This is a genomic window from Pontibacter sp. 13R65 (assembly GCF_047525655.1).
In the GTDB taxonomy this organism is placed as follows: Bacteria; Bacteroidota; Bacteroidia; order Cytophagales; family Hymenobacteraceae; genus Pontibacter.
This window is the reverse complement of sequence record NZ_JBLIQL010000011.1, coordinates 57672-115342: the sequence shown is the minus strand read 5'-3', so window position 1 is coordinate 115342 and position 57671 is coordinate 57672. Positions and strand designations below refer to the sequence as shown.

The 57671-nt window shown below is 47.4% G+C and carries 37 protein-coding genes (1 of these 37 only partly in view); 10 read left to right on the top strand and 27 right to left on the bottom strand.

Annotation, left to right across the window (positions count from 1 at the left end; genetic code table 11):
- Positions 1 to 210: 210 nt before the first annotated feature.
- Positions 211 to 2661 (top strand): bifunctional aspartate kinase/homoserine dehydrogenase I, encoded by a 2451-nt coding sequence (gene thrA, locus ACMA1I_RS14340; protein WP_337069071.1) that lies wholly within the window; start codon positions 211 to 213, stop codon positions 2659 to 2661.
- Positions 2662 to 3096: 435 nt separating this feature from the next.
- On the opposite strand, the gene ACMA1I_RS14335 is transcribed toward thrA, so the two are convergent.
- The 5 genes from ACMA1I_RS14335 to ACMA1I_RS14315 all read right to left on the bottom strand — a co-directional run bounded on the left by ACMA1I_RS14335 (position 3097) and on the right by ACMA1I_RS14315 (position 7835).
- Positions 3097 to 3648: a DUF7010 family protein gene (locus tag ACMA1I_RS14335; RefSeq protein WP_337069070.1), complete on the bottom strand. Its 552-nt coding sequence runs from the start codon at positions 3646 to 3648 to the stop codon at positions 3097 to 3099.
- Between the two features lie 1175 nt (positions 3649 to 4823).
- Positions 4824 to 5333: a hypothetical protein gene (locus ACMA1I_RS14330; RefSeq protein ID WP_337069069.1), complete on the bottom strand. Its 510-nt coding sequence runs from the start codon at positions 5331 to 5333 to the stop codon at positions 4824 to 4826.
- Positions 5334 to 5634: 301 nt separating this feature from the next.
- On the bottom strand, positions 5635 to 5808 hold the full coding sequence (locus tag ACMA1I_RS14325) for a hypothetical protein (RefSeq protein ID WP_337069068.1): 174 nt from the start codon (positions 5806 to 5808) through the stop codon (positions 5635 to 5637).
- Positions 5809 to 6003: 195 nt separating this feature from the next.
- On the bottom strand, positions 6004 to 6882 hold the full coding sequence (locus ACMA1I_RS14320) for a prephenate dehydrogenase (protein ID WP_337069067.1): 879 nt from the start codon (positions 6880 to 6882) through the stop codon (positions 6004 to 6006).
- A gap of 335 nt (positions 6883 to 7217) precedes the next feature.
- Complete coding sequence (locus ACMA1I_RS14315; protein ID WP_337069066.1) at positions 7218 to 7835, bottom strand: DUF3347 domain-containing protein; 618 nt, start codon at positions 7833 to 7835, stop codon at positions 7218 to 7220.
- A gap of 726 nt (positions 7836 to 8561) precedes the next feature.
- Here ACMA1I_RS14315 and ACMA1I_RS14310 point away from each other — a divergent pair.
- Complete coding sequence (locus ACMA1I_RS14310) at positions 8562 to 11531, top strand: PAS domain S-box protein (RefSeq protein ID WP_337069065.1); 2970 nt, start codon at positions 8562 to 8564, stop codon at positions 11529 to 11531.
- A 263-nt stretch (positions 11532 to 11794) separates the two neighbouring features.
- On the opposite strand, the gene ACMA1I_RS14305 is transcribed toward ACMA1I_RS14310, so the two are convergent.
- Both ACMA1I_RS14305 and ACMA1I_RS14300 read right to left on the bottom strand, forming a co-directional pair.
- The gene (locus ACMA1I_RS14305; protein WP_337069064.1) at positions 11795 to 14371 is read right to left on the bottom strand and encodes a phosphoenolpyruvate carboxylase; all 2577 of its coding nucleotides are present in this window, start codon (positions 14369 to 14371) and stop codon (positions 11795 to 11797) included.
- Positions 14372 to 14455: 84 nt separating this feature from the next.
- Positions 14456 to 14590, bottom strand: coding sequence for a hypothetical protein (locus tag ACMA1I_RS14300; RefSeq protein ID WP_337069063.1), 135 nt, complete (start codon positions 14588 to 14590; stop codon positions 14456 to 14458).
- A gap of 167 nt (positions 14591 to 14757) precedes the next feature.
- Here ACMA1I_RS14300 and yiaK point away from each other — a divergent pair, with 167 nt between their 5' ends.
- The gene (yiaK, locus tag ACMA1I_RS14295) at positions 14758 to 15741 is read left to right on the top strand and encodes a 3-dehydro-L-gulonate 2-dehydrogenase (RefSeq protein WP_337069062.1); all 984 of its coding nucleotides are present in this window, start codon (positions 14758 to 14760) and stop codon (positions 15739 to 15741) included.
- A 465-nt stretch (positions 15742 to 16206) separates the two neighbouring features.
- Here yiaK and ACMA1I_RS14290 read toward each other — a convergent pair whose 3' ends face one another.
- Positions 16207 to 17643, bottom strand: a complete 1437-nt coding sequence (locus ACMA1I_RS14290; RefSeq protein ID WP_337069061.1) for a M48 family metalloprotease — start codon at positions 17641 to 17643, stop codon at positions 16207 to 16209.
- A gap of 675 nt (positions 17644 to 18318) precedes the next feature.
- Between ACMA1I_RS14290 and ACMA1I_RS14285 the strand changes: the two genes are divergently transcribed.
- The gene (locus ACMA1I_RS14285) at positions 18319 to 21810 is read left to right on the top strand and encodes a PA14 domain-containing protein (protein ID WP_337069060.1); all 3492 of its coding nucleotides are present in this window, start codon (positions 18319 to 18321) and stop codon (positions 21808 to 21810) included.
- 615 nt (positions 21811 to 22425) lie between these two features.
- On the opposite strand, the gene ACMA1I_RS14280 is transcribed toward ACMA1I_RS14285, so the two are convergent.
- The 14 genes from ACMA1I_RS14280 to ACMA1I_RS14215 form a co-directional block, all read right to left on the bottom strand.
- The gene (locus ACMA1I_RS14280) at positions 22426 to 23889 is read right to left on the bottom strand and encodes an NADH-quinone oxidoreductase subunit N (RefSeq protein ID WP_337069059.1); all 1464 of its coding nucleotides are present in this window, start codon (positions 23887 to 23889) and stop codon (positions 22426 to 22428) included.
- Positions 23876 to 25456 carry an NADH-quinone oxidoreductase subunit M gene (nuoM, locus tag ACMA1I_RS14275; protein WP_337069058.1) on the bottom strand — a complete coding sequence of 527 codons (1581 nt, stop codon included), beginning with the start codon at positions 25454 to 25456 and terminating at the stop codon, positions 23876 to 23878. The genes ACMA1I_RS14280 and nuoM overlap by 14 nt, the downstream gene beginning before the upstream one ends.
- The gene (gene nuoL, locus ACMA1I_RS14270; protein WP_337069057.1) at positions 25453 to 27339 is read right to left on the bottom strand and encodes an NADH-quinone oxidoreductase subunit L; all 1887 of its coding nucleotides are present in this window, start codon (positions 27337 to 27339) and stop codon (positions 25453 to 25455) included. Before nuoL ends, nuoM begins: the two co-directional genes overlap by 4 nt.
- Positions 27340 to 27344: 5 nt before the next feature.
- Positions 27345 to 27653 (bottom strand): NADH-quinone oxidoreductase subunit NuoK, encoded by a 309-nt coding sequence (nuoK, locus tag ACMA1I_RS14265; protein WP_337069056.1) that lies wholly within the window; start codon positions 27651 to 27653, stop codon positions 27345 to 27347.
- On the bottom strand, positions 27650 to 28180 hold the full coding sequence (nuoJ, locus tag ACMA1I_RS14260; RefSeq protein WP_337069055.1) for an NADH-quinone oxidoreductase subunit J: 531 nt from the start codon (positions 28178 to 28180) through the stop codon (positions 27650 to 27652). The genes nuoK and nuoJ overlap by 4 nt, the downstream gene beginning before the upstream one ends.
- Positions 28181 to 28184: 4 nt before the next feature.
- On the bottom strand, positions 28185 to 28700 hold the full coding sequence (nuoI, locus tag ACMA1I_RS14255; RefSeq protein WP_337069054.1) for an NADH-quinone oxidoreductase subunit NuoI: 516 nt from the start codon (positions 28698 to 28700) through the stop codon (positions 28185 to 28187).
- Between the two features lie 246 nt (positions 28701 to 28946).
- Positions 28947 to 29909: an NADH-quinone oxidoreductase subunit NuoH gene (gene nuoH / locus ACMA1I_RS14250; protein WP_337069053.1), complete on the bottom strand. Its 963-nt coding sequence runs from the start codon at positions 29907 to 29909 to the stop codon at positions 28947 to 28949.
- Positions 29879 to 32614, bottom strand: coding sequence for an NADH-quinone oxidoreductase subunit NuoG (gene nuoG / locus ACMA1I_RS14245; protein WP_337069052.1), 2736 nt, complete (start codon positions 32612 to 32614; stop codon positions 29879 to 29881). Before nuoG ends, nuoH begins: the two co-directional genes overlap by 31 nt.
- A complete protein-coding gene (nuoF, locus tag ACMA1I_RS14240; protein ID WP_337069051.1) occupies positions 32596 to 33891 on the bottom strand; it encodes an NADH-quinone oxidoreductase subunit NuoF in 1296 nt (431 codons plus the stop codon). Before nuoF ends, nuoG begins: the two co-directional genes overlap by 19 nt.
- An 18-nt stretch (positions 33892 to 33909) precedes the next feature.
- Positions 33910 to 34374 (bottom strand): NADH-quinone oxidoreductase subunit NuoE, encoded by a 465-nt coding sequence (nuoE, locus tag ACMA1I_RS14235; RefSeq protein ID WP_337069050.1) that lies wholly within the window; start codon positions 34372 to 34374, stop codon positions 33910 to 33912.
- Between the two features lie 250 nt (positions 34375 to 34624).
- Positions 34625 to 36367, bottom strand: a complete 1743-nt coding sequence (gene nuoC / locus ACMA1I_RS14230) for an NADH-quinone oxidoreductase subunit C/D (protein ID WP_337069049.1) — start codon at positions 36365 to 36367, stop codon at positions 34625 to 34627.
- 259 nt (positions 36368 to 36626) lie between these two features.
- Entirely contained in the window at positions 36627 to 37265 is a 639-nt protein-coding gene (locus ACMA1I_RS14225) for an NADH-quinone oxidoreductase subunit B (protein WP_147923517.1), read from the bottom strand.
- Positions 37266 to 37506: 241 nt separating this feature from the next.
- Positions 37507 to 37941 carry an NADH-quinone oxidoreductase subunit A gene (locus tag ACMA1I_RS14220; protein ID WP_414703920.1) on the bottom strand — a complete coding sequence of 145 codons (435 nt, stop codon included), beginning with the start codon at positions 37939 to 37941 and terminating at the stop codon, positions 37507 to 37509.
- 302 nt (positions 37942 to 38243) lie between these two features.
- Positions 38244 to 38675, bottom strand: a complete 432-nt coding sequence (locus ACMA1I_RS14215; protein ID WP_337069047.1) for a CBS domain-containing protein — start codon at positions 38673 to 38675, stop codon at positions 38244 to 38246.
- 991 nt (positions 38676 to 39666) lie between these two features.
- Here ACMA1I_RS14215 and ACMA1I_RS14210 point away from each other — a divergent pair.
- Together ACMA1I_RS14210 and ACMA1I_RS14205 are read left to right on the top strand one after the other, a co-directional pair.
- Positions 39667 to 41223 (top strand): GAF domain-containing protein, encoded by a 1557-nt coding sequence (locus ACMA1I_RS14210; RefSeq protein WP_337069046.1) that lies wholly within the window; start codon positions 39667 to 39669, stop codon positions 41221 to 41223.
- A 105-nt stretch (positions 41224 to 41328) separates the two neighbouring features.
- The gene (locus tag ACMA1I_RS14205; RefSeq protein ID WP_337069045.1) at positions 41329 to 45441 is read left to right on the top strand and encodes a chemotaxis protein CheB; all 4113 of its coding nucleotides are present in this window, start codon (positions 41329 to 41331) and stop codon (positions 45439 to 45441) included.
- Positions 45442 to 45491: 50 nt separating this feature from the next.
- Here ACMA1I_RS14205 and ACMA1I_RS14200 read toward each other — a convergent pair whose 3' ends face one another.
- From ACMA1I_RS14200 to ACMA1I_RS14185, 4 genes are all read right to left on the bottom strand, one after another.
- The gene (locus ACMA1I_RS14200) at positions 45492 to 48266 is read right to left on the bottom strand and encodes a TonB-dependent receptor (RefSeq protein WP_337069044.1); all 2775 of its coding nucleotides are present in this window, start codon (positions 48264 to 48266) and stop codon (positions 45492 to 45494) included.
- Positions 48267 to 48483: 217 nt separating this feature from the next.
- Positions 48484 to 49251 carry a LytTR family DNA-binding domain-containing protein gene (locus ACMA1I_RS14195; protein ID WP_337069043.1) on the bottom strand — a complete coding sequence of 256 codons (768 nt, stop codon included), beginning with the start codon at positions 49249 to 49251 and terminating at the stop codon, positions 48484 to 48486.
- A gap of 165 nt (positions 49252 to 49416) precedes the next feature.
- Positions 49417 to 50457 (bottom strand): sensor histidine kinase, encoded by a 1041-nt coding sequence (locus ACMA1I_RS14190; RefSeq protein WP_337069042.1) that lies wholly within the window; start codon positions 50455 to 50457, stop codon positions 49417 to 49419.
- A 76-nt stretch (positions 50458 to 50533) separates the two neighbouring features.
- Positions 50534 to 51799: a hypothetical protein gene (locus ACMA1I_RS14185; protein ID WP_337069040.1), complete on the bottom strand. Its 1266-nt coding sequence runs from the start codon at positions 51797 to 51799 to the stop codon at positions 50534 to 50536.
- Between the two features lie 648 nt (positions 51800 to 52447).
- Between ACMA1I_RS14185 and ACMA1I_RS14180 the strand changes: the two genes are divergently transcribed.
- From ACMA1I_RS14180 to ACMA1I_RS14165, 4 genes are all read left to right on the top strand, one after another.
- On the top strand, positions 52448 to 53590 hold the full coding sequence (locus ACMA1I_RS14180) for an acyl-CoA desaturase (RefSeq protein WP_337069039.1): 1143 nt from the start codon (positions 52448 to 52450) through the stop codon (positions 53588 to 53590).
- 273 nt (positions 53591 to 53863) lie between these two features.
- A complete protein-coding gene (locus ACMA1I_RS14175; RefSeq protein ID WP_414703918.1) occupies positions 53864 to 54067 on the top strand; it encodes a cold-shock protein in 204 nt (67 codons plus the stop codon).
- Between the two features lie 215 nt (positions 54068 to 54282).
- Positions 54283 to 54732: a (2Fe-2S)-binding protein gene (locus tag ACMA1I_RS14170; RefSeq protein ID WP_337069037.1), complete on the top strand. Its 450-nt coding sequence runs from the start codon at positions 54283 to 54285 to the stop codon at positions 54730 to 54732.
- An 11-nt stretch (positions 54733 to 54743) separates the two neighbouring features.
- Positions 54744 to 56897 (top strand): xanthine dehydrogenase family protein molybdopterin-binding subunit, encoded by a 2154-nt coding sequence (locus ACMA1I_RS14165; protein WP_337069036.1) that lies wholly within the window; start codon positions 54744 to 54746, stop codon positions 56895 to 56897.
- 285 nt (positions 56898 to 57182) lie between these two features.
- Here ACMA1I_RS14165 and ACMA1I_RS14160 read toward each other — a convergent pair whose 3' ends face one another.
- Positions 57183 to 57671 carry the 3' portion of an acyloxyacyl hydrolase gene (locus tag ACMA1I_RS14160; RefSeq protein ID WP_337069035.1) on the bottom strand. 723 nt of this gene lie beyond the right edge of the window, so 489 of the gene's 1212 nt are visible here — the last part of the coding sequence; its start codon lies off the right edge, out of view; its stop codon occupies positions 57183 to 57185.

Sequence of the window (57671 nt, the reverse complement as noted above, 5' to 3'; positions counted from 1 at the left end):
AAATGATAGATTTTTTGCTAGAATAAAGAATTTAATATATAACTTGGTCATCAATACATGAAAGCAACAGGTACAACTATCATAATCTCTATTATTAGCACCATCATTGGCACAATGCATGGGGAAGGAGATTATTTGGTTTAAATCTAGAAAAATAACCGGTAAGCGCCTTCCCTGAACAGGAAGGCGCTTTTTTTTATCATAAACTATATGAAGGTATTAAAATTCGGAGGCACTTCAGTAGGATCATCTGAAGGTATCTTAAACTTACTCAGCATCATCAGAAAAGAGGTTCAGTCGGGAGAAAAGCCTGTGGTGGTACTCTCGGCCATGAGCGGGATCACGAATTTACTCCTGAAAATGACCCAGGATGCAGCGGCAGGAGCGGAGTTCGAAACCTCTATTGCAAAGCTTAAGGAGCGGCACAGCGCCATTGTAACAGAAATGCTGCCCACCCAATTGCAGGAGCCGGTGCAGGCCCAGCTGCAGGAGTACTTTAACGAGGTAAGCCAGCTGCTCAGCGCCATCCGGAGCCTGAAAGAGTGCACCCCAAGAGCACACGACCTGGTGATCAGCTACGGTGAAAAGTGCTCTACGTTACTGATCAGCAAAATTGCAGCCCAATTTTTCCCGGAGGCGCTGTTTGTGGAATCCTCGGAGCTGATTAAAACCGACAGCAATTTTGGCAATGCCCGCGTAGACACTGAACTCACAGACCGACTGGTAAGCACTTTTTACCATAGCCATAAAGACAAGCTGCTGTTTATAACCGGCTTTGTAGCCAGCGACATGCAGCGCCAGATCACGACCCTGGGCCGTGGTGGCAGCGATTATACAGCAGCCCTTGTAGGTGCCGCGCTCAATTGCCAGGAAATACAGATATGGACAGGCGTAAACGGCATGATGACGGCAGATCCGAAGTGGGTGAAAAAAGCCTTTACTTTAAGCGACCTCTCTTACAACGAGGCCATGGAAATGTCGTTTTTCGGGGCAAAGGTAATTTATCCGCCTACCATGATCCCGGCCTTTCTGAAGAAGATTCCGATCATCATTAAAAATACCCTGAAGCCGGATCTGGCTGGCACGGTGATCAGCCACAGCGGCGGCACTTCTAACCTCCCGATAAAAGGCATTTCGTCTATAAACAAGATTAGCGTAATTAACCTGCAGGGAAGCGGCATGGTTGGCAGAGCCGGATTTAGCGGTAAACTGTTCTCGCTGCTGGCTCACGAGCAAATCAGCGTAATTATGATTACGCAAAGTTCATCGGAGCACAGCATTACTTTTGCCATTAAACCAGAAGATGCCGAAAGAGCCAAAAAGCTGATAGAGCGTGAATTTGAGCTGGAGCTGAAGGCCGAAAAGCTGGAGCAACCTGTAATAGAAGAAGGCTTGTCGGTGCTGGCGATTGTAGGGGAGAACATGAAGCAAACGCCGGGTATATCAGGCAAGCTTTTCTCGGCCTTGGGCAGAAATGGTGTAAACGTGCGAGCTATTGCGCAGGGTTCTTCTGAGCACAACATTTCCGTTATTATATCGCAGCAGGACCTGGCGAAGGCACTCAATGCCGTGCACGATGCCTTCTTTACTGACCTGAAAAAAACACTGAATGTGTTTTGTTTGGGCACGGGCAACATTGGCAAAACGCTGTTCCGCCAACTGCTCGACCACCGGGAGTTTTTACAGAAGCACAACGGCATACAGGTAAAGGTAATTGGTGTGTCGAACAGCCGCAAAATGCTTTTCGACCTCGATGGCATCTCTTTGGAAAACTGGCAGCAGGAGCTCGATGAGCAGGGCAAACCGGCCGACCTCGGCTTGTTTATTTCCGAAATGAAGTCGCTGAACCTGCCGAACTGCGTGTTTGTAGACAATACGGCCAGCCCGAAACCAATTACTTATTACGAAGAAATTTTCAGCTCCAATGTGTCGGTGGTAACTTCTAACAAAATTGGTAACTCATCGTCGTACAGCCAGTACCGTCTGTTTAAAGATACTGCCCACACGCACGGCGTTGACTTTTTCTACGAAACCAACGTGGGAGCCGGATTGCCAATTGTGCGCACGCTCCAGGACCTCATGATGAGCGGCGACCGGGTGCTGAAGATCGAGGCGGTGCTGTCGGGTACGATCTCCTTTATCTTCAACCACTTTAAAGGCGACGTTACGTTCCACGATGTGGTGAAGATGGCGCAGGAGAAAGGCTATACAGAACCAGACCCGCGCGATGACCTGAACGGTACCGACTTTATGCGTAAAATGCTCATACTGGCCCGTGATGCAGGCTATCCATTAGAAGCAGGCGATGTGCAGATCGAGAATATCTTGCCAGAATCGTGCATGCATGCGCAGTCGGTGCCGGAGTTTTACGAGGAACTGCAGAAAGCTGACGATTACTTTAACAAGCTGAAAAGAGAGGCAGAAGAAAGTGGCCGCGCTCTTCGTTTTATCGGGAAGTTAGAAGATGGTAAAGTAGAAATTACGCTGCAGATGGTAGACGAGAGCCATCCGTTCTTCGTGCTTTCCGGCAGCGACAACATTATATCTTTCACGACGGAACGGTATAAAGACAGACCACTGGTGGTAAAAGGCCCAGGCGCTGGAGCAGAAGTAACAGCAGCCGGTGTGTTCGCCGATATTGTGAATGTGGGTACACATTAAGTGCATACAAGTAAAAAAGGTAGTGTATACCCTCGGAGCTTTTCCAGCAATATTTCTTCTGAAGGCCATTTTCATTTGAATAATTGCTTTTCCTTTAGGCACAACTTACTTGAATGCACTAAAGTTGGCTAAAATGCCTTGATTCTTAGCAGTTGAAACCGAATGTCAGAAGTGACAAAACAAACTGCCCCGGCATCTGATGAAGGTGCCGGGGCAGTTTGTTTTTGAAGAGGTAAAAAGAATTTACACAGAAATAGGTGAGGTTAACTGAATAGAGCTTATAAGAAAGCCGATAAGTTCTTTTTGTTATGCAAGGGTAACGGTTCTCAACTATGAGTAGTTAAAGATTTTATACTCAAACGCTTTAACTTAGCACCGCCCTTTGTTTTAATCACCTAAACCCCACTTTCTTATACCCGAAGTTGTGGTGTCGTCTTATTCAGTTTCCTTTCTGCTTTTTAAGATTAAGATTGTGATTATATAAATTAAAACGATAACAAAGGGAATAGCTATAAACCTGTGTTCAGGCAAAAGATACCAAAGGGTCAGCACTAAAGTAGTTCTGGTTAATGAGTGAAAAATTCCAACCCAATGTTTTATAAGCCAAGAAAATGGTAACCACATCAATCCAGTCAGAATTCCGACAGTCATTGGAAGAGAAGTGTAATCAACAAGGAAAAATGGTATTGCTATGGAGTAGACAAGTATGGCTTGTCCAGCAGTGAAAAGAAAAAGTGTATCGAATTCATTTTTGGGTTTACTTTTATCAAGGAAATTTTCACCCGTGAATTTTGAGAGAAAGAATCCTAAATATACGATGCTTCCAGTACCAATAAAAATAGCCCAAACCGCTATAAAATCAGAGAAAAGAAGTCCGACAAAACCAATTATAGTCCAAATAATTAACCCAGCTAAAGGTGTAGCAAGGAATTCTCTACTTTCAAACTCCATTCTTTGTTCTTCGAGAGTTCTTTTGGTTTCTATCATTTTCTATAATGGATTTTAAGTATTATAGCTTTGATTTTGTTGTTAACTATGATTACAATTTAAGTTAACGTTGTTCGTGCAGCCGAAGTCCGTAGCGAGGGTTAAGGCTGTATTTGGTTGGCAAGAGTTATGCTTTTGTTTTGCTGAAAATATTCCATTGTACTGGCAGAAATTTACTTAAACCAGTATCAAAAGAATTCTAGTACATTAAAGTCTCTCCGTTATAGAATACCTCTACTATTTCTCCTACTTTAAATGGCCTTTTACTACTGGAGGCATATTTAAGCTTTATTAATTTTGAATCTTTATCATTTAATATCCTTACATATGGATAATCAAGCTTAGTATAATCATTTCTCATCGACCCTCTTTCTCTTCGATATTCCACTACTTCGGCTTTTAATTTTTCATTAGAACTTCTCTGTTTTTAAAAATGTATTTTGTTCACCGTCATAAAGACAAATACTGAAATAACGAAAGCGGCAAACATAAAAGAATCAATCATTGTAACCTTAATTTGGTTCGAATTTTTGCCAACGGATTTAGCTAAGGCACGCCTAAGTGTGCTTTAGGTTTTGTGTGCGCCCAGTATGGGGCGAGTATATTTTGAAAGAAATATACTCAGATTATCCAGAGGGTGCAAATCCCTTATCGGCAAGTTGGTGAAGCCGATTAGCAAGCCGCAAGCTGGTTCGTCGTGAGGCGTGCAGTGAAGAAAGCGGGACTGCAAAAGCCTGAACTGACGAACAGAAACTGCATAAGAGGCAGGGAGTCGTGGGTAAGCAAGCACATCTTTGCAAAGCCCCTGGCCAACAAACGACTCTGTGTAGATGCAGCAGGATTAGGTGGAAGGATAAGCGTCTTACCTGGGGAGGTCTCGTCCTGTCGTGTACAGGAGGAGAAGTCAGCAGCGGTCATAGTAGTCACCTGGAAACGAGCCGTAAGCGCTACGGAGGTCTCACAGGGTGATGAAGGACCAAACGTTAAGTTGCCCGAAATCCGATAAGGAGGTTCAAACGCAGGAGTTTGCTAGCCTTATCCCAAACTAGGGCGAGGGCACAGCTGGTGTAAAGAGCGGCTGCGCTATCCTTATCGAACCGCCGAATACGAGATCCGTACGTTCGGTGGTGTGAGGGGTGCACTGGCAGTCAATTGGCTGTCAGCCATCCACTCGATTACCTGCTAGATTTTTTGATTTGCATACTGTCTTTAGCCTCGCCAAAATAATTTTTCTCCCATTCTGATATATCCTGTTCTTCAATTAATTTAAGCCGCGCCTTTTCAGCTTTAGGTGCGCTGTATAAAAAGAAGAATAATAGAATTCCCATATAGAATAAAAGAGCTGAAGCGATAACCCACAATCTCTGCTTGTGCAACTTTGCATAACCTTCACTCTTTAGGCTCCAGCCCCATAGTATGGTTGCAGGAAGCCGCAGAAACATAAAAAACAGCTCTATTGGATCATAACTCACCATAGCCCTTTTCTTCATCTCGCATTTCTGCTCAGCTTGATATTTTCTAATTAATTTTTCAGCAGTTTTCTCTTGCTCCTTTACGGACACACTTCTTTTTACCAGTTCTGCCTTAGCCTGCTCGACGGCTTCTGGCTGCCATTTATCAGGAAAGTTTGCAATCTCAATAAGCTCATCTTTTCTCCTTTCTACTATTGGTGGATGAAATTCCATAATAATATCTTACAGGTAACTAGGGGATAAACGGAAGTCTGTTCCGGTTATTTGTCGAAAACGCCCAATAACCGGAACTGGACTAACGAATATAATATGTAGCAATTTATATATAAAATAGCCTTAAGGAAATTTTATTTATCCTATCAAAGTACAAATACTAATGTCTCCTCCAATTGGTTGGGAAGGGAGTTTCTCCTAATAACCACTGTTATATTTAGTAGAGGTTTTTCCAGGTAAAGTACTAATTTTATGCTAGTTCAAGGAATTCTGATCAAGCCTAAAAGCCCTTTATGTCAAGCTAAAGAATCTTTTTTCTAAATTTTGAAATGACAATCCATAGAGCTGCTATAACCACCAGTCCGACTATAAAAAAGAAGGCTATATCTTCATACTTTTCATCCATGAAATTGTTGGGAACATAAGAGAGTGCAAATCCACCTATAAGGGCAATAATGATTCTAATAGACTTCATATTTTTCTTTTTATAGTATATATAACTGGTGCATGAACCGAAGTCTTCGAAATTTACTAAATCAAGAAAGCGGCTCAACGTTTCCGCACCTGTGAAAGTGCCATAGTCCCTCCCTCCAGAAGCTTTTAAACGGGGTTTCTATTATACCCTAAAAAGGCTCCGGAAGGGCAATTCCATTAGAATAATTACGCCTCTTTATTTAGCCGGAGCTTCTGCTGCCTGGGTAATACCATCAAGAACTGGACGGATCTTATTGGCTTGCTTCATCATGTCGTACAGTTTTTCCTGGTCGTTGCTCTGCAGGTATTGCTGGAAACGTTGCAGGTAAAAAATATACTCGCTCAGAGCCTGGCTCAAGAACTGCGAATTCTGCTCAAAAATAGGTGCCCACATGTCGGGGGAGCTTTTGGCAAGACGTACGGTTGAGGCAAAACCGGAGCCGGCTAACGTAAATATGTTTTTCTCGTCTTTTTCGGCATCGAGCACGGTAAGGCCAAGCAAAAAAGAACTCACGTGCGAAAGGTGCGAAATGTAAGCCACCTGCTTGTCGTGGTCCTCCGGCTGCATAAAGATGGTGTTCATGCCCAGCGTATCGAAAACCTGAAGTGCTTTTTCAATGGCATCATCTGAAGATTTTTCGCGCTCGCAAATTATGTTCATTTTGCCCTGGTACAAACCTTCCAAAGCAGCGGCGGGGCCGGAGTTTTCGGTACCGGCAATGGGGTGGGCAGCCACAAACTGCTGCCGGTTCTGGTGCTCTTCTACAGCCTTGCAAAGCTGACTTTTGGTAGATCCGAGGTCAATTATTACGGCTTGAGGCGGAATAATATCAAGCAGGGTGGGGAGCAACTGCCGGATAGCTGTAACCGGAATTGCTAAGAAAACAAGATCAGAGGCAGCAACAGCTTCTTTTATCGGTAGCACCGAATCGACTAAGTTTAGCTCCAGCGCTTGCCTGGCGTTTTCGACGTTTTTATCTACACCGATAAAAGTGAGCGACGGATCTGCTTTGCGTAGGTCTTTGGCAATTGACCCGCCGATAAGTCCTAACCCTACTATAGTAACTATTTTCATATACATTCAGATTAAAGGGCCAAAGTCTGGCACAGCTTCGATAAAGCTTGTTGATTGCTGCTCATACTTTTACAGGAATGTTAAAAAAGTAAAAGAATATAAATTAAAAGAAATATCCTAATTGGTAATAAATTTTACTTACATCTTACTGTCAGAACATGTGCTTCGCTCGCTAAAAGCAAAAATGCACAGTCAATTGGCTGTGCATTTTCGCTTTTATTTTATAAAGCATTAACCTCAGCACTTTGCAAACATTGGCTGAAGTAAAGCTAAGAAATTAAATTCTACTAATGAAACTAGTCTTCCAGAGACAACAGGTGCTTGTAGATAATAGGTTAGTTCTGGTAAACTTCTTCGTTCGTACCGCACTTCAGCATGCTTTTTCCATAATACGGGTTACGTATCTCTTTTTCGGAGCTGAGCCAGTAGGCACCTTTGTCGTTAAAAGCCATAGGGCAATGCTGGTAGTATAGTTCAGCATCTGCTGCTCCAAAAGCTTTTGTCAGGGCAAAAGTAGCTTCGGATAATTCCTCTAATTGTTGACGCTGAGCACCTAAGTCTGTGGTACCGGCAATGCCAGAGGCAGTTTGCTGCACGGTAGCAGTTTTATCTTCGGCAAATTGCTTTTGCTCACCTGTCAGTGTGGCTACCGGCATTGAGTTGGTTAAGGTAACTATTCTTTCAGCCGCTGCTTTTGCATTACCGGCATTCTCTGCTACCAATGCATCTTTTAGTGTCAGGTATTCCTTTAGCAACGAGGAAATCTGCGTTTTAACAGGATCAGGAACCGAAGAGTAGGAGGGTGCTTCCACAACTATATTTCCAGTGGCAGCATCTTCATGGGTAGCATGCGCCTGCTCATGCGAATCGGTTGCCTCGTTTTTATTTTCTGAGGAGCAGGCACTAAAAGTTAAAACTGCCAAGGCGGCTGCATATACAATAGATTTTTTCATGTCTGATAGGTTTATGTGTTAAGAAAGCACAAGCCAGTATGCAATATTGCGGTGGCCCTAGCTAAAATGCAAAGTTAGAAATAAGTGTCTAATAGCCGATAGTTTATTTACTTTAAGCATGCACTTTGGCTGCAACAGCTTTGCTCGATGTTTCATGCTGCTTCTCAAATGCATAAACAATGCTGCCAGTGTGCCTGGTTTGAATTGTACTTGTTTTCGGCACTTGCTTGGTCCTCAGTGTTATAGGGAGAAGCTAAATTAAAAGTAAAACAGACCGGTAAGCTTTGGTTGTAGCAACATATAAGTACTTACAAAAACAAAATATCCGTATTTATACAAAAAATTGTATGATATTGGTTACATTTTTGTTATATTGGAGTTACTAACGAAACAAACCCATACTAATTTTCTATATTTCGCTTTTTGGTTCGGGCACTTGCTTTTTGCACTGTACTCCCTATAGAATTGGAGGATCATGGCAACGTACCAGCAAGCAAATATGCATCTACAAGACGCTTTTTACCTACCACTCCTGGTGCTTATAACTTCCATAAACGGAGCAGTTTAAGAGAGGGAGTAGCTTCTTTATCGAAAAAACATAGTCGGCAGAATGCTGCTGACCTCAAACGCAGTAATCTGCCATCTTGCTCTACTAATCCAACGGCAAGCTTCCACACTGGGGGCGCTGTAGAACCTATGCTCATTTAATTACCTGGAAACTGCTTAATGATTAAAATCGATAAAATTCAGCACACCATACTTTGGGTTTTCCTGATTGCCTTTTTAGGCAGTACCTTTTTTGCTTTCAAAGCTTTTGTAGACCTTAAGAATGCCTACCTACGCACCGACAGCGAGATTGTGACGCTTCGTATGTTGCAGGCTGTTGATAACATGAGCAACAACCTGTTTGAAATCAACGAAACCCAGAACAACTTCCTGCTAACCAAAGATCCTTCTTACTTACTGGCCTACAAACAGGCTATGAGCAAGTTCCCACAAATTCGGGAGCAGATACAACAGGCAGGGGTTAAAGACAGTCTGGAACAAATACATATCCAGAAGGCCTTGTTTTATGCACAGCAATTTGTGGACCTGGCGCATAATGGTATTCCGAACACTACCCAAACAATTCTGGCAACCACTGGTTCAGGCTGGCTGGAGCAGAAGGCAAACTTACTTGAGCAGGTAAGGCACTATATTTCCCTCATAGAAAAACAGGAGCGAAAGAATTTTGCTTCAACCGACCTGGCTCGCGTTTCCAAAACAAATCAGGCACTGCTGGTATTCATCCTTTTTTCGGTAGGGATGTTTTTATTTTTTGTCATCAATTTTATGTTGATCCGAAGAACCCTTTATGCCCGCAGAAAAACAGAAGAGGCGATCGATGAGAACCAGAAGTTGTTTTCTACGCTGTTTTACAAAAGCCCGGTAATGCTTACGCTGATGGATGCCACCACCTATAAAATAGTTGATGTAAACGAATCGGCACTAAAATTTTTTAATAACAGTAAAGCCGAGGTAATTGGGAAAGATCCGAAAGAAATTAACGTAATGCTGGACCCGGTAGCGGAGCGAAAAATAAACAAACTCCTTGATAAGAATGAAAAGGTAAAGGATTTCGAAGCTAAAATTGTGATGAGCAATGGCGAAGACAAATACATGAGCTACAGCATCGACAAAATTAACTTGGGCGGAAAAGAATACCTCTTGCTGGCATACCTCGATGTTACAAGCAAGAAGCTCTCGGAAATGAAGTTAAAAGAAAGTGAAATACTATTCTCCACGCTCTTTTACAAAAGTCCTGTCAATTTTTTTATAATCGAACTTTCTACTGGCGAGCTGCTAAATGTTAACGACAATTTCTTAAGCTTTTTTGGTTTTAAAAGAAAAGAGGTGGTGGGCAAGTCAACAAACGATCTAAACATTTGGGTAGACAACAACAACCACCAGTCTCTGGCCGCCAACCTGCAGCACATAGGAGAAGATAACCAGGAACTGCTCGTGAGAAAACGAAATGGGGAGCTGTGTTACATCCTGATTCATGGGGAGCAGTTGCAGCTCTACGGAAAAGAGTGCATGGTAGGTGCCTTTGTAGACATTAACGCCTCCAAATTAGCCGAAACTACGATTAAGCGCCTCAATGCTACCCTCGAACAGAAGGTGCAGGAGCGAACTAAGGAAATTTCGGATTATAAGTATGCCCTGGATCAATCTTCTATTGTGGCCATTACTGACCAGTCCCGCGTTATCCGGTATGTAAACAATAACTTCTGTAGAATTTCGGGTTACAGCAGGTTGGAGCTTATAGGAACGAAAAGACCAATTGTAGACCCCTGGCTACACTCAAAAGAGCATGTAGAGGAGTTGGAGCAGGCCATGCAGGAAGGCAGAATCTGGAAAGGAGAAACCCGCAACTATGCCAAAGACGGCTCGCCCTACTGGACAGATACTACCATTGTCCCTTTCCTGGACGAGGAACAAAGGCCATATCAGTTCCTCTCGATCAGGTGGGACATTACAGACAAAAAGAAAGGCGACTCGGCTTTGCTGCAGGCCATGCACGACCTGGAACTGAGCGCCAACCGCCTGAAGGAAGCGCAGGCTCTGTCGCACCTGGGTAGCTGGGAGCACAACTTCCATACCGGAGAAAGTGTGTGGTCAGACGAAACATTCCGGATTCTCGGCATTTCTTCGGACCAGACATCGCCCTCGCTAGATGCCTTTTATGCCCTCGTGCACCCAGAAGACCTGGCGGGGGTGTACAAGGTGAGCAAAAATCTTTCGGCCCATCATGCCAATTCTTCTTATGTGTGCCGCATTATTCGAAAAGACGGTGTAGAAAGGCATTTGTACATTGAGTTTGATGTGGTGCTGGATGAGGATCAGCAGTTGGTTCGCTGGAATGGCATTCTGCACGATATTACGGAGCGGGTGCTGGCCCAGCAAGAAAAAGATAAAGTAACAGCAGACCTGATACAACGAAACAAAGACCTGCAACAGTTTAACTACATCATTTCGCACAACCTGCGCGCGCCGGTGGTAAATATTATGGGCCTCACGCATTTAATGGACAAGCTGCAGCCGGACAGCGCCAAGTTCGAAGAGTGCCTGAAGGGCGTCCGCCTTTCGGTGTTGAAGCTGGATGAAGTTATTATCGACCTGAACAACATACTGCAGATACGCCAGGAAATAAACGAGGCAAGAGAGTATGTGCGGCTTACAGAGCTGGTGAACGATGTGGAGGCAGTGCTAAGTAACCGCATCCTCTTTGAGAAAGCAGAAATAAGAACACAGTTTAATGGGCTCGATCAGATTTATACCCTAAAAAGCTATCTCTACAGTATCATCTATAACCTGGTGTCTAACAGCATCAAGTACCGGCAACCAGACCAGCATCCGGTTATAGAAATTACCGGCGAGCACCATGACGGCAAAGTGAGGTTAATGTTCCGTGATAATGGGCTCGGCATTAACCTGGAAAAATATGGAGACAAAGTATTCGGGCTCTACAAACGATTCCATTTTCATACGGAAGGAAAGGGGATGGGCTTGTTTATGGTAAAAACGCAGGTTGAAATACTGGGAGGCAAAATAAGTGTGGAAAGTGAGGAAAAGAAAGGAACAGTATTTACGCTGGAGTTCGAGGCGCAAGAGGTTCTGCAGGCTGCCGAGATATCGCACTCAGCTTTGTTTTAGAGAGTTGCTTGTGAACGGTAATGTCTGCCAGCAAACTTGTGCAGTAGCCCCTTCAGTTGAGTAAACGCACCTCCAATTCTTTTAATGAAAATGGCCTTCCGGAGCTTTGCCAGATACATAAGGCAGCAGCCGCTCCTCTGCTTACACACTCCTGATTTCTAATTTTAAATTAGGTGCAGCCAGTAAATTCTGCTAATAAAAAATGCCTTCCGGAGGCAATTTTTGCTCCGGAAGGCATAGGGTATTAATGTGTTCAGATAAGACTATGCAGAATTTCGTTCGGCGTTAATAATGCCAAAAGAACAGCGCATCACCAATTTTTCGTACTTGGCTTTGTTCTCCAGCTCCAGTTTCTGTTCTTCCATTTCCCGGATTTTGGTGAGCGCGAACTGCTGTATGGTTAACAAAGGCAGCTCAATGCGCTGACGCATCTGAATAGAAAGTTGATTTACCGGCTTATCCTCCATTAAGGTAGAAGTGCCAGCCATACGGAGCAGACAGCTGCGGGTGCGCTCAAACTCTTCGTAAATCATGTTCCACAATTCGCCGTATTTCGGGTGCTTAGCCAGGTAAGCTGTTAGCGGGAAAAAGCATTTTGTCATGGCCATCTCGCAGTTGTCCATTAAGGTTTTAAAGAACAGCGAGTGCTTGTACATGGCTTTTATTTCTTCCCATCGGCCTTCTTCTTCCAGCTTTTCGAGGGCGGTGCCCACACCGTAGTAGCCTGGCAGGTTCTGCTTTAGCTGACTCCAGGAGCCCACATAAGGCACGGCGCGCAGGTCGTTAAGGTTCATTTTGCCAGGTTTGCGCTTAGACGGCCTGCTGCCAATGTTGGCCTCGGCATAGTAGCGCAAGGGGCTGGCGTACATCAGGTACTCCAAAAAGTTCTCGTGGCTCTTCAGCGTGCTGTAGGTCTTAAAGCTTTCGTCCGACAAGCGCATGAGCAGCTCTTCTTCACTTGCTGTAAGAGTGGTTTCTTTTGTATGAAACAGGGCGTTGCTGATGCCGGCATGCATGAGCTGCTCAATGTTAAACTGCGCAGCATCTGGTGTGCCAAAATTAGAGCTGATCGTTTGCCCTTGTATGGTCAGCTGTATCTCTTTGTTCGAAATGTTACGGCCCATCGAAGCATAGAACTGGTGAGTTCTGCCACCGCCTCTGGCTGGCGGTCCGCCACGGCCATCGAAGAACACGACCTGCACATCATACTCCTTAGAGAGGTAGCTAAGTTCTTCTTTCGCTTTGTAAATGCTCCAGTTCGCCATCAGATAACCACCGTCTTTGGTGCCATCTGAGAAACCGAGCATAATGGTCTGAATATTATTTCTTCTTTTCAGGTGCTTGCTGTACACCTCGTGGTCGTAGAGTGCTTTCATAACGGCACCGGCGTGTTTAAGGTCGTCGATGGTTTCGAAAAGCGGCACAATATCTACGTTCAGTTCTTCCGGCTTCCAGCCACTCAGCATAAACAAGCCATACACTTCCATTATATCCAGTGGTTTGGTGCTGTGGCTGATAATGTAGCGGTGGCAGCCAGACTCACCATTGTGAAGTTGGATGTTTTTTATAGCCTTCATGGTTTCCAGCGTGTCCTGGTACAGCTCGTTTTCGAGTACGTAAGGAGGCACGGTAGAATTAATTTTCAGCAATGCTTCCAGCTTCTGCTCATCCGACAGGTCGTCGTAGTTGCGGGGTAGGGCAGAAGTGGTTTCGGCAATGGCCCGCAGCACCTCAGAGTGAATGCTGCTGTCCTGTCTGATGTCGAGAGAAGCGAAGAAAAGCCCGAACAGCTCCACTTTATAGATTAGCGTATCAACCATGTTCAGGAACAGGCTGTTGTGCTCATTAACCAGCTTGGCCCGGATGTGCTGCAGGGTGTGCAATACTTCTTCTTTGCTCAGGTCGAGGTTATAGCCAGGCACAAACAGGTTGTTGTAAAGCCTTTCCTCCAGCGCAACCAGCACGTTAGAAACTCCCTTAAAGGTAAGTCTGCGCTTCAGCCTGCGAACATCAAGGTAATACGATTTAATAATGGCTCCTCGCAGTGCGTCGGCCACTTTGAGCGTGGTAGGCGCATTTACAAAAGGATTACCGTCTCGGTCTCCACCTGGCCAGAAACCCAAGTGAATTAACGGGTTATCTCGGTTTACCTCGTTCGGAAACTGGCTGTAGAGGTAAGACATAATATTGCCTGCCGATTGATAAAACACATTCTCCAGAAACCAAACCAGGTTCATGGCCTCATCATAAGGCGTAGGTTTTTCGTTTTTGAAGAAAGGTGTTTTTCCTAGCTGGCGCAGGTAGCTGTTTACCTGCGAAGTATTGTCGTTGAGAAGTGCTTTAGAAAGATCGTTTATGATACCAAGCACCTCGCTAGGGTAAAATTGAGTGGGGTGCGCTGTTAGCACCAGCCGCACCGAAAAGTCTTTCAGTTTCTCGGCCAGCTGCTCTTGCGAATTAGTATGCAGCACCTCCGATTCCAGGTGTTTGAGTGTACCAATGCCGTTCATGTCGTGTATGTCGCGGTATGCGGCATCCTCCAGGGCATCGAACAATACCACCTGTCTTTCGGCATATTGCACAAAACGGAAAAGCAAGTCAAGCATTTCCTGCTCCGTTTCGTAAGTGGTATACTGCTTCACAAAGGAGGTAATAACCTCGCTGGGACTCTGCTTTTTGCTGAAGCCTTCTTCGCAATGAATCAGGAACACAGAAAGTAAAACGCCAGTTTTTTCAACTCTGTGAAAAGGGAGAGCCGTAAAGAGACTGTTGTAGAGCTGAAATTTAAGACCTACCTGCTTATTGTAGATTTGTAAAGTGGTGTTGGCAGAAGTATCCATAAATTGATATTTTTTGCAATAATAGCCTTTTTTTAAGCATTTAATACAATAAACGGTATATTGTTTTCAAATTTTCGTAAGAATTTAAAGCAATTTCACATTATTAGCTGCTTTATCCTGTTTGTACTCCTGCAGTTGCTGTGGTACCTGCACCTGGTATGCCTGCCGCTTAGCAGCAAAAAGCATGGCTGCCGAAAAAGGCAAATGCCCGATGCTCATGTTTTAAATTATTTAAATGAAAACCGCCTTCCTGAGCAGTTTTATTCTATTGGAGACCTTGGGTTGCTTAGAGCCAGTAAAAGAAAGAAACAACAAACTTAACTACCCTGCAAAGGCCGCCCGTTAATGGCTGCAGTACCAGGCGGCTAAGGCTAAAGAAGAACTATATGAGAGTAACTTTTGAAGAAATGAAAGACCAGTTTCAACGGGTGCTGGTGAGCGTAGGATTTAGTGAAGAAAGGGCAGCCCTCTGTGCCCGTATTTTCGCTGAGAACAGTAGAGATGGTGTGTATTCCCATGGCTTGAACCGGTTTCCGGTATTTGTGCAGATGGTAAGAGACGGGCACATTCATGTAAAGGGAGAGCCGGTATGCCTGGAGCAAAACGGCGCAGTTGAGCGCTGGGATGGACAGTTGGCTCCTGGAATGTACACGGCTACCCGGGCTATGGAACGTGCCATAGGTCTTGCCAAAACTCACGGGCTAGGCGCTGTGGCTGTTAGGAATACAAACCATTGGATGCGCGGTGGCACCTATGGCTGGCAAGCCGTGGCAGCTGGCTGCATAGGTATTTGCGCCACCAATACCATTGCCAATATGCCACCCTGGGGCGCTACCGAACCGAGGCTAGGTAATAACCCGCTGGTAATGGCGGTGCCGAGGCAGGAGGGGCCGCTGGTGCTGGATATGGCGATGTCGCAGTTTTCGTTTGGTAAGCTGCAGGAATACGAACTGAAAAATAAAACGCTTCCTGTAGACGGAGGCTTCGACCAGAATGGCGAACTAACAAAAGACCCGGCAGCGATTCGTGAAAGCTCGCGGCCGGTACCGATCGGGTACTGGAAAGGATCAGGTTTATCGCTGATGCTGGATGTGCTGGTGGCCTCGCTGAGCGGTGGGCGCACAGTAGCTCAAATAACTGCAGAAGGCACTGAGGCAGGTGTGTCGCAGTTTTTTTTATGCATCAAAGCTGATACCCTGGACCAGCGCATCAGCGAAGAAATAATTGAGTATGCCAGAACAGCGCAGCCAGAATCAGAAGATGCTTCCGTACGATATCCAGGTGAAGGTACTCTGGCTACCAGACGGCAGAATGAGAAAGAGGGCATTCCGGTGAATGAGGAGATTTGGCAGCAGGTGCTGGGGCTTTAGTGGTGCCTAAAAGCAAAAAGGTGCGGGAGTAATACTCCGCACCTTTCTTAACATATCTACATCAGGTTGTTGATTAAGAATCAGGTTGTTAATTAATAATTGTCATCTCCCTTTTCCTCTTACCCCTTTTTTGTCATCCTTGAAGGATCTTGTGAACGAGAGGCTTTAGCAATTGCTATAGTCTTTAGGCCAAAGTACGTATAGTTACTTTTCCTGCTGTGACCTCGGAGTGAAGGTGTTGCATTGCCTCAGTCATTGTTCTTTTTGTCTTGATACAAAAAGAACTAAAAAAATCAAGACGATTTTGAACTCGCTGGGTGCGCCCGGCAGAGTTGTTCCCTGTAGCTTTCTGCCGCAATAGCTGTGTTTATTGTTAACTCTCTTTCAATAAAATTATTCTAATGAATTGGGCCTTCCAGAGGATTTATAAGATGGAAGGGTTAAGGGCTTTTTCTTATGCTAAAGTTATTTCTCCACGACTTTGATTAAGGTGCCTTTCTCTAGCCTGTCGTCCAACTGCATGCCATTCAAGATGGCTAGTTCGTTCAGTTTGCTGTCGGGCATGTTAAAAGAGCGAAGCACCTGCGAAAGCGTAGCTGCCTGTGCCACTGTTTTTATTCTGATGCGGTCTGGCTTTCTGTTGATTTTCTCCTGATCGGTAAGCTGCTTAAAATTTTCCATCGTGCTGGAGAAGAGAGGGGCATAGGTGTTAAAATCGTTCGCCGTGGTAATACCCATTATGCTGTACATATTGCCGCCATACTGGATGAGATAGGTCAACGTTCTGATAACCCCTTGTTCCTGTTTCTGGTCTGCGATTATGGCAAGGGCAGGCAAGCCGTTTACTGTCACCTGCTTCGACTCTACCACCTCCAGCTTGTATTGCTGCAACATTTGCTGTCCGGCTTCTTCCAGCGTTTTGCCCGGGGCCAGCGTCAGTGACATTACTGCCTTGCCGTCTTTAGGTACCATCTGCACCTGCTGCGGTGAGTTTTGGTAAGCCCAGGCGGTAGGAATCGGGAACTGGAACTTCAGCTCCGGGTGGTAAAATACCTGGTTCTCCACAAAGCCTTGTTTAGGGTCTTCGCCATACACCATGCCGTCTATCATTTTCAGGTAGCTGTTACGGTTAACCTGCAGGTTGGTGACGTTTTGTTTCTGCTTTTCCTGTGCGGCCAGCTGGTTTACGGTGTTGTAGCGGTCCCCGGGGTTCGGGTGCGTCGACATAAAATCTGGTACGGCCTGCCCACTACCTTCCTGTTGGCGCTGCAGCGTAGTAAAAAAGTCGGCCATTTCTTTGGCATCGTAGCCTATTTTGGTAGAATATTCTACTCCCAGTTTGTCTGATTCACGTTCATCGTCGCGTCCGAATTTCAGGAACAAAAGCCCAAGCCCTTGCGAGGCTGCATCGCCTAGCTGTGCAATCTGAGGCGATACCACCATGCCCACAATCAGGCCGGCCTGTGCCAGAATACTTTTGCTCTGCTGTTTGGCAGAATGCCTTGCCGTAATGTGCCCGATCTCGTGGCCTAACACTCCGGCAAACTGCGCCTCGTTGTTAAAATGAGCCATAATACCACGCGTAAAATAAACATAGCCACCAGGCACAGCAAAGGCATTTATAACAGGAGAGTCTACTATTTTAAATTCGTACTGCAGGTTTTTGCGATGTGAAACAGAGGCCATTTGCTGGCCTTTCTCATTAATGAACCGCTGCATGGCCGGATCTTCATAGAGGCCAAATTGCGCCACAATTTGTGGGTCTGCTTCTTTGCCCATCGCTATTTCCTGGCTCTCCGACATAAACATGACATCGCGTTTCCCGGTAACAGGGTTCGTGGCGCATGAGTTAAATAACAGTATATTCCCGGCCAACAGGCCAGTAAGCAGATATTTTTTCATCTTGCTTTTTAGGTTAGTAGGTGAAACAAATCGAACGCAGCGGTTGCTGCTATTCCTGAGCAACGGCCATGTGTTAAAATAGTTGCTCCAGCTTGTGTATTATAGCTTTTCCCGGATTACAGGCAGGTTTAGCTGTTCTGTCTTTTAACTTACCAAGACCGTTGCATCAACTATACAATATGCGACCCCATAGCTAAATATTGTAAAAAGAATAAAGCAGAAAAATGTACAACAGATGCGAAATTTCTGAAAAACCGGCACGATTAGCAATACTTATTAAAATGTAATACTAGGCATTTCTTTTTCTTCTCTTAAGTTCAGTCAATTTCGTTTTAACTAACAATAATTACACTTTACCACAATTTTTGTCCATTCTGGAAACCTTTTTCTTTAATTGCAGATAATATAATTATACCGTTATATATTATTTCATTTAATGTATGAAGAACTGATACACTTTAATTATTCCCCAAGGGAGCATTAACAGCTTATTATTTAGCAACTAAAACTATTTATAGCAGATCCTAAGTAGGAGTATTTATAGCTTCTATGCCCTTATTTCATCCGCGTTACCTGATCCAGCTGTACTGCTCCTGCTAAAAATTATAGGCTCGCACCATCTTCTGCTGGTAAGAAACCTGGCAGACTCACTTATACAAACCAAAAGTTACACACATGAAACAAACTTACAGTATAATTTTACTGATTGGCCTCTGGGTAGGCTTATCCGTTCAACTTTTTGCGCAGTCAGACAAGGCTATTTTGCTGGGCACCCTATCGGAGGTTTCGGCCGCATACCGGGCTAAGGTGGTGCAGCCCAGCACGAGGGGCAGGTCAGCTTCAAACAACAAAATAACGCACCAGTTGCCAGGGCAGGAACAGTTGGTTATCTCTGTTCAGTCTAGCAAACAGAAAGGAAATACAGAGACATTTTATGGGGAGGTAGAGGCTGCTAAAAAGAGTAGCTTCTATTTGAAAATTGCGGATGATCAGGTGGCTGGTTCCATCATGTTGCCCGATCAGAAAAAGCTGTACCAGTATGTGTCTACCGAGCAGCGGCTGGTGTATTTACAAGAAGTCGACATAGACTCTGTACTTTGTATCGGTTTTCCGGAGGGGCCAGATAGTGTAGTATCTTCTAAAGGCGCGCCCCCCATCATTCCGCTGCTAGAAAGTTTACCCGGAGCGAGATCGGTTATTTTCCTCGATTTTGATGGGCATACGGTAACCAATACCATCTGGAACGATAATTTTAACCAGGGAGAGCCAATTGTAGCTGAGCCCTCCGATTTAGCAGTACCAGAAATGGTGGAGGCCTGGAAAATTATGGCGGAGGATTTCAGCCCCTTTGAACTAAACGTTACCACCGACGAAGCTGTTTTTAACCGGGCTTCCCCAGATCGCCGCATGCGGGTGATTTTTACACCTACCGACTACTTTTATCCAGGCTGGGGTGGGGTTGCTTATATTGGATCTTTTAACTGGGCCAACTCCTTTTATGGCGAAACACCTTGTTGGGTCTGGAATTCTTTTCTGGGTAAATATGCCGGCGAAACAGGCTCACATGAAGTGGGCCACACCCTCAACCTGCTCCACGATGGCCGCAACAACCCTCCGGAAGAGTATTATTACGGGCTCGATAACTGGGCACCCATTATGGGAGCAGGCTTTTTTGTGCCGGTAGTGCAGTGGAGTAAAGGCGATTATCCTGATGCCAATAACTTTGAAGATGATTTAGGCATTATAGCGTCGTTTCCCGGAGTATCGCTTCGCACAGATGACCATGGCAGCACGAGTAGCACCGCGACCCCACTGCTGCTGACGGAAAGCGGGGATTTGCAGGAAGGAAAAAACAAAGGCTTAATAACCACGCGGACGGATGTGGATGTCTTTTCTTTTACTACTAGCGGAAGCACCGTTAGATTATGGGCATCTCCACTCTCTGAGCATCCCAATTTAGATATAGGTCTCACTCTGAAAGATGCTGATAACCAGGTAATAGCCATTAGCGATGACAGAGGGATGAGCGCCATTATAGAAACGGATTTAGACGCAGGAACTTATTACTTGCACCTGGAGGGGACTAAAGGCAACTATGGAGCCCCTTCCGATTACTCTTCCATAGGAGAATACGTTTTATCCGGCACCATTAATGACCAGAGTAAGCCTATTATTACAATTACGTCTCCACAGAATGGCGACACCTTTACTGCGCCTGCCACCATAGAAGTAACCACAACGCATGATCAGACATACCCTAACCTGGTAATGGTTGTGTTCCTAGCAAACGGAGAAATAATTGGGGAAGATAGAACAGCACCATTCTCCTTTACCTGGTCTGGAGTAGGGGAAGGTACCTATAATATTATGGCACAGGCAATCGATCCCAGGAATGGAGTCGTAGATATTTCTACTGTTACTATTCATGTTGCACCCGGTGTGGCTTCGGGTGGCATTACCAGAGAACTATGGACCAATGTGCACGGGCCGGCCATAGGCAATATTCCTTTCGATACCAAACCCACCAGCGAAGACGAGCTTCCGGTTTTTGAGACACCAGCCAATATTGGCGACAACTATGGTCAACGTGTGCGAGGATATGTTCAGGCACCGGAGACGGGCGAATATACCTTTTGGATAGCCGCCGATGATGTGGCAGAACTCTGGCTCAGCACCTCTGAAAATCCTGGCCAGAAAATGAAAATTGCCCAGGTAGACCGCTGGACAAACCCAAGGGAGTGGAATAAACACGGCACGCAGCAGTCAGGCAAGGTGATGCTACAGGCTGGTAAACGCTACTACATAGAGGCGCTGCACAAAGAGCAGGGTGGAGGCGATCATTTGGCTGTAGGCTGGCAACTTCCTTCCGGATCAATGGAAAGGCCCATTAGTGGCGACCGCTTGGCGCCCTACGATGGCATCGGCACTATCTCTCAGGAACTCTGGACAAATGTACATGGAACGGGCACAAGCAGTATTCCGCTCCAACGCAAACCTAATAGCACAAGTGAGTTAACAACGTTTGAAGCTAGATCGAACATCGGCGACAACTACGGGCAAAGAATCAGAGGCTTTGTGCGAGCACCCGAAACAGGCGAGTATATTTTTTGGATTGCGGCAGACGATGTGGCAGAGCTCTGGCTCAGTACCTCCGAGGATCCTGCTCAGAAAGTGAAAATTGCGCAAGTGACTAGCTGGACAAATTTGCGACAGTGGACCAAATACGAATCACAACAATCGGTGGCCATACCACTAGAAGCAGGCAAACGCTATTACATAGAGGCGCTGCACAAAGAAGGGGGCGGTAGCGACCACCTGGCTGTGGGCTGGCAATTGCCCAATGGAAGTATGGAGCGGCCTATCGGTGGTAACAGACTAATGCCTTATGATGGCACCGGAACCATTTTGCATGAGTTCTGGGCAGAGGTGCATGGGCCAAGTATTTCAACAATTCCCCTGGAAAGTAAGCCAACACGGGTTGGAGAGCTAAGTATATTTGAAACCCCTTCCAACATCGGAAATAACTACGGCCAGCGGGTGCGGGGCTATGTGCGAGCTCCGGAAACAGGCGACTATACCTTCTGGATAGCCGCCGATGATGTGGCAGAGCTTTGGCTCAGCACCTCCGAGGACCCATCCTACAAGCAGAAAATTGCCCATGTAGAAAGCTGGACCTACGCACGACAATGGACCCGCTACAATGCACAACAATCTGAACCCATTCGCTTACAAGCGGGCAGGCGTTATTATATAGAAGCGCTGCACAAGGAGCAGGGCGGCAGCGATAACTTGGCCGTGGGCTGGCAGCTACCAAGTGGTACCTTGGAGCGCCCTATAGGCGGCAACAGATTGTCGCCATTTGAACAGGGCCCACTTGTAGAAATGCTCGCTGCTACACATCAAGTTGTAATTCAGGATAGAGAAGCCTTTTCAGTATATCCAAATCCTGTGGCTCCGGGGGGCACAGTAAAACTGGCGCTGGAAGAAGTTTACCCTAGGGTGCGCGTTACCTTCTATGAGCTGAGTACCGGCAGAGCTGTTCTGGCGCAGGAGTTCCAGGATGCACAGCACCTGCAACTCGACCTTAAAACGGTGGCGAAAGGCTTGTATGGTGTAAGGGTAGTAACTGACCGTAAATCCTGGACAAGTAAGCTGGTCGTGCAGTAGATTGTTGGGTTGGGAGGCGTAGGCTGCCCATGACTCACATCCTGAAAAACCTAAACCTGGCGGAAGACCTCTTCATGCGCCAGGTTTAGGTTTTTACAGTTTCTGACGAACTCTTCTTTGTCATCTTGAAAAGAGCTTGTGGGCGAGAGGCATCGGCAAAGGCTATTAGCTTTAAAGTCTAAGTTTACATGGCTGCTGCTACTTCCTCGCTAGTGCGAGCTTGTAGCTCGTACTTTTATGCCAACAGTTTAACTATCTAACGTGATCGAGATTTGCTTGCAATTGCTTTTAGCTTTTTAATTTAAGTTCGCATAGTTGCTGCTAAGGTGTTAGCCATAGCTATTTGTTTCATTGCTTGTTTTCCTGTTCTTTTTGTCTTGATACAAAAAGAACCAAAAAAATCAAGACGATTTTGAACTCGCTGAACGCTCAGACAAAAAATCGTCGACTTGTGCACATGGCTCAGGTGTTCTCACTGTAGCTTCCTGCCGCAATACCGCAATACATTGAGTATGCTTAGCTACTAGCTAAATTATTATAATAAAAATGGCCTTCCAGAGACTTATAATGGCAACAACACCTAAGGCCTGGAAGGCCATTTTCTATCATACGAGCTTACTTAGTAGCAACAGCCTGAAAAGTGTCGAGTACATTAGTGATTATTTGCAGAAGAGCAGTAGGATAAACGCCAATGCCTACTAGCAGCAAGGCAAGCAGGGTAAGCGTGCCCATACTCGCTACATAAATAGAGGGCCGCAATTTATAGCTGGTGATGGTAGTAGCATCATCTGCTGTCTGAAACATAACGGCTATAATTTTGATATAATAATACAGCCCGATAACGCTGTTTATGACCAGTGAAACTGCTAACAGCCAAAGCTCTGTACGTACACCAGCTGCCAGAATATAAAACTTACCTACAAAGCCTCCTGTAAGCGGAATGCCAGCCAGAGAAAGCAGCATAGATGTAAAAATGGTTGCTGTCCAGGGTCTGCGCCAGAGTAAGCCTTTGTAATCGTTGAGTTGTTCGGCATCGCGCACCTTATCGGAGAGCATGGCTATAATACCGAAAGCACCCACGGTAGTAATAAAATAAGCCACCAGGTAAAAGGTAACGGCCTGCACACCCATTTCATTGCCTGCCAGGAAAGCTACGAGCAAGTAACCCATATGGGCAATAGAAGAATAAGCCAGCAGGCGTTTTACATTGTTTTGCATCAACGCCAGCAGGTTGCCCACAAACATAGAGGCAATGGCAATAACCGTAAAAATGAGCAGCAGCACAGGGTACCGGAAACCATCCACCTCCATAAAAAACCGTATCAGCAAGCCAATTATACCACCTTTCGAAACGGTAGCAATAAAAGCCGTGACAGGGGCGGGAGCGCCTTCGTATACATCAGGCGTCCACATATGAAAGGGTACCACGCCAAGCTTAAAACCTACGCCCACAATCATCATCCCGAACCCGGTAAGAAGTAGTAGTGGAATTTCGTCAGATGCAGCAATAGAGGTGGCTACGGCAGCAAATACCATGGTGCCGGTGCTGGCGTAGACAAGGGCCATGCCAAACAGGAGAAAGGCAGAAGAGAAAGCGGCCAGGATCAGGTACTTTATGCCGCCTTCGTCGGAGCGTTCACGTTTTCGGAGGTAGGCGATCAAAGCATACAGCGCTACACTCAATATCTCCAGGCCCAAAAACAAAGAGGCAAAATGGGTACTCATTACCAGCACGCAAGCACCGAGCGTAGACAATATCAGCAGGAGGTAATACTCTTCCTTCCGCTCCTCCCGCTGCTCAAAGTAGGCATACGACAGCATGCTGATAAGCAGGGCCGTAAGCAGTACCAGTCCCATATAAAACACCGCAAAACCATCTATAATAAAAAGAGGAGCGATGGCATAAGCTCCCTGCACCTGCAGTTCAAACAGAGCACCAAAGGCAGCCAGAAAAGACAATGCCGTAATGACATAAATAATTTTATGATTACGCCAGACCGAAATCACCAGCATGTTAATGATAGCCCCAAATGTCAGGATGAGGAGGGGCATCAGGTGGAGAAAGTCATTTGCGTTCATAAAAAGCTCCTTTCAAATTTTGAAAATAAACAGAGTCTGCTGCGGGCAGGTAAAGAGCTGTTTGGCTGACAGGCTCCACTTCCTGCGGCACCGAAGGCTTGTTATAGGCTTGCAGCTGCGCCTCAATAGCCGGTTTGGCCAGGTCGAGCACTGGCTGCGGGTAGAGGCCAAGCCAAAGAATAAGCACCAGCATGGGAGCGGCAATCAGCATCTCGCGCACGTTCATGTCTGGTAGTACTGTTTGCTCCAGGTTTTTCTCTAAAAATATTTTCTGCATGATACGCAGCGAGTAGGCCGTAGCCATAACCAACCCGATAGTGGCAAATACCGTGAGCCAGTTGTTTGCCTGCCAGGCCCCCACCAGTGTCAGAAACTCGGCAATAAAGTTACCCAGCCCAGGCAAGCCAAGCGAGGCCATGACAAAGACCAGCGCCACCACCGCCATCTTAGGAGCCGTGGCCCAGAAACCGCCCATTTGCCGGATATCGCGGGTGTGCAGGCGCTCGTAGAGGAAGCCAGCCAGAATGAACAGGGCTCCGGTGCTGAGGCCGTGGGTAATCATCTGCATGACCACGCCCTGCAGTGCCCACTCATTAAAAGCGAATACGCCCAATATTACAAAACCCATGTGGCTCACGCTGGTGTAGGCAACCAGCCGTTTCAGGTCGGTTTGTGAGAAAGCGAGAATAGCTCCGTAAATAATACCGATTACCCCCAGTAGCATGGCCCAGGGGGCAAATTCTACTGTAGCCGTTGGGAACAGAGGCAACACGAAGCGCAGCAATCCATATGCTCCGGTTTTAAGGAGGAGGCCGGCTAATATCACACTGCCTGCTGTTGGTGCCTGCGAGTGGGCATCGGGGAGCCAGGAGTGAAACGGCACCACCGGCAGCTTTACCAGGAAGGCAGCCAGAAAACCAAACATAAGGAACCGGGCAGCTGCTGGTGCCAGTGTGGTATTCAGGAGTTCAAAGTAATTAAATGTGAAGGTGCCCGTCTGATTGCCATGAATAAAGTAGAGCCCCAGAATAGCCAGCAGCATGAGCAGTCCGCTTGCCTGCGTAAAAATAAAAAATTTGTAGGCGGCGTAGCGTCGGTTCTCGTGCCCCCAAATGCCGATAAGGAAGTACATCGGAATCAGCATCACCTCCCAGAAAAAGTAGAACAGAAATAGATCCATGGCTAGGAAAACACCGGCGATGCCCGCCAGTACCCACAGCAGGTTGAAATGGAAAAAGCCTACTTTGCTTTGGATCTCCCGCCAGGAGATCAACACCGCGAGCAGCCCCAGAAAAAACGTGAGCGACAGCATGAGCAGGCTCAGCCCGTCCAGCGCCAGGCTAAAGCCAACACCCCACTGCGGTATCCAGGGGAGTTCCAGTTGCAGGAGCCAGGCGGAGCCGGTAGGGGAGGCACCCGTGTTAAACCACAGCATGAGCGTGAGCAGCAGGGCAGTCAGCACCGTAAACAGCGCAATCCAGCGGGGAGAGGCGGTGTGCCAGCGTTGCGCTATCCAGGCAAGCAGTCCGCCAGCCAGCAGCAGCACGATAAGCCAGAGCAGTATCATAAGAGTATGGTTATGGTTAAGATCATGATGGCGCCTACCACAATGCCCATTACATAATTCCGAAGCAGGCCACTTTGCGAACGCGTAAACAGTAAGTGAAACGACTCTGTGAGCCGGGCAACAAAGGTGTAAAAGCTATCGACTACATCTTGTTTATTTACTTTTGCCAGGAACACGTAAGGGTGCACCAACAGCATGTCGTATAGCTTGTCGAAGCCCCAGCCGGAGTGCCAGAAGCGGTGCACGGCCATGGCCAGGTCCGAACGATGGAGGCTGGCCCGCAAATCCGGTTTCTTCAGGTAAATGAGGTAAGCGATAAAGATACCGCTCAACGATACCACTGCTGCCAGCAATTGCAGCATCCACTCATACCGACTAAAATCTGGCACTACACTAACGGCAGGCAGTATAGGCGACAGAAAATCGGAGAACAGCACCACGTGCCCGAAGTTGTGTGGCAGCTCAATAAAGCCACCCGCCAGCGAGAGTACCGCCAGCACAATCAGCGGCACCCGGATGGCTAATGTTGGCTGGTGCCCTACGTGGGTTTTGCTTTCGCCATAAAAGGTGATGAACACCATTCGGAAGGTGTAGATAGAGGTGATGAAGGCTCCGAGCAAGCCGGCCAGGTAGAGCCAGACATTGCCATTTTCGCCTGCCAGCTGCAGCCACAGGATCTGATCTTTGCTATAGAAACCAGCCGACACCAGTGGAACGGCAGCCAGAGAGGCCGCCCCGATCAGAAAGGTCCAGAACACCACTGGTAGTTTCTTTTGCAAACCGCCCATGCGGCGCATGTCCTGCTCATGGTGCAGTGCCAGGATAATGGCTCCCGCGCATAAAAACAACAGGGCCTTAAAGAACCCATGAATCATAAAATGGAACACGGCCGCCGACCAGGCTCCCACACCCAGTGCCAGAAACATGTACCCGATCTGGCTGATGGTGGAGTAGGCAAGCACCCGTTTCAGGTCGTATTGGGTGAGGGCAGCGCAACCAGCCAGCAGCAAGGTAACGGCCCCTATAACAGCCACTGCCATTTGCGCAGCTGGTGCCAGTTCAAAGAGCACGTGCATGCGGGCAATCAGGTATACACCGGCTGTTACCATGGTGGCGGCATGTATCAGGGCACTAACAGGCGTAGGACCTGCCATGGCATCGGGCAGCCAGGTCTGCAAAGGCAATTGCCCCGATTTGCCCACGGCTCCTCCCAAAAGTAAAAAAGCGACAATGACTGCCATTTTTGCCCCTGCATCCCAGACCTGCACCGCTTCGGTAGATATACTTTGGATGTGCAACGTGCCGAAAGTTTGGAAGAGCATGAACAACCCGATGGCCATGGCGGTGTCGCCAACGCGGGTAATCAGGAAGGCTTTGCGGGCAGCGTAGCCATTCGCAGGCTCTTTGTACCAGAACCCAATAAGCAGGTAAGAACATAAGCCTACGCCTTCCCAGCCCAGGTAGAGCAGCAGCAGGTTATCGGCCAGCACCAGTACCAACATAGACCCTACAAACAGATTCATGCAGGCAAAAAAGCGGGTGTAGTCGGGGTCATCGGCCATATACTCGGTGGAGTATACATGAATCAAAAATCCAACGAACGTAATAACGAAGATAAACACCATCGAGAGCGCATCGAGGTGAAAGGCGACAGACGGGCTAAAGCCAGCCACGCTAAACCAGTTCCAAAGCTCCTGGTGGTAAAATGCGGGCCTTTCAGACAGGTATTCAAAGCCCAGTAACAGGGTAATAGCTGCCGATATACCCACACTGCCCACACCTATGGCGGTTACCAGGGCACGGGGCAGGCGGGAGCCGAAGAGCACCAGCAGGAGGGCACCGGCAAAAGGCAAAGCGGGAATTAACCAGAGGAGTGCTGCCATACTATTTATCCTTTCATAAAGTTTGCTGCGTCGCTGTCGAGGGTTTTCAATTGGTGGTAAATCTGCAGGATCAGGGCCAGACCAACCGACACTTCAGCGGCCGCCATGGTCAGAATGAAAATGAACATGATTTGTCCGTCGGGCTGTGCCCAATGGCTGCCTGCCACAATAAAAGCCAGACCAGCCGCATTGAGCATGATCTCTACTGAAATAAGCATGTAAATAACATTGCGCCGGATCATAACGCTGACCATGCCGAGCATAAAAAGAATGCCTGCCAGCAGCAAACCAGCTTCCATAGGAATGGTGCTCATGAGGCAGCCCTCCTTTCCAGAAAACGGTGCACCACTTTCTTTTTCTGCCTGCCCAGGTGGTAAGCTCCCACAATGCCGGCCATCAGGAGAATGCCACACAGCTGCACCCCCAGCATATAAGGACCATACAGCGCCAGGCCAACCGCTTTGGCATCTATGGGCGTGGTGGCTGTTGGAGAAGCCTCCGAAGACACCACCATAAACACCAACTCTGCAAGCAGTACCAATGAAAGAATAGCCGGACCTATCCAAACAGAAGGCTTCATCCAGGACCGCTCCTGTTGCACATCCTCGTAAGTGAGGTTGAGCATCATGATTACGAAAATAATGAGTACCACTATGGCACCGGCATAAATGATAACTTCGAGTGCGGCCATAAACGTGGCGCCTAGTGTAAAAAACACTACGGCCACCGCCAGGAAAGACACCACCAGGTACAGCAGCGCATGAATCAGGTTAAAGCTCATGATTACCAATAAGGTAGCGATAACAGCCACCGCGCCAGCTATGTAAAATGTTGTTTCCATAGTATCAGGGAATTAAGCTTTTAATATCGACAGGAGGCCGTTCGTTCTCTCCTTCGCCTTTGGCTTTTACACCGGTAGCCACGCCAGCCACTTTGTAGTAGTTGTAGCCCGGATATTTTCCGGGCCCATCTATCAGCAGGTCTTTTTTCTCATACACCAGGTTCTGGCGGTTGTATTCGCCCATTTCAAAATCCGGGATGAGCTGAATGGCGGTGGTGGGGCAGGCCTCTTCGCAGAAGCCACAGAAAATGCAACGGGAGAAGTTGATGCGGAAAAACTCAGGATAGCGGCGGCCGTTTTCGTCTTCGGTTGCCTGCAGCGAGATGCAGTCTACGGGGCAGGCGGCCGCACAGAGGTAGCAGCCTACACAGCGTTCGCCCATGTCCGGGTCGCGGGTCAGCACAATTCTGCCACGCCACCTGGTCGTGAGTTTTACCTTCTCCTCGGGGTACTGTATGGTATCACGCTTGTGAAAACCATGCAGAAACGTAATCCACATGCTGCGCAGTAAACTAAACATGGTTGCTCCTTTTTTAGATGTTAGATACTAGATTTTAGACTTTTCAATTCCTTTAATGAAAATGGCCTTCCGGAGGTGTTTTGCCTGTTTTTATGCCAAGGGTACTCTATACCTTCATTTGAATTTAGCTTCAGCCAGACACTCTTAGGAGCTGCGCACGCTGTGAGGTCTTGCTGACCTGCTCCACTTCCGCAACTTATTCAGTATTCACTCATCCTCTTAATCACTCATTCAAAATTTTAAATTCTACCATCCCATCCAGAGCATAATGCCAGCGGTTACCACCAGGTTCAGGAGGGTGAGGGGAAGCAGTATTTTCCAGCCGTATTCCATTAACTGGTCGTAGCGGGGGCGGGGCATGGAGGCGCGGAGCAGGATGAAGATCATCAGGAAGAAGAACACCTTCAGGATGAACCACACGATTGGGGGCAGAAAATCGGGGCCTAGCCAACCACCAAAGTAGAGCGTAACTACCATGCAGGAGATGAGGGTAATGCCGATATACTCCCCAATAAAAAACATCCCGAACTTCATGCCCGAATATTCTGAGTGGAACCCCGCCACCAGTTCACTTTCCGCCTCCGGAATATCAAAGGGCAGGCGATGGGTTTCGGCTATGCCGGCAATAAAAAAGATGACGAAGCCAATGATCTGCGGAATGAAAAACCACAGGCCCCGCTGCGCTTCCACTATGTCGCCGAGGTTAAAGGAACCAGCCAAAATTACCACGCCCATTAGTGCCAGCCCCATGAACACCTCGTATGAAATCATCTGGGCAGCTCCGCGCATGGCACCTAGTAGAGAATATTTGTTGTTGGAGGCCCAGCCGCCCAGAATAATGCTGTAAGCTCCCATCGACGACATGGCTAGGAAGAACAGCAGTCCAATATTTAGGTCTGCCACCACAATACCCGGTGCAAACGGAATAATAACAAAGCTGAGCAGCACCGTAATGAACACAATGGCCGGAGCCAGAATAAACACAGGCTTGTCGGCAAAAGGGGGAACCCAGTCTTGCTTAAAAAACAGCTTGAGGGAGTCGGCCAGCACAATTAAAATTCCAAATGGCCCGGCCCGGTTTGGGCCATAACGGTCTTGCCATAGCGCGAGCATGCGCCGCTCAATCCAGATCAGGCCGGCGGCCAGGTTGAGGAGCGCGAACAGGATGCCGCCAATGATCAGAAAGTAGTTTGGTGTTGCTGCTTCCATTGTATTTTCCCGTTTAAAATTGCCCAGGCAGGTAGTTCTATGTAAGGAATAGCCGGTAAGCCAATTGGCATTCCGGCAGTACCGGTTGGAATATGCGCACTTGTTTTAACCGGAAGCGAGTAAGCCTGTCCTTCAATGCTGAAATGCAGCAGCTGCCCCTCTTCCAGCCTGAGCCGTTCGGCATCTGCTGAGTTAAGCGCTACATAAGGTTCCGGAATACGTTCGGCTACGGCAGGCGACAAAGTACTTAATTCTTCAGACCCGAAAATGTGGTAGAGTGGCAGCATAAACAGATGGTTAGCCAAAGGTTGAAAATGCTGTGGTACTGCCGTAGAGAAAGGAGCCTCCGGCATCGGGTTTGGCTCTATCAATCGTACACCTGGATCGCCGCCACGCAAAGCGCCACCCACTTCCTGCTGGTATTTGTTTGTAGCCTGAGAGGAGTTCCAGCCGGGTGCCCAGAAAAAAGGAATCATGGAAGAAGGTGGTTGCCCTCGGTAGCCCTCCATGGTATAGGTCAAAGGATTATCCGGGTCTTCGGGTGGCTTAGGTTCACTTACGTTTATGTTGGCCAGCATGGCGGTGCGGCCACTGAAGCGGTGCGGCGCACGCGGTATTTTCTGCCCGGCAATTCTGAAATCGGCAGGTGGGGCAGTGGCGAGAATGCCTTTCAGTTCTGGTAGCTCGTGGCCGATTGCTTTCTGAATATCTTCAAAACCTTCCCAATGCACAATCTGATCATGGGCGATGACGGTGCCGAGCTCACCGAGCCAGCGCCAGCTTTCCTGAATATCTTCTGTGGTGGGGTACACCTGGTAAAACCGCTGTGCCCTCCCTTCGTTGTTGATTAAAGTGCCATCTGCTTCTGAAAAAGCCCCTGCCGCAAGCAAAATGGAGGCGTGCTCGCTTGTAGCATGGTGCAGGTGGTCGAGCACGATAACCTGTTTGGCAGCCTCAAAAAATTGTTTTACCTTATCTGTAGCCGCTCTCCTGTATAAGTCATTTTCCAGAACAATAACGGTATCGGCATAACCATTCAGTACAGCCTCAAAGGCAGATTCGAGTTTATGACCGCCTAGCATAGCCAGACCCATGCTGTTGCATTCGGACAAAGTGAGTACAATGCCTGCTGACTTTTCTTTGGCACACAAAGCATTGGCAATATTGGCACTGGCTTTCAGTATTCTGTCGCTGCCAGAGGAGGTGCCTGAGATGATAAGCGGATTTTCTGCGGCCAGCAGGGTCATGGCAATTTGTTGTGCCAGTGCCTCCTCCTGTTCGGTAAGTCCATTTACGTTTGGAGATTCCTCATGTATAAAATGAGCCACGGCAAATCCTAAGCGCGCAATAGCATCCGGCGAATCGAAGAAGGTGGCGGTGGCCAGTTCGTCTAGCTTGGTGTTGGTAGAGGCGGCAATAAAGAGTGGGCCTTTCTCGGTTTGCAGCAGCGCCCGCACGGCCGCATCCTGCCACACCGGAATTTTGGCTTTCGATACCTGCTCCAGCAGGGGCTGCTGTCTGACCGATTGCCGCACGGCCAGCGCCAGCATCGGAGCGGTGTTGGTCAGGTCTTCGCCCAAAATAAACACAGCGTCGGCTTTTTCAACTTCTTTCAGGGAGGGGGTGCGGGCAGCGCTGGCTCTAAGAATTCGCAAGGCCAGATCGGACAGGTCGTGCTCCACATCCGACACCCCATGATGGAAATTGTTTTCGCCTACCAAGGTTCTGAGCACGAAGTTAGACTCTACTGAAGCTCTGGGCGAGCCAATGCCAATTACTCTTCCGGCTTTTATGGCACTGGCTGCAGCCTGTAAGGCTTTGTATTTATCGGTGGCCTCAGGAAGCTGTGTGCGAACAAGCGATTTGCGGATTCGGCTCATACTGTTCACGTGCTCATAGCCGAAGCGGCCTCTGTCGCAGAGGAAATAACCATTCACTTCGCCGTTGTAGCGGTTGGTGACGTTGCGGAGGGAACCATAACGTTCACCTGCCACTATGTTACATCCCAGGCTGCAGTGGTGGCACACAGAGGGAGCCGTGGTTAAATCCCATTTGCGGGTGTAGTGTTGTTTAAGAGTTTTATCAGTGAATACGCCGGTGGGACAGACTTCCGCCAGGTTTCCGCTGAACTCGTTTTCGAGCACACCATCTTCGTGGCGGCCAAAGTAGAGGTGGTTGTGAGCCGCGAACACATCCAGGTCTTTGCCACCGGCATAGTCTTTATAATAGCGCACGCAGCGGTAGCACTGTATGCAGCGGTTCATTTCGTGGTTCAGAAACGGGCCCAGGTATTGATTTATGTAGGTCTTCTTATCGAAGCGGTACTGGCGGTAGTTGTGGCCTGTCATCACGGTCATGTCCTGCAGGTGGCAGGAGCCGCCCTCGTCGCACACAGCACAGTCGTGGGGGTGGTTTGTCATGAGCCAGCCGATCACGTGCGCTCTAAATTCTTTGGCCTCCATATCGGCAATGGAAATATGCAGATTATCGCGCACCTGCTCCATGCAGGACATAAACAATTTGCCCGTCTTGTCGTTTTCGTCGCGGTACACTTTTACGGCGCACTGGCGACAGGCACCGATGGATCCCATGGCCGGGTGCCAGCAGAAATAAGGTAAATCGAAGCCCAGGGTGAGGCAGGCTTCGAGCAGGTTTTTACCTGCGGTTACTTCATAAGGAACGTTATCTATATAGATGGTTGCCATACGGTGCTCCAGGGACAGTGGTGTTCTACAATATGCTGTTCAAAATCCTCTCTGAAGTATTTCAGAGCGCTCTGCAGAGGTTCCATAGCCCCTGGAGCAAGGGCACAAAAGGTGTTGCCGGGGCCTAAGTATTTAGTGTGAAATTCAAGCGCCAACATGTCTTCGGGTCGGCCTTCACCTTTGTCGATGGAAAGCAGTAGCCGTTCTACCCACGGCAACCCGTCGCGGCAGGGGGTACAGAAGCCGCAGGACTCTTGAGCGAAGAAGTGCTGCAGGTTGTGCACGAATCCTACGGGGCACGTCTGGTCATCCAGAATAATCATGGTGCCGGTTCCCATTCTACTGCCAGCTGCCTGGATCGAACCGTAGTCCATTGGCAGGTCGAGGTGCTCTTCTACCAGAAAATCGGTGGAAGCACCACCGGGCAATAAGCCTCTGAACAGGTAACCGTCCTGCATGCCGCCGGCATATTCTTCCATAATTTCACGGATCGTAATGCCCATGGGCAGTTCCCAGCAACCGGGCGTTTTCACGCGGCCGCTCACGCCGAAGAGTTTGGTGCCGGCATCAGCACTTCTGCTCAGGCCTTTGAACCACTCTGACCCGTTGTTGATGATGTGCGGCAGGCAGCAGAGCGTCTCTACATTGTTCACGATGGTAGGTTTGCCGTACAGGCCACTCACCTGCGGAAAGGGAGGCTTGGCTCTTGGGTTTGCTCTTTTTCCCTCCAGCGCATTCAGCAAAGCTGTTTCTTCGCCGCACATGTAGCGCCCTACTCCAGTGTGCAGGTGCATTTCCAGGTTATAGCCGGAGCCCTGAATGCTTTTACCCAGGTAGCCGGCCTCGTAAGCCTCTGCTATGGCCTGGGTTATTTCTTTGGCGGCAAGTTTATAGGCCCAGCGAAGGAACACGTAAGAAATATTAGCCTGAATAGCATAGGCCGCCACGATCATACCTTCGATGAGCTGATGCGGGTTGCCCTCCAGTAGCACGCGGTCTTTAAAAGTGCCTGGCTCCATCTCGTCGGCATTTGCCACGAGGTATTTGGTAGCGGGTGCGTCCAGACCCATAGGCACAAAGCTCCACTTCAGGCCGGTGTTAAAACCAGCTCCGCCCCGGCCACGCAGGTTCGAGTCCTTCACCAGGTTCTGCACCTCCGTAGGCGTCAGTTCTTTCAGTATTTTCCTGACAGAGGCGTAGCCACCCACGGCCTCATATTCTTGCAGGCTGAGCGGCTTTCGGCCGGGTACGATATGTTGGGTAAGAGGTTTTTCCATAGCGGGCCTCTTTTGCATTTAGGTGTATTTGTTCAAAATCTCTTCCAGTTGTTCCACCGTCAGGTTCCGGTACAAATCGTTGTCGATCATCAGGGCAGGTGCGCAGTCGCAGGTGCCGAGGCAGGCATTAGGTAAAAGGGTGAAGCGGCCATCTTCGGTTGTTTCGCCATATTTAATGCCGAGCGTGTTGTAAAGGTGGTCTCGGATAGTTTCGTACCCCATCACATAGCAGCTGATGCTGTCGCAAAGCAGGATCACGTGCCGCCCCACCGGTCTTCTGAAGATCAGATTGTAGAAGGTGGCCACACTATCCAGCTCAGCCGGCGACATGTCTACAAATTCTGCTATCTCCGCCAGGCTGCTGTCAGAGATCCAGCCTCTGTTCTGCTGCACAATTTTCAGTGCCTCGATGCAGGCAGCTTTCCGGGTAGGGACTAAGCTGATTTCATGCTCTATTTGATGTTTTTCCTCCGCAGTCAGCATATTCTTTTTAGGTGTTAGGTATTAGATTATAGATGTTAGACCTTTTCATTGATACTACTTTATAATCTATAATGGCGCGAGCGTCTTCACTCTTGTCTCTTATTCCGCGGCCTCTGGCCGCATGGACACCAATCTATAGTTCGGCCAGAGGCCTCCAAATAGTAGACACGAGCGAGGACACTCGCGCCATTATTTTAAAATCTCCACATCTCCACATTCTCAAATCAAAAGATCTCCAAATCATAAAAAATCATCTGTCAATATCAGCCAGCACATAGTCCATGGCGCCAAGTATGGAGAGCAGGTCAGCTACGGTATAGCCTCTGGTGATGTAGGGCAGCATCTGCATGTGCGGGAACGAGGGAGTGCGGATGCGTACCCGGTAGGGCGAGGTGTTGCCATCGCTGGTGAGGTAGTAGCCGTTGGCTCCTTTAGTTGCTTCTATGCAACTCATGGCCTCACCAGGTGGTATCACAGGTCCCCAGCTCACGCCCAGAAAGTGGGTAATGAGCGTTTCAATATCTTGTAAGGTGTTTTTTTTGATTGGAGGTGTAGTGAGCGGATGATCTGCTTTGTAAGAACCTTCAGGCATGTTTTTCAGGCATTGTTCGATTATTCTTAAGCTTTGCCGCATCTCTGCCACCCGTACAAGGGCACGGTCGTAACAGTCGCCGTTGGCAGCGGTAGGTACTTCAAAGTCGAACATTTCGTAGCCGGAGTAAGGCTGCTTTTTCCGGAAGTCCCACTCAAAGCCGCAGGCCCGCAGATTAGCACCTGTCACACCCCATTCTATGGCTTCTTCTTTCGTGAAAATACCGATGCCTTTGGTACGGGCTTTAAACAGGCTGTTTTTCAGCACCAGGCTGTCGTATTCTTTTAGCCGTTTCGGGAAATAGTCAAGAAAGTTCTGGATCAGTTTTTCCCAACCGATGGGCAGGTCCTGCGCCACCCCACCAATACGAAACCAGTTAGGGTGCATGCGCCCGCCGCAGATGGCCTCTACAATTTCAAACACCTTTTCCCTGTCTGAAAACATATAGAACACCGGTGAGAGCTGCCCTACGTCCTGCGCAAACGTGCCGTACCACACCAGGTGGCTGGCAATCCGGAAAAGCTCGCAGAGCATAATCCTGATTACTTTTACCCGCTCTGGTACCTGTATGCCTGCCAGTTTCTCCACGGCCAGCAGGTAGGCCAGGTTATTCATGACGCCACCCAGGTAATCAACCCGGTCGGTGTAAGGGATGTAGGTATGCCACGACTGCCGTTCACCCATTTTTTCGGCTCCCCGGTGGTGGAAACCAATTTCAGGAATGGCATCTACAATGTCTTCGCCATCAAGCTGCAGAATAATGCGCAGCACGCCATGGGTACCCGGGTGCTGCGGACCAATGTTCAGGAACATGAAATCGGTGTCCTGGCTTTGCCGCTGTAGTCCCCATTCTTCGGGTTTGAACTGCAGAGCACTTTGCTCGAGATCTATTTTATCGTCGTAGAGCCGAAATGGTCCCATTTCGGTGGCGCGAGCCGGGTGCTCCTTGCGCAGCGGGTGGCCTACCCAGGTGCGTGGCATCAGAATGCGCGACAGGTGCGGGTGTCCCTCAAAGCGGATGCCGAACATGTCGTACACTTCGCGCTCGTACCAGTTGGCATTAGCCCAGAGGCTGCTGATGCTCGGCACGATCGGGAAATCCTCTTTTAGCCCTACCTTTAGCCTGATAAAGGCGTTGCGCTCAAACGAAAGCAGGTGATAGATAATGGTGAAGGCAAAGGGTGTGTGGCCATTGTCTCTTTTCCGGGTTCGTTCGTCGATAGCCGTCAGGTCGAAAAGGAGCGGGAAAGCAGCTTCTTTTTTAAGGTAGGAGAGAACATCTTTTATTTTTTCAAGAGGCATCCAGAGGGTGAGGATCTCATCCTTAGTAGTTTGAGGTTTAAAGGTGGCTTCGCCGAACCGTGCCTGCAATTGTTCTAAAATGCCACTGTTGTTTTCCATCTAATTCAATTTTTAGGACTGAATGACTTTGTACCACTAGAGGAAGAGTGCCGGGGCAGATACCTGGTAGCAATTATTCTAATGAAAATGCCCTTCTAAAGCTGTTTTATGAAGTTCTAGCCAAAGGTGTAGGCACGATTATTTAAAAATGCTTATTCCTGCTGCTCGCAGCATCCTTGTTTACATGAACTTACTCTTCTGAAGAAGGCTGCTGGTCCTGTTGCTGTTTTAAAAGCAATCAGCAACTAACATCCAAAAATCAAACTTCGTCCGGCGATCGAAAGTCGGTCATCTTGGAGCGGGCCTCCTGCCTTCTTATTTTCACATCCACTTTTTCGGGCCTGATGATTCCCTGCTCTCCAATGGTCCAGCTGAGCGGCCTACGTTCTTTGCCCACTGAGTCGGCAAGCAATAGCAGGCCTTCCATAAAGGCATCGGGGCGAGGTGGGCAGCCGGGCACATAGACATCTACCGGCAAAAACTTATCTACACCCTGCACCACGCTGTAGATATCGAACATGCCCCCGGAGTTAGCGCAGGAGCCCATGGAGATCACCCACTTAGGCTCCATCATCTGCTCATGTAAACGCTTGATGATAGGAGCCATTTTAATAAAGACAGTACCCGCAATGATCATGACATCGGCCTCGCGAGGAGTGCCACGAATAACTTCGGCTCCGAACCGGGCCACATCGTATTTAGGCGTCATGCTGGTGGCCATTTCTACAAAGCAGCAGGAGAGGCCAAAATGGAAAGGCCACATGGAATTTTTGCGGCCCCAGGCTACCAGGTCCTGCACAGTGGTGAGCATAATACTTTGCTTCACCGACTCTTCGTAAGATCCGGTTCCTTTTATGGTTGCTGCCGGGTCGTCTGGTTTCGTTAACCACCACTTCATAAGCTGCAATTAGTTAAATCTTGGTTAAGTGCTAAAGTGTAGAGGGTGTTATGGTCGAGCACCGCAGGTGGGTGAAGGAGTGTAGCATAGGTTTTCTTTGGTCCTCAGCTTTTGAAGCTGCTATCTGGAAGTGCCGGCAAAGCCAGCCTTCTGTTGCGGTCTGTATGGTAGGTAAGCCTTGAATTCGTTAGTCAGAAACAAATTCTGCTAATGAAAAAGGCCTTCCAGAGGTATTTAAATTTTAAACAGGGTCAGGCTTTTGGGTCATGCGGTGGTAGGCCTGCAATATTTTTTTGCCGTTGGGGCCAAAATCTAAAGCACCGTTGCGCCATTCGTATACCAGTACCACTACCAGCAAACCAATAAATACGAGAACGCCCACATAGCCATACCACCCTAACTCTCTGAAGGCAATGGCCCAGGAGAATATAAAGATGGTCTCTACATCGAAAATGACGAAGAGCATGCCGATAAGGTAGAACTGTGATGAAAAGCGAAGACGTGCGGAACCTTCGCTAACGATGCCTCCTTCATAAGGCTCTCCTTTAGCGCGGTCGTTACGGCGGCCACCCAGCAAGTGGGATAGCCCCAGAATGAAGATTGCCAGACTAAATACAATAGCGCCATAGACCAGTAATGGCCAGAGCACGGTGGAGGTTTCAGCAGGTGTAGTCATACGGTAGCCGCCTCCCTGCGGCATGACTTTTAGAAAGCTGTGTGCCTTTTAGAATAGCTCATGTAGCGGCCGCGGCAATTTTTACTATTGCTGCCTGCCAAAGGTGGTGTCTTGGAGCATGAAGCTAATCATTCCTCCAAAATAATATACTCCTGATTTACAGGTTGATTAAAACTCCGTTCTAATTCCTGTTTAAATGAAATAAAGAATCTCCTGCAGAGCTAGCGTGCCATATTGAATTAATTGGCTATTAGCATCTTATAAAAATGAAAAGACAGCGTAAATCGAAGCTGATACTCTTGTTAATGGCTTGTAATATAGTGCTCAAGGTTTTCAATAATAAATTTCTGTTCCTCAATCAGGTATTTTACAACGTCGCCTATTGATATAAGGCCGACAAGACTATTATCTTCTAAAACGGGTAAATGCCGAATATATTTTTGAGTCATAAGCTGCATGCATTCCTCAACTGTATTATTGGGGGAGACAGTGGCAGGATGCTCACTCATGATTTCTTTGATGAGAGTTTCTTTAGAGGCTTTCCCCTTCAGAATTACCTTGCGGGCGTAATCCCTTTCGGTGAAAATACCTACAAACCTGTCGGCATCCATCACCATAAGAGCGCCAACATTGTTCTCAACCATCAGCTCCAGGGCACTGTACACGGTGGAGTTTGGGTCTATAGTCAGAATGGCATGGCCTTTCTTTTGAAGAATATGTCTTACGGTTCCCATAGTGACCTCCTTTTGGTTGAGCGGGTAAGATATAGAAGTAATACTACCAATATACGAATTAGAAATATTAAGTTAAAGAAAATAAGGGAAAAATATTAATTAATGTTTGTTAGTTGTCTATTGTTTTGTAGAAACTTGACTAGTAGGCAGGATGTAAACCTTGATGCAATTTAAAGACCTTCTGGATCAAAGATTCTGTGAAAAAGATGGAACTCAGGGTGTGGCTGCCTACAAGTTTACACGTGAGCAGTACTCAGTTGAAGTCTGAAACCAAAACTTGTTATAAAAGTAGTACAATCAAACCTGTGGTTGAAATTTTCACGAGGGTCGCATTAACAAGGTGTAATACTTTTGATTACTTATAAGCCTGTGCCAATCAAAAGTGTATTGTAATGCCTCCTGCAGCCACAGTTTGGCAGTGCATTTTTATTTGTTCTTTTTTAGCCAGGTCTTTATTTCGGTCTGCTAAGCAAGTAAAGCTGGTCCAATTATTTTTTAAGTTCGAATTTCATTAACTGGCAGCTGGTTAATCAGAAGAAAACTATTAATGAGGTGAAAATTTGTCTCGAAATAATTTATTGATAGGTTGCTGCGGTAGGGGAGTAGCTGTAGTGGCAAATCAATGTTTGAGTATGCTCAGCCGACAAAATTGGTACGGAACAGGAAACAGCGTATATTTGAAAAAAGTGGCTATGCTTAATTTTTTATAAACAGATTAGCTAAAAATTTGTTCAGAGTATAAGCGTTATACATTTAAGACATAGCTTAATACACCCAGCGATGCAGCAATTTAGAAATATTGGCCCTTATTCATCTTCTCAGGTCTTTCCTTTTTATTATGGAAAGGTACCAGATTCCAGAACTACTTCACATCCTTCTTTTCTGTAGGTCCATCGCAAAGTTTGGTTTTTCCTGCCGCCTACGGGGCTATTATTTTTTTATTGTTTAGCTCTTCCTGCTCTTGCAGAGCAGTTATACAATCGATTTTTATATGAAGAATATACCGGAAGTGGATCAAATTTCTATTGAAAAGAATTATGATTCAGATTTTTGCGGCTCCATTCCGCTGCACCTGGTCAACCTGATACAGCCGCACGGCATGTTGCTTGTGCTTGAGAAAGAGGAGCTGACTATCATTCAGGTTAGCGAAAACGTCAGTGAATTTCTTGGTATGCAGGCGGAGGATTTGCTGGAGCACCCACTCTCACATTTTTTACCCGCCGCGCAGTTTGAGGACCTGACAGCTAAAATGAAGCAGCAAGGAAATCTGGACAAAATTTCATACAGCTTGTCTTTCAACAGCAGACCAGAGCAGGAGCCACTCACCGCTCTTTTGCACACAGGCCCTGAGTATGTGCTGATAGAGTTGGAGTATAATGAGACTGCTCCTGCCGACAATTCTTTCAGAGTCCTTTACCAGCAAATAAAATTTATTACATCGCTCCTCAAGCAAGCTGGCAGCGCCCAGCAGATTGCTCAGATTGCAGCCACTGAGATGAAACGTGTTTCAGGTTTCGACAGGGTATTAGTCTACCAGTTCGACCCAACCTGGAACGGCATTGTTATCGCGCAGGAAAAGGAGGCTAATATGGACGATTATATGGGGCTGCGGTTTCCGGCCTCCGATGTGCCTAAGCAAGCCCGCGACCTTTACTTCCGGAACCCTTATCGACTTATTCCAAATAAAGCATATACGCCGGTCCGGCTTATTCCTATCATCAACTCTTTAACACAGCGCTTTACCAACTTGTCAGATTGTAACCTTCGAAGCGTAGCATCAGTGCATCTGGAGTACCTGACCAACCTGGGCATAACAGCCTCCATGTCCTTACCAATTATCATAGATAATAAATTATGGGGCTTAATTTCTTGTCACCATAAAACGGCTAAAAATCCATCTTATGAGGTAAGGTCAGCGTTGGAATTGCTTTCAGATATTGTGGCGGCACAGCTTGCAGCCAAAGAGCGTGAGCGGGTAATCAGCAACAGGGCAGAGCTTCAACGTGTGCATGGCAAACTAATGGAACAACTTTACACCAATCAGGTTTTTGCCGAAGGCTTACTCTTAGGAGAAGTTAATATTCAGCACCTGCTCAGCCTGACTGGTGCTGCTGTAACGTTTGATGGCGGCACTTGGACCTATGGCAATACACCCGAAGCACAGGACTTACGGGAGCTGGTGTCGTGGCTAAGACGAAATAAAATCGATAAACTTTTCTCTACTGATTCACTGCCTAAAATTTATGTTCAGAGTAAAGAATACAAAGATGTGGTTAGCGGGCTGATTGTACTACCCATCAATGCAGAGCAGGGAGAGTATATTTTGGGTTTCAGATCAGAGGTGCTACAAACTGTTAAATGGGGTGGCGACCCTAATCAAGCTATTCAAATGGAGCCAGACGGCAAGACCTACCATCCCAGAAATTCATTTGCAACTTATCAGGAGACAGTGAAGTATACCTCGCTGCCATGGCTCACCGAAGAATTGGAGGTGGCTGAGACTTTGAGAAGCGCAGTGCTGGGAAAAATTATAAAAGACAAATTCTGATTTTTGTCTTTTAAGCCTTGTTCCCAGTTTTTCTAGTGCAAAATCCCTTACCCGTAGCAAGTATTGACTTGGGTAAGGTAAAGTCAGGTAGTATTTTTAATTTATATGAAGACTAAAGCTTCTCAGGAAAAAGAAATAGTACAGCCGACAGATCATTATCTGGTAGGCATAGGTGCCTCCGCCGGGGGATTGGAAGCGATCCATAAGTTGTTCGATCATTTCCCGAACAATTCTAGTTTTTCTTTTGTCATTATCCAGCACTTGTCGCCAGATCATAAAAGCCTGATGGCAGAGCTGCTTTCCAAGCACACCCAAATGCAGGTGCAGGAGGCGGAAGACAATATGCGCACGAAACCGAATTGTGTATACGTGTTGCCAAGCGGCAAGCAGCTTACTTTAAAAGGTGGGCGACTTCGCCTGGCAGACAAAACACGCACCAAAGAGCCCAACTTTGCCATCGACGTTTTTTACGAATCGCTTGCCAGAGACCGAGGTCGCTATGCCATTGGGGTTATTCTTTCAGGAACAGGCACGGATGGTACTAAAGGTGCCAAAGCCATAAAAGCGGCAGGCGGCATGGTGGTGGTGCAGGACCCTGGCTCCGCTAAGTTCGATGGCATGCCCCGAAGCGCCATAGATGCCGGCCTGGGCGATTTCGTGCTTTCTCCGGAGCAGATACCCGAAGAAATAATGGAGTACACACGCAAGGTGCCGTTGGTTAAATCGTTGGCGGAGCGCAATGCAGAAGAAGATGATGAGGCTACGCTGCAAGAAATACTGGAGTTGATATGCTCTCATACGCAAACTGATTTTAAGGAGTATAAGCAGGCGACTATCTTCCGCAGAATTCGTAAGCGGATGGATATGCTTAAGGTTAAGAGCATGCAGGATTACCTGACTTACCTGCACCAGAACCCTGCCGAAATAAAACAGCTTTGCCAGGAGTTCTTTATTAACGTGACCAGGTTTTTCCGCGATCAGGAAGCATTTGATATACTTGAAGAAGATGTTATACCCAACATTGTTGGTGCCAAACTAGAGGAGGAACAGGTAAAGGTATGGGTTACAGCCTGCAGCACCGGCGAGGAAGCGTATTCTCTGGCAATGCTTTTCAGAGAGTGTTACAGCAGAATGGGCCGCGAACCAGCTGTTAAGATATTTGCCACCGACATCGACACACAGGCTATTGCTCAGGCTTCTAAAGGCATTTATCCGGTTGCCATTGCCCAGGATGTGTCGCAGGAACGACTACAACGGTTCTTTATTCAAAAAGGAAATAAATACATTATAAGCGAAGACATCCGGAAGATGGTGGTGTTTGCGCAGCACGACCTGCAGAAGGACCCTCCCTTCAGTAAGATCGACCTGATTACCTGTCGTAACATGCTCATTTACCTGTCGACAGGACTACAGAAAAAAGTGTTGTCTATTTTTCCTTATGCCCTTAATTTAAATGGCTATCTGCTCCTCGGCCCAAGTGAGCACATAGGAGAAATGGAGAGCTTTTTTTCTGAGGAAAACCGTAAATGGAAACTCTACCAGAAAGTAAAGGATAACACCTTGGCCAAGCCAAGTTATGGCCCCTCCAACTACACGCCAGCTTACTCGACTACAGCGGCCTTAGGACTTCGCAATAATCAGATTAACCAGTACAACGACATGTTTATAGATGCCGTTTCAGAGGATCTGAAGGTAACTGGTTTGTACATAGATCAGAATTACCAACTATTGCATGGTATAGGAGATATAAACCAGTTCCTGAAGTTCCCTGGGAAGCGCCTTCACTTTAACCTGCTCAAGATGGTGCCAGAGGAATTGGCCGTTACGCTAAGTGTTGGCATCAGGAAGGCCATCAAGCAGAATCAGCAAATAGTGGCCCGGCAGGTAGTTATAAAGAGTGGCAAGCGCAGCCGGCAGGTGCGTGTAACCATTAAACCGGTTGCCGCAGAAAAAAATCTTCCTACCGTTATCCTGATTGTGCTACAGGAGGTGGGTTTGGTAAACCAGGAACAGAAAGTGGCCGAAAGAGCCATTGAACTGGAGACGGTTTCTGATAAAGAGCTGTATAAGCAGTTAGCCGTGCTGGAAGCAGAGCTGAAAGAGGCCCAGGAAAACCTGAACCTGACGGTACAGGACCTGAGTACGGCCAACGAAGAGCTTCAGTCGAGCAACGAGGAGCTCATGTCGTCTAACGAGGAGCTGCAAAGTTCTAACGAAGAAATGCAGTCGCTCAACGAGGAGCTGCACACGGTAAACTCAGAACACCAACTCAAAATAAAGGAACTTCAGGAGCTTAATGAAGACCTCGATAATTATATCAGAAGCTCTAATATCGGGCAGCTCTTTGTTGATCATCACCTGGTTATCCGAAAGTTTACACCAACAGTTAAGGATATCATTAATATCATAGAAACTGATATTGGCCGGCCCATTCACCACCTGTCTCATAAGCTTAAAGAAGCCAATTTATTGGAAGATATTACCCAGGTAAACAATACCTCTGTTGAGCTGGAGATGGAGCTGGAAACCAACGAGGGCAAATGCTTCCTGATCCGGATAATACCTTACCTGAAGCACGATGGTACCAGAGATGGTGTGGTCATTAGTTTTGTGGATGTGACTACATTAAAATCTCTTACCAATGTGGTGCAGGGTGTGCTGAATTCCTCGCTCAACAGCATTATGGCTTTTGTATCGGTAAGGAACGAGCAGAAGGAGGTAGTTGATTTCTCCTGGAACCTGCTGAACCGGCAGGCAGAAGAATTTGTAGGCAAACCACTCAGCCAACTGCAGAACCAGAACGTGCTGGCCGAGCTCCCTTTCCTGCAGAAAAGCGGACTGTTCAGGAAGTATGTGCATGTGGTGGAAACTGGCAAACCGCTGCACACCGAGCAAATGCTGGAGGTGAAAAATAAAAAGGTGTGGTACGAGATTGCCGCTGTTAAAATGGGCGATGGCTTAACCGTGACCATGGCCGATATAACAGAGAAAAAGAACAGCGAAGATAAAATCTTGCTCGCCTATGACGAACTGAAAAAAGCGGAGGAAAATCTTATAAAACTCAACAATGAGCTAGAGAAAAGAGTGGCTAATCGAACCAAAGAGCTTGCTGCCAGCGAAGAGCGATTTAGGTTGGTTTCTATGGCTACGAACGATGTTGTATGGGATTGGAATCTGGTAACCAATGAGCTTTGGTGGAGCGAAAGCCTTTCCAAGGTGTTAGGTTACGAGCGGGAGCAAATGGAAAAAGGAATTAACAGCTGGTTCGATAAAGTTCACCCCGACGACAAGTCCCGTATGATGAAGGGATTAAACGGAGCCATTAACAAAGGCAAGGACCAATGGGCTGATGAATACCGTATCTCTCGCTCAGATGGTACTTATGCCTATGTTTCGAACAGGGCTTATATTTTGCACAACGAATATAAAGTGCCTTACCGGGTTCTTGGTTCTTTTATAGACCTCTCGGACCTTAAGGCCACGCAGGAGAAGCTGGAAGATACGAATGAGCACTTGCTGAAAGTGAACGACGATCTGGATACCTTTGTGTACACAGCCTCTCACGATCTAAAAGCGCCGGTGGCAAATATAGAAGGTTTGCTACTGCTGCTGGAAGAACAGGTGGAAGAGGCGGGACCGCTGCCAGGTGAGCCTACCCAGCCACTGTTCAATATGATTAAGGATTCTATTTCTCGTTTTAAAAACGTGATCAAGGACCTGACCGATATTGCCAAAGTACAGCGCGATGTGGATGGTGCCGCAGAGGTGGTGGACTTACAAGAGGTTATTAACAATGTGAAGCTTACTGTAAACGATTTGCTCGATAAAGAGCAGGCTACTTTGCACATTGATATAGAGGAGGCTTCTAAAATAAATTTCTCTAAAAAGAACATGTACAGCATTTTGTACAACCTGGTTAGTAATGCAGTGAAGTACAGTGCCCCGGAGCGTAAACCCGAAATTTTTCTTAAAACGGAAAAGGTGGATGGGCACGTGCTGCTAACAGTAAAAGACAACGGCTTAGGAATTAGTGAGGATAACCTGACGAAAATGTTCACCCTCTTTAAGCGTTTTCACTCACATGTAGATGGCACCGGCATGGGGCTGTACATCGTAAAACGCATGATAGACAATGCCGGCGGCAGAATAGAAGTCGAAAGTGAAGAAGGAAAAGGAACGGAGTTTAAGTTGTATTTTAGACGAGATAAAACGGCCTAAATAACAAAAAAGGAGCTGGTAATATTCCTGCTCCTTTTTTTCTTCCCCTCTCATCGACCGGCAAAATGGCGGAGACTATAGGTAAAGGTGAGCATGAAGTAGCGCTGCAAAATATTGCTCTGAACATCTTCTACATACAACTCCGTTACATTCCGCCTGATATTATTGTTCTGGTTCAGTACATCATTTACGCTCAGGCTTATTTCTCCCTGTTCTTCCTCAAAAAGTTTTTTGCTGATGCTCATATTCCAGAGAGCAAAATTATTGTCGTAGCCAGCTGCTAGTCCTTTGTTTACCTGATGGCTCAGCTCGGTGCGGTAGACCAGGCCTTTCAGGAAAATCCAGTTGAGGCGTGCGCTGGTGCCCTGATTAAAGTAATTGTTGTTATTGCCTGGTAGCAGGGTATTTTCAACTACATTAAAGTTAGAGCGGGTCGAAATATTAAAATCGATTTCCTCACTTATATTACTGCTCACCGATACGCCCAATCTGAAATTTGTTGCATTCGAAATATTTACCTCGTTGTTGATTAAACCTGGTCGACGTGAATGTCCAACGGCACCGTTGAAACTAAGCTTAGACTGAATAAGATGCACCGGGAAACCATAGTTGAAATAGGTTCTAAGATCCCAGTTAGCTTGCTGCAGGTTAACAGGCCGCGTAAGCTGCGATCCTTTTTCCAGCACTACCTCGTCACTTAGTCTGATTGGAGCCTCTGCCACCATGGTACTATTCGTGATGCTGTTGTTCGTAACAGATCCACGCACACCCATGTAGAAAACCTTATTAGAGGCGTTGTCGAAATTTCTGTAGCGGATGTTAACCCTGTTTTGGTAAGACTGCCGCAGGTTTGGGTTACCGGCCCGCAGGTGCAGCGGGTTCGACTGATCAATCACGTCCTGCAGCTGGCTCAGGGAGGGAGCATTGGTATTGGTGCGGTAATCTATTCTGATGTTTTTAGTTTTAGAAAAACGGTATTCCAGCTCTGCTGATGGCAACACGCTATGGAAAGTACGACTCATGTCATAAGGAGCCGGAAAACGCTGGTTGTTTTGCAGATCTGCCCGCTGGTACTCTGTTTCTACCTGAAGTCGGAGCTTTTTAATATTGTATTGATAGCCCAGCTCTACTTCCTGCGTCAGGTAATCGCTGCGGAAAGAGTTGCTGAGTAGGGTGTCCAGCAGGGTGTAATCTCCGGTAATCTCTGCATGGTTGTAGGTTAATCTTTCGGAGTCGTCGGTGCGGTTGCTTAGCTTGTATTCGAGCTGCATGCGGGCACTATCGCCAACAGGTTCGGTATATGAAAAATTAGCTTCCCAGGAGTAGCCAGTTCCCTGGTTGTTGCGGAACTGATTTAGCTGCTCGGCTCTTTCTTCGCCTGAGTAAAAAATATTGTCTGCCAGGCGGTTACTTTCGCCGTTGTTGCTGTTAAACTGGTTGTTGAGGCTAGTGCCAAAGGTGCGACCTGGCTTGCTGAATTTGTGGCGGTAATGCAGGTCGCTCTCCAGGTTCACACTGTTGCTGGTGCCGAAAGAATTGTTTTCCGACTGATTAATGGCGCCAAAGTTATTTACGGTACGGCCAAAAAAGTACGATTGGTTGTTTCCTTTGTTTATAGTAAAGTTTGGTTTAAATAGTATTTCATTGTTCTCATCCATCTTATATTTCATGCGCATTCTGAACCGCTGGTTGAGCTGCTCGTTATCGCTGTTGCTGTTCTCTGAATAAAGGCGGCCTGTGGTGTCGCTTGTAATAAAATTCTGGCGCCTGAGCTGTTGCTGCCCTACCTGCCGGTGATCTAGTGTGTAATTGCCACTGAGCTCAAGTTTATCCGTCCACTCATCGCTAAAGTTTATGCCGATTCTGCTGGTGGTAATAATTCCGTTCGCATCGCCTCTTCGCCCTCTCATGCCACCACCGGGTGTTTCGCCAATAGAGTAGTCAGACATGTTGATGTTGTTGCGAATGCCTGTTACGGTTATGCGCCTGTCGTTATCGAAAAAGTTAACGCTGGCCCCGAGCATGTGCCGGTTGTCGGAGCCATAGCCGGCAGACGCTTGTCCAAAAGTACCTTTCCGGCGATCAGGCTTGGTAACGATATTGATAGTTTTAGCCCGGTTCCCATCGTCGAAGCCACTGAACTCCGCTTGGTCGCTCTTTTTATCAAAAACCTGGATGTTCTGGATGATTTCGGCTGGCAGGTTGCGAAGCGCAGCGTCAACGTCGCCTTCAAAGAAGCGTTTCCCGTCTACCAGTATCTCCATCACATCTTCGCCTTGTGCCTTAATCTTGCCGTCCTCTATGGTAATACCAGGCATTTTCTGCACGAGATCTTCGGCACTGGCATTCGGATTGGTTTTAAAGGCAGCCGCATTAAACTGCGTGGTATCGCCCATTTGCTCGCCTAGCGCCACATGGCCCACCACCACGACTTCCCGCATGGTAGTGGACTCTTCCTGCAGTATAAGTTTGCCCAGGTTTATGGCTGCCTGCTCCACCTTTAGAGCCTTGGAAAATGGCTTAAACCCAATGTAGTTTATTTTAATGGTGTATTGCCCGGCCGTTAAATTTTCGAAACGAAATTTGCCATCTATATCAGTAGCAGACGCAGCGGGAGTCGTTTCTGTTCCTGTGTCGGTGTCTTTGTAAAGCAGTACACTTGCGCCTGGCAACGATAAAGAGTCCTGCCCGCTGTGCACGGTTCCCTGCACCACCTGACCCTGCGCATAAGTTTGTAAGGTGGCTAGCAGCAGGAGTATAAGAGACAGTACAAAAATTGACACTGGCTGCTTTATGGCGGAAATTTTTATCTGGATATGGAGCATCAGGCTTAAAATATAGGAGTGGGCAAGAACTAATTCTTATGGAAGATAAAAATATAAACCTGCCTATATAAGGGCTCGTATTCCAACATGGATTTATGCTGGCTGAACTGGGAGAAACCTGTGCTGAAGCAGAAAGAAGATTTGCTAAAAAAGGGGAGGAGCAGACAGAATGATGAGGGGCAGCAACCCAAGTCACTTGTTATAGAAGGTGTAAAAGCTATTTGTCGAGCCAGGCCTTGAAGAGCGGAGTTCTCTCGCTGCTGATAATGACTTCCATGTCGAGAGCAGGCTGCAGTTCAAGCTTTAGCCTGCCTTTAAAGTAAGGATGTATCTCTACAGCCGAATCGATGTGCGTAATGAGTTGGCGGTTTACCCTGAAAAAGTACTGCGGGTCGAGCATCAGGTTCAGGTCGTCGAGCGAATAGTCAAGAGGGTATTTATGACCATCGTGGGTAACCAGCAGGTTTAGTTTCTGGTCGGCGTAGATGTAAGCGATTTCGGTAGTTTTTATGGCTCTGATCCGGTTGCCAGCCTTTACCAGAAACCTCGATTTATAGGTGTTGTTATCCGCTCTTAGCAGCTTCACAATCTCTTCGATATGGAGCTGTGGAGCAGGCTCCTGAAAAGATTCCTGCAGGTTCTTTAGTTTATCGAGGCTTTGGGCAAGCTTTTCGTACTGCACGGGTTTAAGCAGGTAATCGATGCTGTGCACCTGAAAAGCCCGGATGGCGTATTGGTCGTAGGCGGTGGTGAAGATAACGGGGCTCTGCACTTTTACCTGCTGAAAAATTTCAAAGCTCAAGCCATCGTCGAGGTGGATGTCTACAAGCAGCAGGTCAGGGGATGGATTTGCCTGCAGCCACTCCACAGCATCTTCAACAGAGGTAAGGGTGGTCAGAACCTGTATCTGGTTATCGTAGGTCAGCAGCATTTTGGAAAGCTTTTCTGCTGCTAAAGATTCGTCTTCTAATATTACTACTTTCATAGTGGCTCGCTATCAGATGTAAGATAATAGATTTCGGTAATTTTTTCGTCTCTATTTGTATCAACAGGGCTTAACCAGCTGGTCGTACCCTTAGGCCGATTTACCTCGAAAAGGCTCCGAAAGGCCAATTTTATTAGCAGAATTTGCTCCATGTAAATTTTAGATTTACTTCTCCAGGTCGTCCCATTCCAGCAAGGGCAATTTTACGGTAAATAGTTGCTCATTCTGCTCCACCTTTACCGCCCGCTCAGAAAAATATTCGAACCTTTTGCGGATGTTCTCAAGCCCTATCTTTTTCAGGTTAGAAGGTTCTTTCAGCTTTGGCTGGAAGGTGTTTTGAACCACCAGCCAGTCTTCGTTTTCTATAAAAATAGAAATGCTGAGCGGTTTAGATACAGTTGCTTTATTATGTTTAATAGCATTTTCTACGAGCATCTGCACCGACAGGGGAGGCAGGTAAAATGTTTTGGAAGCAGGGGGTGCAGTAACCGAAATTCTCAGCTGCCTGTTCAGCCGCCGCTGAAACAGAAAAGAGTAAGCATGTATAAAGTTCAGCTCCGTTTCCAGCTCCACCAGCTCTTCGTCGCGGTGTTGCAGCACATAGCGATACACATCCGAAAACTTATCCAAGAACTGATGCGCATCTTCCGGGTCTTTATCGATGAGGGAGGAGAGCACGTTGAGGTTGTTAAACAGAAAGTGCGGATCGATGTGCGTTTTTAGCGATTCAAACTGGGTACGCAGGTTCTCTTCCCGAAGCTTCTCCGTTTGAATAAAGGCCTCTTTCCAGCGAGCCATAAAATACAATCCGAAGTTCAACGAAAACACTGGAATGATAAAAAGCAAGCCATACAGATTCAGCACCAGCACCTGCTCCAGTACCGGGGCCATGCCCAGCAACAAGGTTTTGAGCAGAAAATAGGCGGCATTAATACAGGCAAGTGAGTAGAGTACGCTGCCCAAAAGCTGAATGAAAAATCGCCGAAGAGGTTGCTGGGTCCAGGGGAAGCTGAGGTCCAGCCAATTATGAATGGCACGGTTGCCGATCCAGAGCAGTGCCAGTACTACCACAATCCAAAGTAGTGCGGCCACATACTCCAGCCCTTCTCCCAGCGTGGCAACCAGAATCAGCAGCACGAGGGCCAGCACCGATCCCCAGATTACACCAGTATGAATGCGGCTGCCTATTGCTGTACTTTTTTTCATGGAGGTTATTTAATTTCTTTTACCGCCTAAGTTGTTTTGTTCTGCTTTAGAAACTCTCCTGTTCTACCTGCATGCCCTAATACAGCACAATCCGGTTTACGATGTTCCAGGGGAGGTATTTGTACTCTCCTTGTTGCGGCCAGATGAGCAAGCCCCAGTTTTTTTCGGATACATCGCTCCGATCGCCTAAAAGGAGTTTTTCGCCACTTCGCAGGACCACCGTCGATTGCTTGCTGTTTATAGGAGAAATTTCTTTGATAAACCGGAAGGGAACCATGCGTAGGGCTCCGGCTCTGTCCCAGCCGTCAAGCGTTTCCAGGTCTAGGCGTTCGTCTAAGTCAAATACAAAAGAGCCTCTCCATACTTTTTTTTCGGCTACAAAAATACTGCCTTTCAGGGTTTGAGGCACAGGAAAAGCGGTATAGCCAAAGTTTTCACCTTCTTCGGGGTAGGGAGCAAAAGTGGCCTCTTTAAAATCGCGCCAACGCACTACTACCTGCCCCCAATCTGGGTGGCGCACCACAATGCCCTGGTTTTTGCTGCTTACGTTGCTAGTGCCCCGCATGTATATTTCACGACCCGAGGTTAATGTGAGGAGTGCTCCTTCGTCTTTTGGCCGAATAGACTGCACGTCCCTGAATCGTACTTTCAGATTTTTGCCTTCCTCATCTTTGCCATCTACGAAGTTGGCACTATGCGATTCGTCCATGTCCCATTGCAGCAGGCCGGTGTAGGAGGAGCCGCTGCGGGTGGCGATAGTGCCATAAAGCGGCGTGGTAGTAAGGTGAGGCAACTGCGAAGGGGTAGGTAAAAACCGAATCTGGGCAATTTTATCCCACTCCACGCGTACCTTCTCTTTTTGTGCATTGTACAGGCTAATACCTTTGCCGAGCTGGTTGCGGTACTCCGGGTCGTCGTTCATGTATATATTGAACTTTTCTCCGTTCTTGAATATAACCACAGCCTCTTTTTCGCCTTTTACTCTTAGCTTGGCTATGTCGCCAAAACGGCAACGGAAAGTGTGTTTGCGGGAGGGGTATTGGTTTTTCCAGAGGTTCATAAACCCCCAGTCCATTTTTTTCTGCGTTTCCTCTTTGCTCAGTTTTTCGAGCTGTTCGTTGTTGAGGTACTTCAGTACAGGGTTATCTTTTTTTTCTGCCGTAAGCAGGTCCACCCACATGGTTTGGCCGGCGCTCCATAAGATCTGTCCTTTCAGGCGTTCGTTGTTGGTTAAAGTCACTTCGCCATACAGAAAGCCTTCGTGCTGCGCAGTAGCTGGCAGAAGGGCCGTTGCCAGGAGCAAAAACAGAAGGAAAATATATTTCAGGGTGATGTGCTTCATTTACCAAAGCCATAAAAGTGCGAAATTTTGGGCACACCACCAACCAGATGCGGTTAAAGCCGGACCTGGCACCACTCAACCAAGATATTGAATGGCTGAAACAGGTCCAAAAGAAGTACAACCAGAGGAGCAAGACGTTTTAAAATGCTTAAAATATGTATGATATCGTCTAAAACTCAAAATATCAAGTGCTAAAGGTCAGCGCTGTTATATAGAGGGCAGCGCGCGTAGAGGTACTATCTACAGGTAAATTAGTTTATAAATTACCTAGTAAGCTGTTATCCTGAATTATACTAACGAAAACAGCCTTCCGGGGATATTTTAGTGCAAAATATTATCGGGGCTATTTCCTTTAAAACCGTGTTTTGGGCAAAGTACCCAAATAAAACAGCCTTTGTTGAAATTAACTGCTGCTGGTTTACGTTACCTATATAAATAAATTATGTGTAGCTTTGTCTAAAGCCATTCGCTTACTGCTTTAAAAGTTTGTAAGTTCTGAACGACCTTCATCAGACCTCCTTCACTTTTTCTATTTCTAAAGGCTTTACAGATCTAAATAGTGCAGCGCAAGTTGCTGCTGATAGGTTCGGTAACTTGTTATTTGCATAAAGGTGTTTTGGCACTCGCTTTTGTGCCTAAAAATCACTTATGACTCAAAAATTGAAATTTACCAATTTAAACAAATCTGCTTTTTTTGCTACACTGCGCTTTAGAGTAGAAGCTTACTTTGTAGAAAACAATATAAGCCGACATGCTAACAAGGCCATGTGGACGAAAATCATCTTCTTTCTGTCAGGCTTTTTAACTTTTTACCTGCTCCTGCTCTCTAACCAATTCGGAGTTTGGGCAATGGCGGGCCTGGCTGCTCTGTTAGGAGCTTTCAGTGCCTTTATCGGCTTTAATATTTGTCACGATGCCATACATGGCTCTTTGTCTAAAAACAAGCGGGTGAACAAAGTATTTAGCCTGTTATTTAATTTTATAGGAGCAAACCCATACGTGTGGAGCATTTCGCACAACGTGGTGCACCATTCTTATACCAATATTCCGGGCCACGACGAAGACATTGAAATTGCTCCGGGCTTGGTGCGTATTTCGGTGGAGGAGGACGTAAATAAGCTGCAACGGTTCCAACATTACTATGCTTTTCTATTGTATGGTCTTGCCTCGCTCTCGTGGGTACTGCGTAAAGACTTCCTGAAGTTTTTCCAGAAGAAGATTGGCCAGCACCCTAATACCAAGCATCCGCGGAAAGAGTATTTTAATCTGTTCTTTTTTAAGGCTGTTTACTATTTCCTGTTTATTGTACTGCCTCTGCTGGTGCTGGACATTACCTGGTGGCAATTCGTGATTGGGTTCTTGTGGATGCACTTTGTAGAAGGTTTGGTGATGGGGCTGGTGTTTCAGCTGGCGCACGTGGTAGAGGGTACTTCTTTTCCACAACCCAATGCAGACGGAAACCTGGAAGAGGCTTGGGCAGAGCATCAATTGCTAACCACAGCTAATTTTTCTCCTAAAAGTAAACTGGCGGCCTTTCTTTGTGGCGGCCTGAACCGACAGATTGAGCACCACCTTTTCCCGAAAATATGCCATATCCATTATCCGGCTATTTCGGTGATAGTGAAAGAGGTGGCGGAAGATTTTAACTTAACATACCTGGAGAGCCCTTCTTTTTTCTCCGCTTTGAAATCGCATTACCGCCTCCTGAAAAAGCTTGGCAAAGACGCCTATAATCTGGAAAAATCAGGGCCGGCGCAACATATACCCAATACGGCTGTGCCGTCAGTCTGATAGCTTAATGGCTTAGAGAACCAAGCTCGTAGCGACCAAACCTAAAAATCCGGATGTGCAGAAACAGTGCAGACTGAAAGCACAAGGATTATAATTATTCTAATGAAAAAGCCTTCCGGAGCTAAAAAAGTAAATACCTTGATGAGGATGGCTGACTCAAAAGCTACCTATACTGCAAGTCAGCCTACTTTATTTATAACCTGAAAGCACTTTAAACGAAAGTGCCCTACTAAACCTTAACCCGTTACTATGGCAAGATCACAGAACAGCTTCATGAAGAAGCAATTACAAAAGAAAAAGCAGAAGAAAAAAGAAGACAAAGAACAACGCAAACAAGAGCGGCAGGAAAATGCCACCAGCGGAAAACTGGAAGACATGATTGCTTACGTCGACGAGTTTGGCGTTATAACTTCTACGCCGCCTGAAGAAAGGAAACAAGACGATTCGGAGGAGGAAGCATCTGAAGAAAAACCTTAACCCAGCAAAATAGTGCCTGCCGGCCATGGCAAAGTATCTGCAAGAGGCCAGCTGTCTAATTATTTTTACATACTAATAAAGAATAAGCCGCTGAACATAAGTTTGAGCGGCTTTCTTTTTATATGCCTCTCCTGCAATGCCTTTACTAAAATGTAGGCTTGCCATTCTAGCCATATTTTTTTAAGTTTAACTATACTCACTCAGACCTACAGCCTATGGAGCTTCAAGTAAATGGTGTTAGCCGTAGTATCAAAACATTAGAAGATACAAGTCTGCTGCAGGCTCTGCGGGAGGAACTAGACCTGACAGGCAGTAAGTATGGCTGCGGCGAAGGCCAGTGCGGTGCCTGTACCGTGCTGCTTAATGGTGTAGCGGTTCGGTCTTGCCGGATACCAGTAAAAAGCGCCGAGAACAAGCAGGTAATTACCATTGAGGGGCTGGAGCAGAACGGGAAGTTGCACCCGGTGCAGGAGGCCTTTCTGAAGGTTGATGTTTTTCAGTGCGGGTATTGTGCACCCGGCATGATTATGTCGGCAGTGGGGCTATTGCAACAGAATGCGAACCCGACCGAAGAGCAGATAATTGGGGCTATGAATGGCAACATCTGCCGCTGTGGCACCTACCCCCGCATTGTCAGAGCCATACAAGAAGCCGCCAAGGCATAAGCAGAAAAAACATGAACCACGATACAGCAGCACCTCAGCCACAGCGTTCCGAAACCGACCCTCAGGACCAGTTTAAGCAAAGCCGGCGTAACTTCCTGAAGCTACTGGGAGGCGGCATAGCCGTAAGCTTTGTGCTGCAGGATGCTTTTGCCTTTCTTCCGGATGCCGAAGAGGTTACGTCGCCCCTAGTGGTAAATCCAGAGCAGGTAGGAGGCTGGCTGCACATCGGCAAAGACAATGTAGTTACTGTTTACACCGGCAAAGTAGAAGTTGGCCAGAACATACGCACCTCGCTCGCGCAGGTAGTGGCAGAGGAGTTGCGGGTGTCGGTACATTCTATTAACATGGTGATGGGCGATACAGACCTGGTGCCTTACGATGCCGGCACGTTCGGCAGCCGCAGTACTCCTGTTATGGGGCCTCAGCTCCGGAGAGCTGCCGCCACTGCACGTGGTATGCTGCTGGAGCTAGCTGCGCAGGAGTGGAAGGTAGAAAAAAGTACACTTAGGTTAGCAGATGGTCATGTTCTCAATACCGCTAGTAATAAAAGACTTAGCTACGGGCAGCTCGCCAAAGGCACCAAACTTCTTCAGGCCGTTGCCAACGATGCTGCCTTAACGCCCACTGAGCAATGGACTATTGCCGGAACCTCGGTACCAAAGGTGAATGGCCGCGATATTATTACAGGCAGGCACACCTACGTGTCAGATATGAAACTGCCCGGCATGCTACATGCCAAAATACTAAGGCCACCTGCCTTTGGAGCTACTCTGGCCAGTGTAGAACTGGCAGCTGCCAGAGCTGTACCCGGGGTGGTGGTGGTACACGAGGGTAATTTTGTGGGAGTTGCCGCTCCTGATCGTGCTGCTGCCAACAAAGCTCTCGCCGCTATAAAACCTGCCTGGCATACTACCTCACAACCCTCCCGCTCCGAAATTTTTGATTTCTTAAAAAAGAATGCCTCCACGCCCCGTTCAGGAGGAAGGGGAAGTTCTAAGAAAGGTAGCTTAGAAACAGGCATGGCGGCGGCAGCTAAAACACTCCGTTCCACTTACCACATCGACTACATTGCGCATGCTCCTATGGAGCCGCGTGCTGCTGTGGCCCAATGGGAAAACGATAAACTAACCCTCTGGACCGGAACACAGCGGCCATTTGGCGTGCAGGACGACCTGGCAAAGGAGTTTAAAATAGACAAATCGCAAGTGCGTGTTATTATGCCAGACACTGGTTCTGCCTATGGCGGCAAGCATTCCGGCGAGGCAGCACTGGAGGCAGCCCGTTTGGCTAAAGCAGCGCAGAAATCTGTAAAACTAACCTGGACCCGTGAAGAAGAATTTACCTGGGCATATTTTCGTCCGGCCGGTGTAATTGAAGTAAAAAGCGGCGTGAAAGTTGATGGTACCCTTACTGCCTGGGAATTTCATAATTATAATTCCGGGCCTTCCGGTATAGAAACACCCTACGAGGTGCCCCACCAGCAAATTCAATATCATCCTGTAGATTCGCCCCTGAAGCAGGGCTCTTATCGTGGTCTGGCTTCCACGGCCAATATTTTTGCGATCGAGTCGCAGATGGACGACCTCGCCAGTCTTGTGAACATGGACCCGCTGGCTTTCCGGCTCAAGAACCTCCAGGAACCACGCCTCCGTGCCGTTTTTGAGGCTGCAGCCAAGGCCTTTGGCTGGGCTAAGACCAAGCCTGGCAAAAATCGCGGCTATGGCATAGGAGGAGGCACAGAAAAAGGTGGTTTTACAGCTACCTGTGCCGAAGTAGCTATAAATCCTAAAACCGGCGATGTGAAGGTGCTGCGCCTGACAACTGCTTTCGAATGTGGTGCTATCATTAATCCCGAGCATCTCGATAACCAGATTTTAGGCGCTATTGTACAGGGCCTGGGAGGCGCTCTTTTTGAAGCAGTAGATTTTAAGGATGGTAAAATACTGAACCCGCTGTTCGGGCAGTACCGTGTTGCCCGGTTTAAAGATATGCCTGCCATGGAAATTGTACAGCTCAACCGTAAAGATCTGCCTTCGGCGGGTGCCGGAGAAGCACCTATTGTAGGAGTAGCCCCTGCCATTCGGAATGCTATTGCCGCTGCCGCTGGCGTTCGGTTAAAAACCCTGCCGCTTGTACCTAAAGGCTTGCAGGTGGCAAAGAGTTAAACTCTATTTTGCCTCTGGAGGACTGTTTTCATTAGAAGAATTGGTGAGGCTGTGCTACGCCTAATTGAAATAAGATTATGTAGGATTTGGCAGAGAAGCCTAAGTGCCGGGGAGAATGCCCTTGGTCTTATATTGCTGCAAAAGCCTCTGGAAGGCTATTTTTATTAGAAAAATTGGTGTGTGCCTATGTCCTGTTCAAAAGCATTGCTTACAACCACAATGCTCATCTAGCCAATCATGCAAATTGCCCTTGCTGTTCCTGCTTATCTTGTTCAGAAATAAGTTCTACTTTCGCTGTAAGCTGTAGGTAACCCGCAGGTCAATAAACTCAGCAACCTGACGGTGCGCCAGCAGGTTAAAGCCAAATCCGAAATTGTGGTTTAAGCTGTAATGAATTCCCCAGCGATGGTAAATGCGGTCGAAGTAGGGTGACTGGTCAAAGGCATAAACCCCTAACCGCTGACTGAAAAGAAACTGGCCAAGAATAAACTCATGACCTGCCATAATACCTGCCTTGATAGGGCTAGCGTTTATGCTATCGTTTGCCAACCTCGCTTTTAGTTCTGCATCGTAGTAGAGTTCAGCTCCTAAGGTAAGGTTGCTTAATCTGCCTACCTGCTTTGCCCCCTGTAGAGCCAGGCCCAGCATCGGGAAGCGCTCGCGGTTACCCTCTGCATCGTATCCTCTTCGTGCTATACCAAAGGCAGTAAGATCCCAACGAGGTGGGGTTCCTCTCCAGTATTTTTCGGTGGTGCGGGGCTGTGTGTAGTAAGT

Excerpts from the sequence above, each read along its gene's own strand:
- thrA (WP_337069071.1), top strand. The coding sequence starts at position 211 with ATGAAGGTATTAAAATTCGGAGGCACTTCAGTAGGATCATCTGAAGGT.
- ACMA1I_RS14335 (WP_337069070.1), bottom strand. The coding sequence starts at position 3,648 with ATGATAGAAACCAAAAGAACTCTCGAAGAACAAAGAATGGAGTTTGAA.
- ACMA1I_RS14330 (WP_337069069.1), bottom strand. The coding sequence starts at position 5,333 with ATGGAATTTCATCCACCAATAGTAGAAAGGAGAAAAGATGAGCTTATT.
- ACMA1I_RS14325 (WP_337069068.1), bottom strand. The coding sequence starts at position 5,808 with ATGAAGTCTATTAGAATCATTATTGCCCTTATAGGTGGATTTGCACTC.
- ACMA1I_RS14320 (WP_337069067.1), bottom strand. The coding sequence starts at position 6,882 with ATGAAAATAGTTACTATAGTAGGGTTAGGACTTATCGGCGGGTCAATT.
- ACMA1I_RS14315 (WP_337069066.1), bottom strand. The coding sequence starts at position 7,835 with ATGAAAAAATCTATTGTATATGCAGCCGCCTTGGCAGTTTTAACTTTT.
- ACMA1I_RS14310 (WP_337069065.1), top strand. The coding sequence starts at position 8,562 with ATGATTAAAATCGATAAAATTCAGCACACCATACTTTGGGTTTTCCTG.
- ACMA1I_RS14305 (WP_337069064.1), bottom strand. The coding sequence starts at position 14,371 with ATGGATACTTCTGCCAACACCACTTTACAAATCTACAATAAGCAGGTA.
- ACMA1I_RS14300 (WP_337069063.1), bottom strand. The coding sequence starts at position 14,590 with ATGAGCATCGGGCATTTGCCTTTTTCGGCAGCCATGCTTTTTGCTGCT.
- yiaK (WP_337069062.1), top strand. The coding sequence starts at position 14,758 with ATGAGAGTAACTTTTGAAGAAATGAAAGACCAGTTTCAACGGGTGCTG.
- ACMA1I_RS14290 (WP_337069061.1), bottom strand. The coding sequence starts at position 17,643 with ATGAAAAAATATCTGCTTACTGGCCTGTTGGCCGGGAATATACTGTTA.
- ACMA1I_RS14285 (WP_337069060.1), top strand. The coding sequence starts at position 18,319 with ATGAAACAAACTTACAGTATAATTTTACTGATTGGCCTCTGGGTAGGC.
- ACMA1I_RS14280 (WP_337069059.1), bottom strand. The coding sequence starts at position 23,889 with ATGAACGCAAATGACTTTCTCCACCTGATGCCCCTCCTCATCCTGACA.
- nuoM (WP_337069058.1), bottom strand. The coding sequence starts at position 25,456 with ATGATACTGCTCTGGCTTATCGTGCTGCTGCTGGCTGGCGGACTGCTT.
- nuoL (WP_337069057.1), bottom strand. The coding sequence starts at position 27,339 with ATGGCAGCACTCCTCTGGTTAATTCCCGCTTTGCCTTTTGCCGGTGCC.
- nuoK (WP_337069056.1), bottom strand. The coding sequence starts at position 27,653 with ATGAGCACCATTCCTATGGAAGCTGGTTTGCTGCTGGCAGGCATTCTT.
- nuoJ (WP_337069055.1), bottom strand. The coding sequence starts at position 28,180 with ATGGAAACAACATTTTACATAGCTGGCGCGGTGGCTGTTATCGCTACC.
- nuoI (WP_337069054.1), bottom strand. The coding sequence starts at position 28,700 with ATGTTTAGTTTACTGCGCAGCATGTGGATTACGTTTCTGCATGGTTTT.
- nuoH (WP_337069053.1), bottom strand. The coding sequence starts at position 29,909 with ATGGAAGCAGCAACACCAAACTACTTTCTGATCATTGGCGGCATCCTG.
- nuoG (WP_337069052.1), bottom strand. The coding sequence starts at position 32,614 with ATGGCAACCATCTATATAGATAACGTTCCTTATGAAGTAACCGCAGGT.
- nuoF (WP_337069051.1), bottom strand. The coding sequence starts at position 33,891 with ATGGAAAAACCTCTTACCCAACATATCGTACCCGGCCGAAAGCCGCTC.
- nuoE (WP_337069050.1), bottom strand. The coding sequence starts at position 34,374 with ATGCTGACTGCGGAGGAAAAACATCAAATAGAGCATGAAATCAGCTTA.
- nuoC (WP_337069049.1), bottom strand. The coding sequence starts at position 36,367 with ATGGAAAACAACAGTGGCATTTTAGAACAATTGCAGGCACGGTTCGGC.
- ACMA1I_RS14225 (WP_147923517.1), bottom strand. The coding sequence starts at position 37,265 with ATGAAGTGGTGGTTAACGAAACCAGACGACCCGGCAGCAACCATAAAA.
- ACMA1I_RS14220 (WP_414703920.1), bottom strand. The coding sequence starts at position 37,941 with ATGACTACACCTGCTGAAACCTCCACCGTGCTCTGGCCATTACTGGTC.
- ACMA1I_RS14215 (WP_337069047.1), bottom strand. The coding sequence starts at position 38,675 with ATGGGAACCGTAAGACATATTCTTCAAAAGAAAGGCCATGCCATTCTG.
- ACMA1I_RS14210 (WP_337069046.1), top strand. The coding sequence starts at position 39,667 with ATGAAGAATATACCGGAAGTGGATCAAATTTCTATTGAAAAGAATTAT.
- ACMA1I_RS14205 (WP_337069045.1), top strand. The coding sequence starts at position 41,329 with ATGAAGACTAAAGCTTCTCAGGAAAAAGAAATAGTACAGCCGACAGAT.
- ACMA1I_RS14200 (WP_337069044.1), bottom strand. The coding sequence starts at position 48,266 with ATGCTCCATATCCAGATAAAAATTTCCGCCATAAAGCAGCCAGTGTCA.
- ACMA1I_RS14195 (WP_337069043.1), bottom strand. The coding sequence starts at position 49,251 with ATGAAAGTAGTAATATTAGAAGACGAATCTTTAGCAGCAGAAAAGCTT.
- ACMA1I_RS14190 (WP_337069042.1), bottom strand. The coding sequence starts at position 50,457 with ATGAAAAAAAGTACAGCAATAGGCAGCCGCATTCATACTGGTGTAATC.
- ACMA1I_RS14185 (WP_337069040.1), bottom strand. The coding sequence starts at position 51,799 with ATGAAGCACATCACCCTGAAATATATTTTCCTTCTGTTTTTGCTCCTG.
- ACMA1I_RS14180 (WP_337069039.1), top strand. The coding sequence starts at position 52,448 with ATGACTCAAAAATTGAAATTTACCAATTTAAACAAATCTGCTTTTTTT.
- ACMA1I_RS14175 (WP_414703918.1), top strand. The coding sequence starts at position 53,864 with ATGAAGAAGCAATTACAAAAGAAAAAGCAGAAGAAAAAAGAAGACAAA.
- ACMA1I_RS14170 (WP_337069037.1), top strand. The coding sequence starts at position 54,283 with ATGGAGCTTCAAGTAAATGGTGTTAGCCGTAGTATCAAAACATTAGAA.
- ACMA1I_RS14165 (WP_337069036.1), top strand. The coding sequence starts at position 54,744 with ATGAACCACGATACAGCAGCACCTCAGCCACAGCGTTCCGAAACCGAC.